This is a genomic window from Sulfurovum sp. AR, assembly GCF_000296775.1.
Classification (GTDB): Bacteria; Campylobacterota; Campylobacteria; order Campylobacterales; family Sulfurovaceae; genus Sulfurovum; species Sulfurovum xiamenensis.
Map to the genome: position 1 here is coordinate 57,672 of NZ_AJLE01000011.1, position 52,938 is coordinate 110,609.

Here is a 52,938-nt window from a genome sequence, read left to right on the forward strand (position 1 = left end):
CTTCCAGCACTTCATGTGCCTCAAAATATTCTTCTTTATCAAGCAATTCAAGGTACGTTTTGAGTGCACCTTCTAGATCATCATTCATTGTTAACATAATGTATTTTAACTCTTTTTCTATCTATATTTGTCGGTGCCATGACATTTCTATCGTCAAGTAAAACACCTATTGACCTTAGAGGCAAGATACTTGCCTCTCTCTTCGGATTTGCTTAAAACAAATGGATTCTTTTCATATTTTGTTCCATTTCGTGTATAATAGATCCAATATAGCATAAAGTAGCCAGATATGACGCAAGAAGAAAGAGATGAGATCAAAGTACGTATAGAGACAAGTATCCATACGCTTAAAGAACAGATCGCCATACTTGAAGAGAAGGTAAAACCCATTGCTCCGGACTGTTCATTGGGGAGACTCACACGTCTGGAAGCCATGGGAGAGCAGCATGTCAACAACAAGATCATGGATGAATCAAAACTGCGTCTTACAAGGCTCACCAATGCCCTTTTACGTATAGACAAACCTATGTTTGGTATCTGTATCGAGTGTGAAGAACCTATCCAGATAGAACGTATGCGTATACGCCCTGAGAGTGTATGATGTGTCGAGTGTGCAAATCTATTATAGACTTCATCATAAAGTACACTTTTAGAACAAAGTCCTAAAAGCTACGCTTGTCGCTGAGACTACTTACGATTCAGCATTTAGTGCCTCACTTGCACTGCAATTTAGTTGCTTGTCAGCAGTAGGCTCTCGAAACTGGTTGCTCTTGATTGCTTTGCAATATCGAAAACTATAGGCTTTCGATATTCCCTACGACTTTACCTACAATCATCACTTCATCAGGGGCGATCGCCTGAGGTGGATACATACTGTTATCAGAGATAAGCTCTATCATTCCATCTGCACGCTGCTGGATACGTTTGATGAACAGCCCTCCCGTAGTTGATGCGATGAAGATGCCGCTTTTATTGATATTGGTTTGTGTTCTATCGATGAAAACGATACTTCCATCCTGCAAAGTGGGCTCCATGGATTCACCGTCCACATGAATGGCCTCTAGTTCAGTATTTCCCAGCCCTACCATATTACGCATGATCTTCTCATCGATATTGATCACTTCATAGTTCTCATCAAAGACCTCTGCACCCCCTCCCGCACTGGCACGGATATCTGAAAAGTAGTGTACCTGAAAAAACTTCTCAGTCTCCTCTTTGAGCATATCCACCGCCTGGTCAAAAAAGAGCCAGTTCACAGAGATCTTCTTAAGCGCACAAAACTCCAGTATCTCTTCATAAGGAATGGAATTTCTTTTTTTCATGGTCGCAAATGTAGCCTGAGGGATATTCAGTGCCTGTGCCACATCTTTATCAAATACTTTTTTTCCTATTGTACTCTCAGAGAGCACATCTTTTAACTTTTCTATAATTTCACTGAGTACTAACATTTTCACTCCTTTTTTATTATATATGACAAATTATAAGATATTTTTCTTAAAAGTATGACAATTTGACATATTTTTTAAATATTTTACAGTTTATTTATACAATTTGACATATTTAAAAACAAAGGAGTGAAAATGATCTACTCAAAAAATAAAGAATTACTAAGCTATGCGATCAAAATGGGATGTACAACAGCAGCGGAATTTGCTATGTTTTTAAAAGCAAGAGAGTCTATCCTCTCTCTATAATATTTAGGTAGGAAGAGCCCTTACCCGAAAAGTAAAACGCTCACCTCGTCACCTACCTCTTTAGAAGTATCATCTTCAGAGGTCACAAGCAAGGCTACATTGCCAAGCATGTTAGTAAGAATGGCTGAGGATCCTACTTTTTTACCTTCAAAGTCAACATAGTATCTTCCCTTTTCTAAAGAGACGTTGCATGCAGTAAATTCTGCTTTTTTGGCACGTTTGATAAATGGTTCTTTGAGTGTTGCTTTGACCCTGTGCATCGCACTCTGACCTTGCTGCAACTTCTCAATGAGCGGAACAAGGTAAAGCAGTGCTGTCACAGTAGAAGAGTATGCAAATCCCGGGAGTCCGATGATAAATTTATCCTCTTTACGTGCAACCATAATATGCTGTCCAGGCTTGACACGTACACCTTTAAACACAACATCACACCCAAGCTCATAGATGACATCTTTCACAAAGTCAAAATCACCTACACTCACACCACCAGTGGTTACCACAATATCAGCTTTATTTAATGCATCAAAAATATTTTTTGTGATCGTCTCTTTATCATCCTTGATACACCCTAACTGCAAAGGTACACCATCATATTTCTTGACAATAGCTTCGAGGATATAATTGTTGGATGAGCGTATCTGTGCATCACTTGTCTGTTCTTCACCAAGTTCAAGTAACTCTGACCCTGTAGAGATAATCGCCACTGTTGGCTTCTCATAGACTGTGACTTGTGGTATATTCAAGCTTGCCATCACCCCTATCTGTGGAAAGTCGATTTTCGTCCCTTTGGGGATAAGCATCTGTCCTTTCGCATAGTTCTCTCCCGGTTCACGTACAGAGAACCCTTGTGGAACTTCTGTCTTGATGATGATCTCATCCCCATCCACTTCTACATTTTCTATCGGGATGAGCGTATCAGCACCATGTGGCATCAATGAACCGGTAAACGTCTTGATACACATACCGCTTACCACTTCTTCTTTCAAGTCAGATCCAGCAGGATTAATGCTTCCGATATGTAGTCTACCAAGACTGAGATCTTTATGGATAACCGCATATCCATCCATTGCAGAAGTGGGGAACTCAGGAGAGTTATGATCTGCTACAATATCCTGTGCAAGTATATATCCTTGTGATTCCATTAAAGGGAGTTGTTTTGTTTTATAATTTTCGATTGCAAGATCGTCTATCATCTGCATCGATTCATCAAAGTGCATAAATGCCATTTCTATCCTTATCCTAACAATCCAGCACCATCCATAGGGGTGCTTCTATCAGCAGCATAAATACGCTTGCCATTTTTCACATCATACTTCCATATAGGCGCGTTCGCTTTAAAATCTTCCACAAACTCATCGATAAGCTCTAATGCTACTCTACGTTTAGGAGAAAATACCGCAGAGATATAAGAAGAAGTATGCACAGGGACATCTCCAATGGAGTGTGCCATTTTAACCACTGCGCCTAGAGCAGCTGCTTTCTCCTGCCATGTATCAAACCATTTTTGCAGTACAGGTTCATAGATATCAAAACTGAGTGCTTCTATATCATCTTCTGCACGTATTGTTCCCACAAAAGGAATATAGGCACCATAGTTTGACTCTGCCTGCTCATCAAGCCAACGGCCAAAGATCTCTTTGACATCTAAGGGGCCATGATAAAGTTCCACGCTTATCCACCACACACTGGAGGCAGAATAGAAATTCTATCACCATCTTTAAGTTCAGTTGCCAGATCGTTCACCATCGTATCGTTCAGTGCTACTGCGCATTTATCCAGCCATTGGATCAAACTGCTATCTGTTTTGAGTTGTGCCGAAACCTCTGCCAATGTCGAAGCTTCCATCTCCATTGGTGCTTTACCGATAGGACCTAAAAATTCTACTTTTATCATAAAAAACTCTTTCAAAATAAGGATTATTTCATCCCCAATAATGACGCGATTATAAAAGTTGTTTGCTATAATTACGCTTAAACAGGATTTTGAGAGGAGCTTTGCACTGTGTTATTCGGGTCTATCAGCTATCTTAATCTCCTGCCTTTTCAAGTCTTCTTAAAACGCTATATCTCTAACAATGCCTCTAAAATGACCTTTCGCTACAAACGTGCTGTACCTTCACAGATCAATAAAGCACTCAAAAGAAGAGAGATCAATGCGGCATTTATCTCTTCTGTAGAATCCGCGAGATGCAAATGCACGGATCTTGGTATCATCGCAAATCAAAAAGTCTATAGTGTTCTACTTTTAGAAGGAGAAAGTGAAATGGATCCGGCATCCGCCACTTCCAATCAACTTGCACACCTGTTAGGTCTTAAAGGAAAAGTGCTTATAGGGGATGCTGCCCTCAAACACTATCTACATGAGGGAGAAGGTATTGACTTGGCTGAAGCCTGGTACAAAGAGACCGGACTTCCTTTTGTCTTTGCCAGGCTCTGCTACAATAAACATGAAGAAGCTATACAAAAAATGGCGCGTGCATTTTCACAAACCAAAGTAAAGATCCCACAATACATCCTCAAAAAAGAAGCAAAAAAAAGAGGTATCACACCCAAGCAGCTTACCTGGTATTTGGGTCATATCCATTATGAAATGGATAATAAAGCAAAGAGATCTTTGAAGTTGTTTTTAGGTAAAACCAAACGTTTGTAGGTTATACCTTACAAACTACTCTATAGTCTGAATCGCTCTTTCTATACGCGATACCGTTTCATCCACACCTAAAATAGCCATGATCTCATCAAGACCAGACCCTGTCATCGAACCAAGTAGACTCACACGAAGCGGCATACCGATCTTCCCAAAACCGATCTCTTTTGTCTCAACAATTTTTTCCATCACTTCATGGTAGTCACATGGAAGATGCAGTGTCTTATCCCAACTTTTCAGCATCGAAGCAAAATCACTCAATATCTCTTTGGCTTCACCCTTAAAGGCTTTTTTGGAAGCCTTCTCATCATACTGCGTAGGTGTTGTAAGTATGAGATTGATCTGCTCTGAAAGTTCTACCAGTGTTTTCCCTCTCTCTTTGGTTGCATCAAGAAGCAGTTCGAGCTTATCGTGTCCATGGATATCCACACCAAAATCTTTAAGCAGTATGGCAAGTTCCTCGTTTGGCGTATTTTTAATATAGTGAGAATTCAACCAAAGCAGTTTATCTAGATTATAGTTGGATGCACTCTTGTTAATATTTTTAGGATCAAATAGCGCTATCATCTCTTCAATACTAAAAATTTCCTGGTCTCCATGACTCCAGCCAAGACGGACCAAAAAATTCAAAAGTGCTTCAGGGAGATATCCCATTGTTTTATAATCCATGACATCCGTAGCCCCATCTCTTTTAGAGAGTTTTTTACCTTGTTCATTGTTGATCATCGCAACATGGTTAAACTTTGGAATCGGGAACCCCAAAGCATTGTAGACTACGATCTGTTTAGGCGTATTGTAAAGGTGATCATCCCCACGGATCACATCTGTCAGCCCCATCAATGCATCATCTATGGCAACGACAAAATTGTACGTTGGTGACCCGTCTGCTCTCGCAATGACAAAATCATCGACTTCAGATGCGGCAATGTTCATCTCACCTTTTACACCATCCACAAAAGAGATGGTCCCCTCTTGCGGAGCTTTGATACGGATCACCGGTTCAACACCTTCTGGTGGTGTACCGGTAAAATCACGGTAACGCCCATCATAACGTGTACGTTCTTTTTTCGCCATTTGCTCTTCACGCAGAGCATCAAGCTCCTCTTTACTCATATAACATTTATAGGCTTTGCCCTCTTCAAGAAGCTGATCAATGTATTTTTTATAAAGATCAAATCTTTTAGACTGATAGACCACTTCCCCATCATGGCTCAGACCGACCCATTCAAATGCCTTGAGTATCGCTTCTGTAGCCTCTTCAGAATTACGTGCCATATCGGTATCTTCTATACGGAGTAAAAACTGTCCCTTGTTGTGCTGTGCAGTAAGCCAGGAAAAAAGTGCTGTTCTAAGCCCACCGATGTGAAGATAACCTGTAGGAGAAGGTGCAAAACGTGTAACTGTCATGATCATGCCTTAAATAAAGTCTAAAATAAATTAGTGAATTGTAGCGAAAATGTGGTTAAAGCGGATTATATTTTTAACGAGGAGGAGAAGCCGAAGGGCTAAAGCACTTCTGACTAATCATTTGTATTTTTCAATGTTTGAGCTTTACTTAACATGCTCTTTTACATTAAATGCAGCCTTTTCACCAACTCCTTTGACGCGTTGAAAATCATCAAAAGAAGTAAATTTACCGTTTTGTCTCTCTGCGATAATAGCCTCTGCTTTAGCAGCACCGATGCCTTTCACTTCCATTAACTCTTCTTTGGATGCTTTGTTAAGTTCATCCAGACTCATTCCAAACAGTGCTGTTGTCGCAAAAATTAAAAATCCTGCTATGAATTTTCTAATCATGTAGTTCCCTTGATAAATTTATTTTTAGTTATATTACAGTATGAACTATACTTATATGGTTAAAAAAGAGGTATTTTATACAAAAAATATTTTTAATGTCGATTGTGATAGAATTAGCCCAAAAAGGTCAACCATGAATCAACTGGAATGGTCCATCCTAGGTGCATTTATCCTATCTTTTACTTTACAATTTTTGGTAATCCATTTTTCTCATAGACATGACTTCTTTATTGATTCCCATACAGAGGAAAAGCCTCAAAACTTTCATCATTTCTCTACGCCAAGGGCAGGAGGGATTGGTATTATCGTAGGTATGTGTTTTCTTCTTCTAACACCCTTAGGATGGAAACTTCTATTTTCCATAATCCTTGCCTTCCTAAGCGGTATCTTTGAAGACTTTCATAATTCATTAAGTCCAAGAAGACGACTTTTATTACAGTTCATTGCTGCCACAAGTGCTGTTTTATTAACCGGTTCTGTCATTACCTATCTGGGTCTTGATATTCATATACCGTATTGGGGCGGGGTATTATTCAGTATTTTTAGTATTGTAGGCTTAATGAATGCTGTCAATATTATTGATGGCTTCAATGGACTTGCCTCAGGTATTATATTATTGATCCTTCTTTCATTCAGTACTATAGCTGTACAAGTAGAAAGTCATGAAATCCTACAAATATCTATGATCGTTACTTCAGCAGTACTCGCCTTCTTTGTGGTCAATTTTCCTAAAGGGAAGATCTTTCTTGGGGATGGCGGTGCTTATTTACTTGGGTTCATTACAGCACTGATAGGGATTTTCCTTGCAAGTAATTATGCTACAGTCAGCCCATGGTACATTCTTGCAGTATTGATCTACCCTGTCTGGGAAGTACTTTTTTCTATCTACAGAAAAAGGAAAGCCAAACGTTCTCCTATGGAACCAGACGAGTATCATCTACATATGCTTATCTATAAACATATCACCCATAACAACCCGCTCACATCAGTGTTTATTGTTTTAGGTACGGCACCTTTTATTTTTTATGCCACCCTCTATGCCCATAATTCTCAAGCAAATCTTCTAATCGTCTTGTGTTTTATCGGTTGCTATACCCTTCTCTACCAATATCTTTACAAAAAAGAAATGTCATTATAAAAGTAGTCTTTGCCTTATATCTTAAGTTTATAAATTTTACTGTAAGGTGAGGAGACCACTAGTTCAAAGAGATCTCTATCATACTTCTCCAACATAAACATTTGCACATACATAGAATTGAATGTCTCATGGTCCATGACCACAAACTGTCCATAGCTTTTCATATAGACCACTACATATTCACCATCAGCATGATAGATCTGTGACTGTAGCTGTAATTTACCATCTTTTGTGTTTTGCGTGACAATAAATTGCTTCACATCTTTTTCTTGCTGACCTAACTTGATCACCCCTCTCTTTATATCAAACACAATGCCATTACTGAAAGTAAGTAACCCCTCTTTGTTACTTACCGCCTGTGTAGGATAAAAAGCGATCTTTCGTTCTTCTTTTCCTGTTGTCAAGTCCAAATTACCAAAAACAGCTACAGTAGGGAAAATCCTCATCATCCTGTATGGGAGATAGAGATAGATATCTCTTGTTTTTTTAGGAAGTGTATATGTGCCGCTTTCTAATTCAGATAAAAGAAGGTTAGGATCCAGCTGATCTTCTTGTTTGTTTTTAAATAGTGTGTCTGCAATATTTTTATAACCTGAATCAACATAAGTTTCTACAGCCAAACGGCTTAAGTTTGCTGCTAACTCAGGAGAAGCTGTCTGCATGATCTTCGATATGATGAAGTTGTCATTCTGATGTTTCCCTCCATCTATAATTGTATTTGTATTGGCATAAAACCAGATAGGATATCCGTAATCCCACCATGCCAAAGTATAGTCTTTATCGTTAACAATTTTATTTAATACATCAAGATCTTCAACTTCTGCTTTATTTAAAACCGTAGGCACTTTATATTCGATGATATGTGCAATATTCGGGTACAACATACTCGTAGTCAATATAGTCATTGCAGTTATGTAGATACTCTTTTTATCTGAAATTGTTGTAACAATGACATGAAACAGATAAATAGCAGACATTGCCGCTATGGGTACGGCATACACAGTAAATCTAAGTCCGCCCCATAAAGCAAAAGCACCTATGCCTATAAGTGGTAGTGCTAAGATAAATGCCCTGTGTCTTGCGACCAACACTATGTATCCCACAAAAGAAAGAATGACCCCAATTTGTGAACCTGAAATTCTATTTGCAAAAGTAGAAAATGGAATTTGGCCTGCTTCTCTAATGGTTTGCACTACCGAGTAAAAGTGCAAACCTTCACTCGACGTTCCCGTAGCAAGATAAGCCATTACTTTACGAAGTATTAATCCGAAGACATCTCCATAATACATAAACAAAATAAATAATATACTTGAGACAATCATCAATATTTTCTGTTCTATAGATAATTTTTTTAATATAAAGTATAGGGTAATAAGTACAACTACTTTTGAAATGTAACTAAATGGGTCCACTAAAGGAAAGGGAATGAGGGCTATAAACACTAATATTAAAGATAGATACGTAGTATTATCATTACGATGATAAAAGATCATATACAAAGTATAAATGATCCCCATAGCATAAACTATAGATTGTCCAGCATCATACAAGAATGGATAAAGTGCTATTGCAACAGCTGCATATAATGCACTCCGTAAATTAAAATCCATTGTACTTTTCATTAAAAAATAAAGAATGAACATTGGAGCCATAGCTGAGAACATATCGGTATCATAATAACCAATCATCGTACGATTATAGTAACTCCATGCGATTGAACCTAGCAGCGCAGCAAAAAATCCCCAAAGTGCTTGATTATACAGCCTTGCAATAAGTATAATAGGTATTACCACTAGACTAGATATTAATGCAGGCATATAAAGAATGACGGTTTCTAAGCTAAATGGTGTAATCTTTGCAAAAAGGACGGTAAAGAATATAATGCCATTAGCCCATATATCACGTATAAGTGGATTGGTTTTATGCATACCATAAAGGATATTCTGAACACTTGCCGCCCAAGTATATCCATCATTGGTGTTGATCATCAGTTGATTGTTCCAAAAAAAGTTTGGATTGTCTTGAAATTGATAGACCCAAATCATACGTATTGCAAAACTAAATGCATATGCGACAATTATCATCCACAAAATCTCTTTAGTTCCATATCCATTTTTACTATTCATTCTATTATCAACCTTCACAATTTTATCTTTGCATTATACATGATATCTATTTAATGTCGGTGAGAAAAAAGTTAGTACTATCTCTTTTTAAATAAACCCAATATTTTAATTGGATACTTAAGCAATATCTTAAATATATTGGTTCTTATATTATTTTCTCTACATACTCTCAGTTGCTCTAAACTATTGATCCATATGCTGCTTAACGATGTACTAACCCCACCCACTCTCATTTTAATAATAGGCTCTTTTAAATAGCTAAATGAAATCTTCCATGTATATAAAAATCTAGCCATAATATCAAAATCTGCTGCTATTTTATAATCTGTTTTAAATAACCCATATTTATCATACACCCATCTTTTAACAAAAAATGTTGGATGCGCTGGGTATAGAGCATATTGAAATTTATTTGGGAAACCATTACCACTATCATAATAACGTACAATATTCTCCAGATTATCAGCTTTAACATAGACCAAATCAGTAAATACACTATCTACTTCTTTCTCTTCAAATATTTTGACAATCTTCTCTATTACAAATTCATCTATATAAAAATCATCACTATTCAGTATACCTACAACATCCCCAGTTGCTAATTTTATACCTTTATTCATAGCATCATAAAGTCCATCATCTGCTTCTGAAATAAATTTAGTAATTTTATTTCCATAACTTTTTACAACCTCAACAGTTCCATCTGTACTAGCACCATCGACTATAATATATTCTATATTTTTATAAGTTTGATTCAAAACTGAATCTATAGCATCTTTAATAGTATCTTTATTATTCCATACAACTGTTATGATGGATATTTTCAAAATCTAATCTCCAAACTTTTTACTCCAAACTTCCTGATAAAAACTATATGTTTCATCAAAACATTTATCCCAACTAAATTGTTTTGATTGCTCTAAACCTTTGTTAATTAAGTTATTTCTAAAATTATCATTTTCTAATTTCTTAATCTCTTTTATAAAATTATTTACTTTTATATCATCTACCAAAAGTCCAGCTTCTCCAGCAACCTCTGGGATAGAAGACATATTAGTACTAATAACTGGACATCCAGCTTTCATTGCCTCCACTATAGGTATCCCAAACCCTTCATAACTAGAGGGGTAAAGCAAACACAAAGCATTATTGTATAGTATATTTAACTCATCTCCAGAAATACCTTGAAAATGGATTACTCGCTCACTTATATTTTTATTATACTCAGTTTGATGAAGTTCTTTTCCACCTACTACAACCAAATGATAACCTGGTAGTTCTTGTAATACATCTAAAACTATGTCAAAATTTTTGTATTTACTACGATCTCCAATATATAAAAAATATTTTTGATCTTTTAAAACTTCAAAGTGTTTATTAAGATATTGTCTTGAATCACTTAAGGGTTGAAATTCATTTCCAACGCCGTTATATATAACTTTGATTTTAGATTCTTCAATCTGAGGATAAAACTTGAGTAAATCTTGTTTTGTATTATTTGATACACAGATAATTCCATCACTATTTCTAATAGCAAATCCTTTTTGCCATTTATGAATAAACTTTGCTAAAGCACTTCGAAAATATTCGTACGTGAAGTCATGAACAGTAGTAATATTAACAACATCATTTTGTAAACAAATTCTATAATAGCTGCTATGAAAAATTGATTTTTCAGGTAGTTTGTTTACAAAAGGAAAATATCTCAAAATTTTTAAAGGTAAATTACTCTCTTTATTTGTTTCTAATGCAAGTTCTTTACGAAAAATATTTTGATTATCTGATTCATAAAAGACACTAGTATCATGCTTTGTTAATAATCTTTTCATAAGCTCATACCAATATATAGATATACCACCAGCTTTTTGAAGAGAAAAAATTATATTATCATATACGATATTTATTTTCTTGTCCATATAGTTTCTACTAAAACTTTTGCACTTTTTTCCCAATTAAAATGTTCCTTTACCTTAAAAACTAAATCTTTATCTATACGAACTTCATTATCTATAATCTCGTGTATTGTATTAACCCATGATAAAACATCATAATCTTCCATAACAATCGCACCAAACTCTTTAAAATTTTTTACTGCTGAATTATTTTGTACTAGGGCTGGTGTTCCTTGTGATAAAGATTCAATTATAGGGATACCAAATCCTTCCTCTTTTGAAGGGAATACCATTACTTGAGCTTGTTCATATAGCCAAGGTAAAGCCTCCAATTCAACGTTGCCTAAAATAATAATATCTTTTTTGTAACTAGACATATTTATCTTATGAAGTATATTGGTTGTGCACCAAGATTCTCCCCCTGTTAAGACTAGTTTTAAATCCTTATAATATTTATCTTTCAATAGGTCAAAAATATCTATTAAAAATTCAATATTTTTTCTAGGTTCTAATGACCCAACATTTAATATGTATTTTTTATTTTTCAAACCTGATATCACATGCTTATCATCATTCATTGTGTACCTTCTATCCAATCCATTTGGTAAGATCACAATATCAGATGCTTTAACATTCAAATATTTTATAATCTCCTCTTTACTAAACTGTGATACTGTTGCGACATACATAGCCTTTTGAACTATTAATGGTAATAACTTATTTTTAAAACGTGCAAATACAGTTGTCTTATTACTATTTTTCCAACTATATAGATCATGAATGGTCACTATATATTTTCTTTTACTTAAAAGTATTGAAAAAGGTACTTCTGGTGCAGGGAAAAAAAATATATCATTTTTTTTCCCATAGAAAACTATAAATTCCATTACAATAAGTCTTAAAAAAGAATTGATTTTTCTCCACAAACTTTCTTTTCCTATTGAAGAAAAAACATTTTTAAAAGTAATCATTTTATTACCTATACTTTTTTCTAGTTCTTCATGTATATGGAATGCAAATACATAGACACCTGCACGAGTTGCTCCCTGAATACTCATATCATATATAAGTTTCGTATGAGTAGAATTTAATTTTTGAAATTTCATCAAAGAGATACGATTAGATACTGATGGCCCTACTATTTTTCTAATATAATTTTTCAATTGAAATTTAAGTGCAGCTTTTTTATAAAGACTTTTTGCTTCATTATCTGTAATAAATTGATTTTTTACTAAAGCTTGGTATTGCTCTTTTAATGCTTTAGGATAGTTATTTCGATCAGATGAAATTCCACCGTGTAAAAAACAAGCAATATCAAATGGTATATGATAGAAAATAAAATTATTTTTTTTGCTCTTAACCAAAAGTCATAATCACCTTGTACTTGATACTCACATGAAAATTTTCCAATTTGTTCAAAAACTTTTTTATGTGTAAATGCAGCCTGATGAGCGACACAATTATCTTTCAAAAAATCACACTCTTCTAAGTGTTTGTAAGGATGTCGGTAACCTAAATAGTTATGTTCTTCATCAATCATTTTTACATATCCAAAAACTATATCATATTTTTGTTGGAACAAATAAGTACTTACTGTTTCTTGTAAAATAGACTTATCACAGAAACTATCCCCAGCATTCATAAAGTTGATCCATTCACCACTTACTAGCTCAAGACCCTTATTCATAGCATCATAAATTCCGCTATCTTTTTCACTCACCCAATAGTCAATTTTATCTTCATATTTTTTGATTAAATCAACGGTTCTATCAGTTGACCCACCATCGATGATAATGTACTCAACATTATCATAGTTTTGATTTATTACACTCTGAATTGTTTGTTCTAAATATTTTTCTCCATTATATACAACTGTAATAATGCTAATTAGTGGTTTATTATCAAAAGTTTTTTTTAAATAGCCTTTTGTACGAAGACCACCTTCACCATTTCGACTTTCACCTTCGGGCAAAAAGAGGAGTGTTTCGAATTTATCTTCAGGTTTTGCTACTAATAAAGAATTTTCATTTGTCAATAGTTGTGTTGTACTATACTTCTTATCTAGACAAATTGTTTTAGTCATTTAATATCTCTTGATACAATTTAATATATTTTTTCGCAACCAGACTACTGTCAAATTCCTTTAAAACTTTTTCTCTTGCATTTTGACAAAGCTCACTATAATTTGAAGCATTTAAAACCCATTCTATTCCACATGCTAAATCATCTGTTTCAAAAGGTTTGACTAAATATCCAGTTTGTTGATGTACTACCATATCACTATTACCGCCAATATCAAAGCTAACTACAGGTGTAGCACATGCCAAACTTTCCAAGATTGCATTTGACAGATTCTCTTGCAAACTGGGCACCACCATTAGATCCACAGCACTATAAAGTGTCACTAAGCTTACATCATCGTGTAAATTACCTAAATAGTGTGTTTTAAATCCAAAGTCGGATGCCTTTTGCGGTTGGCTGCTGCCAAAGACAACAAATTCTATGTCTTTGAATGTAAGCTGATTCAGTGCTTGGCTTAACTCTTTAAATCCTTTTCGTGGGTCGCTTGTAGCGCCCATAGCCCCGAAAAGAACAAGTTTTTTATCCTTTGGTAAATTCCATAGTTCTCTTGCTTTTACTTTATTAAAAGGGTTAAATATATTTGTATCTATAGGATTCGGCAGATTAACATGCCGTTTGTCTTTTAATAAACTACTTCTTTGTGCATAAGTGTGTAGCCACTTACTTAACCCAACTATTGTCATGTTATCTATTTGAGAAAAGGTTTTTTGTTTTCGATTAAATATTTTTCTACTTAAATCATTGTTTTTATTACTTCCAAGAACTTTACAATTACCACACTCTTTTTCATAGCCCCCGCATCCCTCATCATAGTGACAACCACCTGTAAAAGGCCACATATCATGTAAAGACCAAACTATAGGTACTTTTATACATTTCAAGTCCTCTATCTTAACCATCCCCTCATTTATCCAATTTAAATGAACTATATCAGGATCTATCTCATTAATAAGATCTACAATATCACTAAAACCAAGCCAAGCTGAGCTAAAAAGGGTTTTCGTGCGTTCTTTATAAAGCTTAACAGGGATATTGTCAATAAATGGTCGAAGTTTATTTAAATTTTTTTGTACTTTTGTGCTACTAGTTGTCAATACGGTAAAATCATCACTGCTTTTATTTTGCACCAACATCTGACTATCTATATTTTGAGCCAAAAGAGCCTTATGTAGCCTATAAGCTGCTCTTGCTGCTCCACCTTTTATGTCATATGTATTCACTATTAGGATTTTCATCTTTTCATTTCTTCTAGTTTTTCTAAATATATTTTTAAATGTTTATCTATCTCGTCTACATTTAATTCAAATTGTTCACTTTCATTTTGGAGAATTTCAGTACTTATTTCACCTTCTTGTAAAGAGATATATCTACTTTCATAGAATCTATCTTTGTCTATATCTTTTAAAAACCCATAAATTTTTCCTTTTTTAGGTTCTGTATAATCAAGTATATAGTTTTTAGCACTTGCTATAGTCTGTAATACTATGGAATGAAACCTCATGCCGATATTAAAATAGGCATTTTGATATACCTCTATAGTCTCTTTAAGTGTTAAATTTGGATTTTGTACTTTTATGTTTTCACATTTTAGATCCATAGCGATACTATTTAAAAAAACTCTATCATCATTGCCAATATGAAAATAATGCATAGGTATGAGGCGTATATCTTTATCTGTATACTTAAGTGCTACATTTTTAATAAATCTTTTCAACTCTTCATTGATGTTTTTAGAATCATTTTGCTTATTATATTCAATTGGAAACTCTCTTAGATTAATAGCTATATAGTCTTGTTGTGTAGGAGTATTTTCCTTATTAAACTGCAAAACACATTCAACGGCTGGATCATAACTTATATTTACGGCACTTTCATCAAAATACCTATTAAACTCTTTGTAAATCTCTTGCAGATTTTCTTTTGACTTACTATCTCTTAAAATAACAATATCGCTATGCTGTACTATTTCTAAAACTGACTTACGGTATTTTTTATGAAAAAGCGGTCCGACCCCACATCCTAGAAGTGCAGTTTTTTTACCTAATTTTCGTGCTTTTTTAAAAGCATACTCAACCATAAAAAGCTCACTTATGTCCATCAAAGGACCACCCCCCATAGCTACTACATCTGACTGTTTTATAACATGTATTAACTCTTTTGAATCTTTAGAATTAAAAATCTCTATCTTAAAATCTTTTTTTGTGAGCTCTTTATAAAAACTAAAATCTTCATTGGTAGTTCTCTCGCTGAAAAATGGGTACAAGCTTCCAAGATTTATTTCAAAGTCATCATATACTTTTGCAAAAAAAGAAAAAAGCCCAGCAAGTATAGCTCTATCTCCTATGGTTTCGGTTCCATACCATCCTATAATTGTTATTTTCATTACATGAACCTCAACTTCCATTGATACAATTTCATAGCATATCTATCTTTAAATGTATTACTCAAAAACTTCCATGCATGTTTGAACTCTGGTTGTCCACTATAGTCATGAATACATCCATCACAGCTATTTTTGATAATACTTTTCCGATACTCGATATTTTTATCATCAAAAAAGATCTTTTTACCTTTTTCTTTTCGCAAACTCCCAAGACTGTCACTTGCTACGGCACAATAGTAAATTTCACCTCTACTATCAAGGGTGATTCCCTCATCTTTCCAAATACATCCAAGTATTCTTTTTGGATTTTTAGAGTTAAGCCAACTAAAAATAGAATAGTATTTAAATCGATCCTCCAGCACTTTTGTTTGCGATATCTTGTAGTGAAAAAACTCTTTTGCGCTTTGTCGAAGTGGGCTATAGATAACAGAATATTGATCTCTTAACTTATCACTCTCTATTCTTTTATTGTCAATTCCTAGACGATATTTGATATTGTAATTTTTGTTTTTTGCATAAGTGTCTAATTCAATAAGATAATCAATATTTTGATTAACGATAGTACATCCAATGTCATAACTGTCACAGTATTTTGACTGATTAGCGATGATTTCATCTATCGTTGAAATAGTTTTTTCAAATACATTTGGCTTGCCTCTGACTACGTTATGAATCTCACCCACCCCATCAAGAGATATAGATACATGAAAAAAAACACCCTTTTCACAACACATTTTATAGATCACTGCAAGTGATTTTAAAAGTGGTTTTTGACTAAACCCGTGTGAGATAATATTGAGCGATTTGATCTTAGGAAGTGATAAAATCTCTTTCGCATACTCAGGAAGATTAGCTACCAAAGATGGCTCTCCACCATTGATTCCCACTGATTCTACCTCTTTGAAAACATCATCTTTCATAAACTCTGCAAATTCTTCGACAGTCGCTTCACCACTGTGATCCATCTGCCAGATATTACACATCACACATCTGGCATTACAGTTATAGGTAATAGGCAATTGTATAACTTTAGGATATTTTTTCTTACTTCCATCAATTTTAGTCAAAGATGAAGTATATAGAAATCTTGATGCTTTTACTATGAAAAAAAGTTTTTTGTTTTTCTTTAGCAATTCTTTTAGTTTATTTTTCATTGTTTTCTCTTATTAGTAGTAAAGATTTACTTTTTAGTATAAAAATTTTTCTTGTTTCCATTAAAAACACATCAAAAACATAAAATGCTATTATAAATGCTATTAATGATGCGTATGCAGCACCGACAATACCATATTTCTTAATAAAAAATATATTTAATACAATATTTATTATCAACCCTAGTAAATTTCTATAAAAATTCAACATTGATCTATTTTCATTTATAAGCCACCGTCCACTTGAAACACCCAAATAAACAAATATAACTGAAAATATATGTATTGATAAAACAGATGATGCAGCTATAAATTCTTTGCCATATAATGTTAAAATTATTAGATCCGCCAAAAAATATACACTTATTGCAAGTATATAAGAAATGGCCGTTAAAAATAAAAATAATTTTTGAATTCTTGTATAATAAAATTTTTCTGAAACTTTTTTTGCATTAATTATTGCCGGGAAAAGGGAATTACATATAATAACACCTATACCAAACCACACGGTACTCAATTGTGCAGCAACTGCATAATAACCAACTTCTGTAACATTTAGAATCTCTTTTATCATTGTTTGATCAATTTTCATTTGAATTGAATTAATTACTCCTGCAATAATTAAGGGAGATGAATCCTTTAAAAGCAAAATCGTCATATTTTTTTCAAACTTCCATGATCTTAAAGAAAGATGATTGTGTAAATAAAAATACAAAAATCCCATAGCCAAAACAAAACTATCAAATACTACCACCCAAGCAAAAGCAATCACCGAAGCTTCATTAAGCAGTAGGATGATTTTGATTATAGTAGAGATAAAAAGACTTATGACATTTGCATAAACTACATACTTAGAAAGTACTTTGCTCTGAAAATAAAAATCAATTACATTCAAACTTTGAAATATAGTAGCACTTGCTATAATAAATATCAACATATTTGTATAATGATCATTTGAAGTAAAATTCACAGCGATAGCCAAGAAAAGCAAAACACAAAAAGCACCCATCAACTTAAGTATAAAAGCTGTTCCTAACAGGACATCCCGTTTACTGTCATCTTTCACAAGTTCCCGTATGACAATTCCATCTAGTCCCAAAGTAGAGATGGCCGTAAAAAGTCCTACAAAAGATATAGAATAAGACAAAAGTCCAAATTGTTCGGGACCTAAATACCTTGCAACCCATATACCAACAAAAAGCCCCACGATCATTCGTAGTATCTTTTCTGCAAAAAGCCATGAAGTGTTTTTAAAGTACTTCATAAAACCTTGATGATCTTTGAGAGATTTTAATTTAGTGATCAAAATATCAATTTTTCCCAATTTGGTAATGTTTGTTATTATTTAAAATGATGCCGGTTACATCACTCAATAGAATATACATCATATCTGAATCTCTATAAAAATAATCATATGTGTTCCCTTTTTTGTATAAAGAAGTATTATATCCTAAATGCACTAATTCATATAATATTTACATGTTTATGTTATAATTTTCCAACTTATTAGGGAAACGAAAAACTATATGAAAAAACTTATTCTATTTGGATTGATTACTTTACTGACACTCTCACAGGCTAAAATGGTAGATGCCATTGCAATCATTGTTGAAGGGGAGCCTATCACCACGGCAGAGATACGTGCAGTACAACAACAAATGCAGGTTTCTAAGGAGCAAGCCACTGATCTTCTTATCCAGGATCGCTTACAAAAATCAGCGATGAAAGATGTACAGATCGCCGAAGCAGATGTCGATGCAAAAATATCAGCGATCGCCGAGCAAAACAATCTTACTGTCCCTAAAATGCAAAAGATCTTGAAAGAACAGGGTACAACATGGAACAGCTACCGATCAAGCGTCAAAGAGGCAATGAAAAAAGAGAAGTTCTTTCAGGAGAATGTGGTCAGTTCTATCCCTGCTCCAAGTGAAGATGAACTCAAGCTTTTTTACAGAAACCACCAAGATGAATTTACCATCCCTGCCTCTGTCAGTCTGATCGAATACTCTGCTCCCTCTGACGAGCACATAAAGAAATTTCTTCAGACAAAAAATCCAAAAGGTGTCAAAAGCCGTTCTGTGACCAAATTGACAAAAGACCTCAACCCTGCTTTGCTTGGTAGTATTTTACAAACACAAAATGGTTCATTTACACGCCCTTTTAATGCAGGAGACCGCTATATCAGCTACAAGGTGCTTTCCAAGAAAGGCAAGGTAAATATGTCTTTTGAAGCAGCCCAAGGTGCCGTTGCCGCCAAATGGAGACAACAACAGCAAAGCAAAGCGCTGAAAGACTATTTTGAAAAGATTAAAACAAACGCTGATATACAAGTAATCAGATAACATTTTATTTATAAACGAAGGAAGAACATGGGACTAAAATCCGATAAATGGATACGTGAGAAATCACTGAACGAAGAGATGATCACCCCTTTTTGTGAAGGGCTGGTAGGAGAAGGAGTGGTCAGTTACGGGCTGAGTTCATACGGGTATGATATTCGAGTTACAGATGAATTTAAGATCTTTACGAACATCAATGCAGAAGTGGTGGATCCAAAAGATTTTAACGAGAACAATGTCGTGGACTTCAAAGGAGACGTATGTATCGTACCTCCGAACTCTTTTGCCCTTGCAAGAACCGTAGAGTACTTTAAAATGCCGAGTGATACTTTGGCGATCTGTCTAGGGAAAAGCACCTATGCACGTTGTGGTATCATCGTCAATGTAACACCATTCGAGCCTGGATTTGAAGGGCATATCACGATAGAGATCTCCAACACGACACCTCTACCTGCGAAGATCTATGCCAATGAAGGTATCGCACAGGTACTCTTCTTGCAAGGAGATGAACAGTGCGAAACAACGTATAGTGACAGAGCCGGGAAATACCAAAGCCAAACCGGTATCACCCTCCCAAGAATCCTTAAAAATAAATAATTAAAGCCCTAGGTAATGGTATACTTATTACCTAGGATCTACGATTTACCTTTTCCAACCACTTACATAACATATAGAGTGAAAAAAGATGTTGCTTGAACATTCCCTGTTTCCCTTTCTCCAAATACATTTCAAGTTCACTTTCATTAAAAAGGTTCATTTTTTCTTGTATGCGATGTATGACTTCTAACTCTCCACTCTCCTGCAGCCATTCCATGTAAGGATAGTTAAACCCTTTTTTCTTACGATCAACGATCTCGTTAGGAAGATATTTTCTAGCAACATTTTTCACTAGGGCCTTGGAAGGTTTCATCATACGAAGATCAGGCGTACAGGAGAATGCTGTAGCCACCACTTCTTTGTCTAAAAATGGACTTCTTGCCTCGATGCTGTGTGCCATGCTCATGCGGTCAAGCTTACGCAAAAAGACATTTCCCAGCATCACCTTAAGATCTACAAAACTATACCACTCCATAGGTGAGACACGGCCATACTGTTCGAACTCTTCTTTGTAAGGCTCAAGTGCTGCTAAAGAACGATTATCTTTCACATTCATACGCAAAAGCCTGTTTTGCTGAAGGTCGGTGAATATTTCAGCGGTGGAGCGGAACAGTGTACTCTCTTCAAAAATACGTTTGTACCACTCCCACTCTTTATGCATGGAAAAATGCGATTTAAAATAGTTTTGTAACCACCCTTTGAACTCCAGTCCACTAGCCTGTTCAAGAGCATAAAACTCTTTATAGGTTCTGTACCCCATAAAGAGTTCATCACTTCCGTCCCCGGTCAGTACCACTTTAAAACCCTCTTTATGGACTTTTTTCATTAAATAGTAAAGGGGTAACATCGCAGGGTCAGCTAAAGGCTCGTCCAAAGAGGAGACCACCTCCTCTATGGTTTGCAGGAAATCTGCTTTGCTGAATATGACTTCATGATGGTTGGATTTTATATGTTCTGCTACCACTTTGGCAAAAGGGCGTTCATCATACTTCTCATACCCCTCATACCCTATACTGAAGGTATCTACCCTTTGTTCCAAAGAAGCTATTGCAGAGATAAGCGAAGAGTCCACGCCTCCGGAAAGAAGACAGGCGAACTTAACCTCTTTAGGCAAGCGCAGTGCCACAGACTCCAGAAGTGATTTTTCCAATACTTCTACTGCATGCTCTTCGTTCTCTATAACTTGGGTTTTTCTAAGTGGTGTGTAATACTTTTTTCTTGCTATCCTTTTCCCTTCTAAAGCAAAGGTTAACATCTCCCCCTCATCTACTTGATAAATCTTCTTATCAAAGGTCTTTGGAGAAAGCGGTGTTTGAAACGAGAGGTATTGTGTCACTATCTCTCTGTTAAGTGTAAGAGGAATGAGAGAATGGATCGCTTTCATTTCACTGGCAAAGATAAATCGTTGCTCATCCAAAGTGTAATAGATCGGTTTCTTTCCAAAAGGATCACGAAATAACTTGACCTGAGCCTCTTCGATGATAGCAATAGCGAACATCCCACGAAGATGTGTGACAAAATCATCTCCCCATACCCTATATGCAGTATAGAGGACATCTATCTCACTGGGTTTGTGAAGCTGAAGTTCCTCCGCCAAGACTTCATAATTATAAATCTCACCGTTAAAAAGTATCTGTAGTCCATCCTGATCGTATATCTGTGTGAGTGTTTTCGTTACATTTGTAATGGCAAGACGATGGACGCCAAGAAAACAATGATCTTTAGCAATGATATACTTTGCATCTATCCCCCGATGAGCCAATGTATCAAAAGCCTCTATGGCTTTTTCCTCCTCATAGGTTCCGATGATCCCAAATATTGCACACACCTATCGAAGTCCTTCTTGATCGCTTGTTTTCTCAATTATACTTGCTTAAAATAATACTCTTCTCTTGCTTTTACTCTCTTTTGTGTTACAATGCCAAAAATTGTTCACTATAAAGTAAGGAAATATGAAAAACCTAATTATCGTAGAATCACCAGCCAAAGCACGTACCATTACCAGTTTCTTGAATAAAGACTATAAAGTCATCGCCTCTAAAGGGCATATTCGTGACCTTCCAAAAAGTACTTTTGGTATAACTGTGGATGATGAAAACGGTGATCTTGTTCCTAAATACTCCATCCCAAGAGATGCGAACCCCACTGTCAAAGAGTTAAAAAAACTTGCCAAAGAAGCAGAGACAGTATTTATCGCAACGGATGAGGACCGTGAAGGTGAGGCGATCGGGTATCATATTGCCAAGGCGATCGGAAGAGAACCTACCGAACTTCCCCGTATCGTCTTTCATGAGATCACCAAAAATGCTATTCAGCATGCACTTGAAACACCGCGTAAAGTCGATATGGACTCGGTGGATGCACAACAGACAAGAAGACTGCTTGACCGTATCGTAGGGTACAAACTTTCACCTCTGCTTGCCAGTAAGATCCAAAAAGGACTGAGTGCCGGTAGAGTACAAAGTTCGACACTGAAACTGGTAGTAGATAGAGAGCGTGAAATTAAAGCGTTCGTCCCTGAAGAGTATTGGACCATCGATGCACTGTTTGAAAAAGACATTGAAGCTTCTATCTATGATTATAACGGTTTGAAAATAGAGAAACTGACAGTTAAAACGGAAGCAGATGCCACAGAGATCGTTTCATCAGCTAAGAGTGAATCCTTTGTCGTTGCTTCACTTGAGAAGACGAAAAGAAAGACAAAAACACCACCTCCATTCATGACATCGACCTTGCAGCAGACAGCCTCTACCCAACTGGGATTTTCACCTAAAAAAACGATGATGGTCGCACAGAAACTCTATGAAGGGGTGAAAACAGACAAAGGTACGATGGGGGTCATTACCTATATGAGAACCGACTCGCTCAATCTTGCCAAAGAGGCGGTAACTGCTGCGAGAGAACATATCAAAAACACTTACGGAGACAAATATCTCCCAGCCAAAGCCAAGAACTACGCCACTAAGTCCAAAGGTGCACAAGAAGCCCATGAAGCGATCCGTCCGACCATGATCGAGTTTGACGGCAAGACTGCGGCTGACTACCTCTCTGTAGATGAACTGAAACTCTATAGACTGATCTACAACCGCTTCTTAGCCTGTCAGATGACAGAAGCAGAGATGGAATCGCAGACACTCCTCTTCAAGGGAGATAAATGTACCTTCAAAGCAAGTGGCAGAAAACTCCTTTTTGACGGGTTCTATAAAGTCACAGGATACACCGACAAAGACAAACTTTTGCCGGAACTGGAAAAAGGTCAAGCGGTAAGTCTGGACAACATCAAGCAGGAGCAACATTTTACAGAACCTCCTGCACGATACAATGAAGCAAGTCTCATCAAGAAGCTCGAGTCACTGGGTATCGGTCGTCCAAGTACCTATGCACCTACGGTGACCACACTTCAAACACGTAAGTACATTGAAGTAGAGAAAAAACGTATCCACCCTACAGAGGTGGCCTTTACGGTCACAGAGATGCTTGAAAAGCACTTCCCCGAGATAGTAGACAGCGGATTTACTTCAAATATGGAAGAGACACTCGATGAGATCGCAGAAGGAAACACAGACTGGCAAACGGTTCTAAAAGCATTCTATACACCTTTTTTACACAAGGTAGAAGAGGGGAAGAAAAAGATCAAAAGTCTCAAGGTAGCTGTGCCTACAGGTGAAAAGTGTCCTAAATGCGACTCTGAACTTCTCCTGCGTAAAGGGCGGTATGGCGAATTCATTGCATGCAGCAACTTCCCTAAATGCAAATACACCAAAAATCCGGACGGTACAGAAGTAGAAGGGCCGGAAGAGACGGATGAAAAGTGTGAAAAATGCGGTTCGATGATGGTCATCAAAAACTCTAAAAGAGGAAAATTCCTTGCCTGCTCCGCTTACCCGAAATGTAAAAATGCAAAGTCTCTTGAACCGGCAAGGGAACTCACAGTTCCCTGCCCGGAATGTGGAGGAAAACTCCAGGAAAGAGAAGGGAAAAGAGGTAAATTCTTTGGCTGTGTGAACTATCCGAAATGTAAATTCATCGCCAATTTTGAGCCTGTAGACAAAAAATGTTCGGAGTGTGGATATACTATGGGGATCAAACATCTCAAAAGCGGTGATGTCTATGAATGCTTTAAATGTAAACATAAAGAGGAGGCAAAGTAATGTCTAGCCCTAAACAACAAATATTTTTATGTGCGATCAACAACATCCTTAGCGGTACCTGTAAAGAAGACTGTAAATTCTGTACCCAAAGTGTCAGATATCATGCAGATATTGAACGCTACAGCTACAAAGATATAGGACAAATTGTCTCTGAAGCAAAAGCGGCAAAAGCCAATGGTGCTTTGGGCTACTGTCTGGTTACTGCCGGTAAAGGACTGGATGATAAAAAAGTAGATTTTGTTGCACGTGCTGCACAGGCGGTCAAAGCCGCAGTCAAAGACCTCAACCTTATCGCATGCAATGGTACAGCCAGCAAAGAGCAGCTTCGCTACCTGAAGCAGCATGGTATCGATAGCTACAACCATAACCTTGAAACCTCTGAACGTTATTATGCGGATATCTGTACCACCCATGCCTGGAGTGAACGTTATGAGACCTGCGAAAATGTAAAATCTGTAGGTTTGGCACTCTGTTCTGGAGGGATCTTCGGTATGGGAGAAACCAAGGAAGACAGAGATGCCCTTCTCAATGCAATCGCATCTCTCAGCCCGGAATCAACACCGCTCAACTTCTATCATCCTAATCCTGCACTTCCTATCAAAACAAGAAACATAGAACTGGATGAAGCTGTAGCAATTATCAAAAAAGCACGTGCACTTCTAGGAGAAGATAAACTTCTTATGGTAGCAGGTGGCCGTGAACTTCTCTTTAACGGAAAAGAAAATCTCATGTTCGAATCGGGTGCAAATGCGATGGTGATAGGGAATTATTTAACCACTAAAGGTATTGAAGCAAGCAGTGATCAAGAGATGCTCGATAGACTTGGCTACAAGGTAGCAACAAGCTGTGATACACACTAACATCGTCCATATACTCACACTATCACTGCTCATATGGGGAAGCCCTTTTGTTGCCAAGTTTTTACGTTTACCTATGCCTCCTGTGGAGATCATATTAGGCTCTATTGTTGCCTATTTTGGATTGGTGGGTCATAACCCATATTTCACCCTCATTGCAGAGGTCGGATTTCTCTATCTTATGTTCTTGGCTGGGATGGAAGTCGATCTGAAACAGATCACAAAAAGCCCTAAAAGTGTGATACAGAGGTCCATGCTATTCCTCTTCTTCATGGTCGTTTTTTCTATGATCTTTGGTTTTATCTTTGATCTAAATACGATTGTCATTATCTCTATGCCACTGATATCCATAGGTTTGTTAGCTTCTTTATCCAAAGTCTACGGGAAAGAGGAATCATGGATACGTTTAGCTTTTATCGCTGGTGTTCTGGGAGAGATCTTAAGTATTGCCGCACTGACCATCTTCGATGCATACATTACTACGGGGTCACCTATAGAACTTATTCTTAAAGTCGGTTACCTTCTTTTGTTCATCTTTGTTGTCTATATACTCTATAGAATGTTCAACCTGCTCTTTTGGTGGTACCCGGAACTCAAAAGCATTTTGGTTCCAAAGTTGGACACTTCCGCACAAGACATACGTCTCTCCATGGCCCTGTTCTTTATCATGATCGCTGTCATGCTGTCGCTCGAACTGGAAGTTGCCTTGGGTGCATTTATCGCTGGAATAGCGATCTCTGCCTTCTTCCATCATGAGAAAGAACTTGAAGAAAAAATGTCCAGTCTAGGCTTCGGTTTCCTGGTACCTCTCTTCTTTATCCATGTCGGTGCATCCTTTGATCTGAAGGCACTTCTTCTGGAGGGCGTTGTTCCCGGCGCTCTGCTAATTACGGTCTTGATGATTGTTGCTAGATTATTTGCTGCGATTGTATTGAGAGGGATTCATGGTAGTTCGAAGGATGCTATACTTATAGGACTTTCTCTCTCTATGCCATTGACCCTTCTTGTTGCTGTTGCAACCATTGGGTATGACACAAAGTTATTAGACCAGTTGACCTATTATCAGCTGATCTTAGCCAGTATCTTTGAAATATTGATCTCTATGACGATCATTAAAGCTATACAGGTGAGGAATCGTTCTAATGAAAAAGAGAGCAATAAGGATTAAAAGAGCAGAAAAGCTTACTCAGCATCTGCCTTTCTCATCTCTTGTACTGCTTCCCAATACTGCTTATCTGCAGCCTCTTTTGCTGCTCTCTTTTCTGCATCCACATCAATATCTACACCCTTCGATGCACTTGCAACCTTTTTTGCCGCTGCTTCTTTTTCAGCTAATGCTTTTTCTGCTGCTCTAGCTTCCGCAGCTATCTTTTCTAATTCCGCTTTTTGTTGTGCTTCTTTGGCAAGCTTCTCAGCTCTTTTTCTTTCGTACGCTTCTACTTCTCGTTGCTCTTGTTCCGCTTGTGCTTTTGCTTTTTTTAACTCTTCTTCTTTAGCAGCGATCTCAGCTAATAGTACTTCTTCTTTTTGAGCCTCTGCCTCTTCTGCTTTTTTCGCTTCAAGTGCTTCTGCTTTTTCTGCTTCTTCTTTCTTCTTCGCTTCATCCATAGCTTTTTGGCGGATTACCTCTGCTTTATCCTCTTCAGACTCGCTGACCTCTTCTACTGAGATTTCTTCTTCCCCTGCTGCGTCTTCTTCTACAGTTGCATCTTCTTCTCCAGCTTCAGGAGTATCAATCGTATCTTCTTCCTCATCAGCGAACTCATCATCTGAACCTGCTGCATCTCTCAGATCTGAAAGAAATGAATGTGTTGCTATATCAATATCTCTAAAACCTGATGCGTTTGCACTCATAAATAATACCGCCATTACTGCCCATAGATACTTTTTCATACTTTACTCCTTAGGTTCTAACTGTTTTAATTCAAAATACTCTTTTTGAAGTCTTTGATTTTCCACTTTTAATATTTTCTCTTCAAGAGACAAGCCTTGTTTTTTCTCTTTTAACTGATTCAAAACAGTTAGTGAGTTCTCCCCGTAGACCAAGACACCAACATAGATGCCAAAGAGAAGGATACCCAGGACTGTCACTAAGAAAGCTTTTAGTGACAGTCCGGCTATACTATCTTCCTCTCTCGGACCTGCCATATATTATACCTTCATTTACTTTGTAAAAATTGACGCACCCAAATACTCAAACTGACCAAGTTCCGCTTCGATCTCAAGCAGTCTGTTATATTTAGCGATTCTATCGCTTCTTGCCGTTGATCCCGTCTTTATTTCACCGGTATTCAAAGCGACAGCAAAGTCTGCAATAAATGTATCTTCACTCTCCCCTGAACGGTGAGACATGACACACGTATACCCGCTTCTTTGTGCAAGACGTACTGTTTGCATCGTCTCAGAAACCGTTCCTATCTGATTTGGTTTGATCAAGATAGAGTTTGCGATATCTTTTTCGATCCCCTCTGCCAAGATGGAAACATTGGTCACAAAGAGGTCATCACCTACAAGCTGTACTTTATCCCCTAATACTTCTGTAAGATGCTTCCAGCCATCCCAGTCATCTTCACTTAATCCATCTTCGATCGATACAATAGGGTACTTCGCACACATATCAGCATAATATGCAGTAAGTTCCTCAGATGTCAATTCTCTATTTTCTGACTTAAGTACATACTTGCCTGCATCATTGATGAGCTCAGAGGCAGCAACATCAAGGGCAATAGCGATCTGCTCACCTGGTTTGTATCCGGCTTTTTCGATTGCTTGCATAATCACCTGAATTGGCTCTTCGTTTGACTTAAGGTTTGGAGCAAAACCACCTTCATCTCCAACCGCTGTACTCTCACCCATACCATCAATGATCTTTTTAAGGTTATGATACACTTCTGCACAGGCTCTTAGTCCTTCTGAAAATCTATCAAATCCTACCGGCATGACCATATATTCTTGAAAGTCTACAGAGTTGTTCGCATGTTCCCCACCGTTAATGATATTAAGCATTGGTACAGGCATCACCACAGCATTCGCCCCACCAAGGTAACGGTAAAGCGGCATACCCATGCTTTTTGCAGCTGCACGAGCTACCGCCATAGAGACACCAAGTACCGCATTGGCACCCATGTTTCCATAATTGTTCGTACCATCAACCTCTTTCATCACAAGGTCTACTTCTGCCTGGTTAAAAGGACTAAGACCGACAAGCGCATCACTGATAGGACCATTTACATTTTCACAGGCTTGAAGGACACCTTTCCCCATGTATCTGTCACCACCGTCACGAAGTTCAAGTGCTTCACGTTTACCTGTACTTGCACCACTTGGGACAATAGCGCTCTCCACTGTTCCGTCACTCAAACTTACCGTTGCTTTTACTGTAGGGTTTCCTCTACTGTCCATCACCTCTGTTGCTACGATCTCATCGATAAAAATCATCTCTATCCTTTACATATTTGCTATTTTACATTTATCTATTATTTTATCGAATTTTACCCAATACTTAAGTAAATATTTATCTCAAAGAATCATTAGGAAGCCAGAGTGTAGCATAATGTGAAGTTTTGTTCTTCTTCATCTAAAAAAACCTCATTTTAAAAGATATGAGGGAACCCTTAGAAGAGTAAAAGTAGTAAGGTGTAGTTATTTTAATTTATTGGGTTATTATAGAAGAGTATCAAATCATGCCAGAACCTCCAAGGGTATTTGAGGTTCTAGGTTAGATGTTCAGATTTAATCTTCGATCATTTCGCTCTCATCTACTGCCAAGGCTTCACCAAAGCCGAGTGCTTCTTTGATTTTGCCTTCTAGTTCTGCCATCAGTTCAGGATTTTCTTTGATGGTGATCTTTGCATTCTCCTTCCCTTGTCCCAGTTTCTCACTACCATAAGAGAACCATGCACCTGATTTGTCAATGATATCCATCTTCACACCATAATCAATAAGTTCTCCTACAAAAGATATCCCCTCACCGAACATAATGTCAAACTCAGCCTGTCTAAATGGAGGTGCTACTTTATTTTTCACTACTTTTGCTTTGACACGGTTACCTATAGAAGATTCACCTTGTTTGAGTGTCGCGATACGACGCACATCAATTCTCACAGAACAGTAAAATTTGAGTGCATTCCCCCCTGTCGTTGTTTCTGGTGATCCGTATCCCATGGTACCGATCTTCATACGAATTTGGTTAATGAAGATCACTGTTGTGTTCGTTTTATGCAAAATTGCAGTGAGTTTACGTAGTGCTTGTGACATCAATCTTGCCTGAAGTCCCACATGCTGATCACCCATATCTCCCTCTATCTCACTTTTTGGCGTAAGTGCGGCAACAGAGTCAACAATGATCAGATCAACTGCTGCTGATCTTGCCAAGGTTTCAAGTACATCCAGTGCCTGCTCACCAAAATCCGGTTGAGAAACCAAAAGATTATCCGTATCCACACCCAGATTTCTGGCATACACCACATCCAGTGCATGTTCTGCATCGATGAATGCACACACCATATTTTTTTTCTGTGCTGAAGCAATGGTCTGTAAGGCAAGTGTGGTTTTACCAGATGACTCAGGACCATAGATCTCTATGATACGCCCTTGAGGTATACCGCCGATCCCTAATGCCATGTCTAAACCGAGTGAGCCTGTTGAGATAGATTCGATAGGTTCGAACTCTTTATCTCCAAGTCTCATCAGCGTACCTTTACCAAACGTCTTATCGATCTGCTTGATCGCCATATCCAGTGCTTTTTGTTTATTTGCATCCATTGCCATTGTCATATCCTTAACCTTAATGTTGAATTCTAGCACCATTCTATTACGTTTCCCATGCGAGTTTCAAAAATATGTCAAATTGACATGTTTTTTATAAAATTTTCTCAAAAGTTGCCACAAATACAAACAATGATAAAATACATCTATCCTAACAAAGAGAGTACCCTATCCATGAATCCTATACAATTAGCCCATTCTCCAGATGCAGATGATATTTTTATGTATTTTGCCATTAAATTCGGATGGGTTGATACCAAAGGCTATACGTTTGAGAACATTGGTCTTGACATTGAAACGCTCAATGTAGAAGCACTAAAAGGAACCTATGATGTCTCTGCCATCAGTTTTGGGATGTATCCGCTCATTAAAGATGAGTATGCGTTGCTTCGTACCGCAGTAAGTTTCGGTGAGGGGTATGGTCCCAAGCTCATACGCCGCAAAGATAAAAAGCTCAAACGCAATTTTAAAGTGGCGCTTTCTGGAAAATACACGACCAATGCCATGCTGTTCAGGATCTATTATCCTGATGCAAGACCTGTCTATATGGATTTCCTTGAGATAGAAGAGGCTGTCGTTTCAGGAAAGGTCGATGCAGGTGTACTGATCCATGAGTCCATCTTGGATTTTGATACAAGTCTGGAAGTTGAAAAAGAGGTATGGGATATTTGGGTAGAGTTGGCAGGAGAAGGTCTCCCCCTACCCCTTGGCGGTATGGCGATACGAAGAAGTCTACCATTGAACCGTGCTATCGATATAGAAAATATTCTCATTGAGGGTGTGAAAGTGGCTAATGAGCGAAAAGAGGAACTCTGTGCCAAACTGGAAGCAGAACACCTTGTACGCATCTCAGATAAAATGCTTAAAAAATATCTTGATATGTATGCCTCTGATACATCGGTCGAACTCTCTACGCTTCAAATAAAAGCACTTGACAGACTCTATGAATTGGGCTTTCAGCATGGGTTATGGGAAACACCTATCAAAACGGAAGAGTATTTGATCCCCAAAGAGTATGAAACCCTCCGGAACAGCTAAATGTTTTTTAAGACCATAGACTTTTCCAAATACTCCAGTATCAAAGTGGGGCAGCCCACACAAGTCCTAATGATAGAAGAGGGTGATACCATACCTGAGAACAGGTACCTCATCGGAGGTGCGAACAACCTGCTTGTCTCGCCTACACCTCCTCCGCTTATGATGCTCTCTAAAGATTTTGCTACTATCACCCAAGAAGATAATATGCTGGTGATTGGTGCAGCGATGCCCACAGGACGCATCGTCTCTTATGCGAAGAAACATGATATTGGCGGTTTTGAGTTTTGCTCCAAACTTCCAGGAACACTAGGTGGCATGCTTGCTATGAATGCAGGTGTCAAAGCATATGAGATATTTAATATTTTACACTCCGTAAAGATCAATGGAAAATGGGTTTTAGCAGATGAGATAGAACACGGCTATCGTTTCGCTAAACTGGGAGGTATCGTAACCCATGCAAAGTTTGAGATACAGCATGGTTTTGACCAAAAACTCCTAGATGAACTGCTCAACCTACGATCCAATCAACCGCTTGAACCAAGTGCAGGTTCTGCATTTAAAAACCCTGAAGGTGATTATGCCGGACGTCTAATAGAAGCTGTGGGATTAAAAGGCGTACGCAAAGGTCAAATGCAATGGAGTACGGTGCATGCCAATTTCTTGGTCAATTTAGGAGGAGGAACGTATGAGGAAGCCAAGTCACTTATAGACCTGGCAAAAAGTAAAGTGTTAAATCGATTTAATATAGTATTAATCGAAGAGATAAAGCTTCTCTAAAAAACCTATTTTACATCTTTTGATCTAGAAAATACATACCCTTCACCTAAACAACGGACACATCTAATATAATTAGACTCACTAGGTTTTCTTGCATACTGCATTGCATCTGCTGTGAATACCACATAATATCTGTTCTCTGTACTAGGTGTAGTCGACCAAAAGTCTGAACCACGATAGTATGCAAAGGGATTACCTGGTGCCTCATGTACATGTGATAATTCATCTGCTGTAGGCAATCTCCAGTCATTATATCCTGCATAGTTCAATGTACGACAGTAATTCATCGCATGTCTATGCTTCCCAGCTTTACCTACTGAATGTCCACGTTTGTACGCACCATCTTCTCCATCTGTATAGGCTGCATCCTGCCACATAAGGCCTGCATCCGATTCAATGTAGACCTTATTGGTCTTGCAAGGTGTTTGTGATACTTCAGCTACAGGTGCAAGCGTTTCGGTTGCATCTCCCCCTGCCATCAGTAAAGTTGTGAACATAGATAAACATGCCGATATCAGTACTTTTTTCATATTTTTCTCCTTTGGTTACCCAATATTATTCAATATGATAATATAAGATACATCAAACCAAGCTAAATTTTACATATAATCTGAAATAATCTAATATTATATAACGAATCATGCATGTATTTCTATTTCTACACCTTTTTCAACAGCCGCCCAAAGTCTATCCATAGCAAGGTTTGGGACTGCCATACATCCCTCTGTCCAATCACGTGAAAGGGTATACTCATCCCCTCGTCCATCTGCATTCCACTTAGGTTGTCCATGGATCGTGATATACCCACCCGGATTTACACCTCTTTTCCTTGCTCTTGCCTTATCAGCCTCACTCGGGTAAGAGATCATAAGCGACCTATAGAGTCTTGCATCACATTTCTTTCTCACAATGCTATAGGTACCCTCCGGCGTTCTATAATCTCCCGCCTTTACTTTGTTCCCAGCGTCAGCGCCACCATTTGCACCTAGAGAGATACGGAACGTTTCAACCACTTTACCATCTTTATAGGCATACAACACTCTTTTTTTCTTATAGACAACGATCTTATCTATTTTATTCTTGTGGTCTATCTCTGCCCCACTTGCTAATTCCTTTATACACTCTTTTGTTGCATAAGGTGTATTATCCACCTTTCCATAGTAAGGTGTTTCTCCACACCCAACGATGAAGAGTACAACAAGCAGGCCTAGCATACCCCATTTTATCTTCATAGCTTTCCTTTCATAAGAACAATCAACCCCAATCCTCATTTTGGCGTTTGGATTTATGTTTATCTTTTTTGTAAGAGGTACCGTTCTTTAACTTCTGCAACCGATTTAAATTACTCATCTCTGCCTCACGTATATCGGAAAGATTTTTATCCGAAAACTCCTCAACCAGGCATGTACTTTGATAGATACGCGTGATATACTCTTTAAGTTGTTGATGATACTCAGATTCTAACTGCACCTCTTCTTTTTCATCAAACTTACTTTTTAGCTGCCCAAATTTTTTAACAAAATTCTCAGCAGTCACATGCTCATCTCTGAACATACGAAAAAGGTTTTTACTGATCTTTTCGAGTTCTACTATATATTTCTGACGATTAAATTTGTCGATCTGTTTTTGCGTATATCTCACAAGCCACCTTTATCGTATAATAATAGGGACACCTTCACGCACAGCATACCACAACTCTTTCATGGCAGAGTTTGTCACAGCCACACACCCTTGCGTCCAATTTTTAGATAACGTATAGCTATCTCCCTTACCATCCGCATTCCAGGTAGGCTGTCCATGAAGCGTCACCGCTCCACCTGGATTAACGCCCCTTCTAGCAGCACTTACTTTGTCTTCAGGACGTGGGTATGAGATACAAAGAGAACGAAAGTATTGAGGAGAACATAGTTTTCTGGAGATCCAAAATTCACCTTCAGGTGTTCTATTGTCGCCTTGCTGCTGCTTGTGCCCTATCGGATTTTTCCCTAAAGAGACAGGAAGTGTATTTTGTACTTTACCCTCTTTATACAAATACATTTTACGCTCTTTCTTGACCACAACGATCTTATCGATACTTTCACCCTGAGAATAATCTTCAGCCTCTAGTAACTCTTCTTTGCACTCTTCTAAAGTATAGTGGTTATTCACTACCCTAGGTTCAAGAGGTTGCTTACATCCTGTCAACCATAAAAGCATTATAAATCCATAAAGATATCGCATATTGTTTACTGTCCTTGAAGCGTATAATGAGGAAATTTTAGCACAAGTTAGATAACTAACGGTAAATAAAAAAGAGTCAACGGCAAGAGAAAAAGAGTAGGTAGAGATAAACACTCTTCAAAAGAAGAGGTTTATCGAAAAGGAGTAAGCAAATTAACAAGCTGCCTTAGCTGCTGCCAATGCTTCTTCATAGTTAGGCTCTTCTGTAATTTCTGGAACCACTTGCTTATAAGCAACTTTACCATCTTTACCGATCACAAAGATAACTCTAGCCATGATACCTGCTAAAGGACCATCTGCCAAAAGAACACCATAATTGTTAGCAAAATCTTTGTTTCTAAAGTCTGAACATACTTTAATGTTATCGATCCCTGCAGCACCACACCATCTAGCTGCAGCAAATGGAAGGTCCATAGAGACTGTAATGACTTCTACACCGTCAAGACCAGCAGCTTCAGTATTAAATCTTCTAGTCTCTGCATCACATACACCTGTGTCAAGTGATGGTACAGCAATGACCAATTGAACTTTACCTTCACCACCAATTGTTTCGTCTTGAAGCATTGGATCACAGTTTACTACTGTTGTTACTGGCGCTGTGTCACCTACATTGATTTCTGTACCTGCTAGGTTACATACGATGTCGTTTTTAAATGTTACTGTTGCCATTTAATTTCCTTAAAATAATTTTTGTACATGCATTATCTCTTAAAAGATATAAATACAATCTTAAGTAGGACAAAAATACTCTTATTTATAAGAAAAAGTCAAAAAATCGATTTAAAAAACTAAGCTGTACCACAATTACATCCCAGGCAGCCTAGGGATTCTTCCTAGTTTGGAATAACGGCAGTACAATCCCCACATCTTTTTCATCCAGTGACCCACGATAGGCATAGGGATCATTTTCCCACCCTTGTCACTACGATAGACAAAGGCTGCACCATTACCCGTGTCCATCACGCACAAAATATTCAAATGTCCCATATAACTTCGTTTGGAATCAATGTTTTGTATACGATTCATAATATTATAGGCTACATTTTTAGCCATGACCTCAGCAACATGTCCTTGTTTGGCTCTCCACTCAGGCCCCATAAGAGAGGCAGAATCACCAATGGCATACACGCCATCAAAGCCTTCTATTTCATTATACTCATTGGTAACAATGTACCCCGCATCGCTGAGTGGCAGTCCAGACGCTTTGAGTATATGATGTCCCATCCCTGCCGAGATAAACATCGTCAGGTCCGATTCCAGTTTCGTTCCATCTGCAAAACAGATACCATCTTCTTCAAAATGTGTGATCCTTGTCCCTGTTTTTCGATGAATATTCGTCATCTCGAACATCTTATCCATCATCACTAATGCTTTTTCACCCATCTTTTGTCCAGGTTTTTCCATAGGGGCAAAAAAGGTAAGTTCAAAATTCTCACGTACCCCTTTTTTCTTCAGATAGGTATCCACATTAAAAAGTACTTCAAATGCAGGCCCTCCGCGAACAGCAGAGGTATCTTTGGGATTACCGCCAAAGCCCATGGCAATTCTTCCCTGTTTTTTCTGAATTAATGTCTCCAAACGTTCATAAAGTGCCGTAGCCTCTTCTGGCTTACCGCAGATTGAAAGTGTATGCTCCAACCCCTTCAACTGCATCTTGTCCTGTCCGAGTGCAACAACGATATAAGGGTAACCCTCCAAGATACGCCCACTCTCTAAAGTGACTTTTTTGGCTTCCGCGTCAAATTGAAGTACGGGGTCTATGATAAGCTGGAATCCATGTTTCATCGCAAGCTTGTCGAGAGGGACAGAGACATCTTCCCGCGTTGCTTCACCCGTGGGTATCCAGATGGAAGTAGGATAGATATAAAAATAATCCCTGTCACTCACCAGTGTGACATCCAAGTCTTGCTTTTTCAGATAGATCGCTGCTTCAACACCTGCAAAGCCGCCACCCAATACCAATACTTTATCCATCTGCCCTCCTGTTACTTGAATATACTAATGGCTTCTTGTGTTTCCAAACGGTCTGATACACTTGAATTTGCAATCAAAATACCATAGATTGCGCCTACCAAGAGGCCTGATAGGATCACGATCCATACCGTTAATCTTTTTTCCGTACTGCCTTTAGCGTTGTAATCTTCAATGTTTTCAAGTGTTGGTTCTGTACTATGCATCGTTTCTCCTATTTATTCACTAAGTCTGCACGAGGGTAGAAAAAGACCTGTTCTCTTTCCACCATGATCTTCTCTTTGTCATCTGTAGCATAGGCTCTTATCACTATAGGGACAGGTACATCTTTTCTTGTATTGTTTGCCAGTTGCTCTTTTGTTTCCAGGACCACCACTTTTTTCTTTTTCTGACCTGCACCAAGTTCAAATGGCTCAGAAGGTCTCCTTATGGTGATCTTGTCATTCCCTACGATCTCAAAGTAGTAAGTATGATCTTGGCTGTCTGTATTGGCAAACATGAAAATATAGTCATTCTGAACTATACCGTTGTCCAACACTTTATAGAGTCTTTGGCTCTTGTTGATATTTAGAAGCATATGCTCTTTTTTGCTTCCCATCACGAACAGTGTTACCAGTACGATCAAAAGCACAGCAAAGTATGCAATGACCTTGCCTCTAAAGTAGTTCGTTTTACCTTCATGACGAAGGGTCTCTTTTTCACTTGACCACTGCACCAGACTTGGTTTACCTAATGCGCCCATCACTGAAGTACAAGCATCTACACACTCCAGACAGTTGATACACTCAAGCTGAAGTCCTTTACGGATATCGATATGTGTCGGACACACGGTCACACAACTTTCACATGTGGTACACTCGGCATTCGGTTCGATACTTAAAAGATCTTTTTGTTTCGTAAATTTCTTTTCTCTCTCATACCCATGTCCTTCGTAAATGTCACCACCTCTTATAGGATCATAAACAGCCATAATCGTGTCATCATCATACAGTACAGACTGCACACGGCTATAAGGACAGACATAGACACAAAAGTTCTCTTTGATGAATACCACATCAAGTATGATAAAGAGTGCCGTACTCACCAACACACCTACCAACACCATATGTTCAGCAGGATCGCTCAAATACCTGAAGAAGTCTTCAGGAGGTACAAAGTACCATAAAAAGTTGGCAGAAGCTACAAATGCCAACACAGACCAGAGCAAGATAGCGATCACACTTTTTACTTTGTTCTCCATTTTACTCATATCCGGTTCTTTTTGCTTGTTTTTGATCTTTTTTCTCAGCCCTAAAAGTTTTGTCTCTATACCATCTCTATAGATCACCCTGAAAATGGTCTGAGGACAGGCCCAACCACACCATGCTCTACCTCCCACCGCTGTGACGGCAAAGATACCCAGGAAAAGAAGCATCAGCAGAAACGGCATTAAGTAGAGCTCTTGCATATCAAAAGCGATCCCTGCCAAATGCAGTTTTTTCTGATCAAAACTCAATAAAAAGAGATGGTTACCATTGATCGTGATCCATGGCATAACCATGGCGATGACCGTTGCGGCTGCATAGAACCAATATCTTTTGATACGATAAGGTACCCAACCTTTTAAATACTCTTTTGCCTGATTTTTCTTTGGTTTTTCTGTTGTTATTGTAGATTCCATTTATGATACCTTTCGTTCTTTTGCTTCTTTCTCTTTTTCAAACGGACATATCAGCACGATATTGTCCATATCTCTGGCACCTTCTGATGGGTTCAGCTCCATCCATGCCCCTTCTACTAACTCTCTGATCCCCCGTGACTCGATATAGTCTTTCAGTGAACTACGGCTTACGTCCAACTCTCTGGCTATCGCACTAACATTCATTCCCTCTCTCAAAAAAGAGATGATCTCTCTCTGATAGATATCAAATTTAGAGCTTGATTTGCTCCCTTTTGGACGTCCTATCTGATTTGTCTTCTCTTTTTCTTCCTCTCTTAATGCATTTAATAAAGGGAAGATCTCTACCATGCTGGTTTCTTTGTTCATGAGCATATTTGAGTCTACGATCCAAAGATTCACATTATGACTAAGCATACAATTTATCACCTTTATCAATTCTTCAACTTTGTCGCTCAATACAAACAAAGAAGAGACGATAACGGTATACCCATCTTGCATGGTTTGCAAAAATGCTTCAAAATCCTTTCTCTCATCCAAAAGAAGATTTTTCGTCGCGTATTCCACCACTTCTTGATCAATATTCAGTTCATTTCTCAGAGAAAATGCAAGAATATCGCTCTGCTGTGTGGTCAAATGCGGAAAACCTGGCACCTGCCTCATATATGCATAAACCATATTATTCCTTTTGATAATTTTTATTATATTATCTTATGTGATGATAAAAGTCAAGTAATTTCAGACTATTTTCGTCATTTTTAACACTATCCTCGTCATTTTTTCTTCCTTGCACCTATTTTATGTTAAAATACGTCTAGAGAAACAAGCATGAGGATAAAAAGTGAACCTTACACACCTAGATGAACAAAACAAACCCAAAATGGTCGATGTCTCAGACAAAGACAATACTACCCGTATCGCCACGGCAAGCGGTATCATAGAAGTAGGACAGGCTGCTTTTGATGCCGTACTGGAAAATACAGCCAAAAAAGGGCCCGTTCTGCAAACCGCGGTCATTGCTGCCATCCAAGGGACGAAGCAGACCTCAACGCTTATCCCTATGTGCCATCCGCTCATGCTCACATCGGTAAAAACGGACATTGAAGAGCTTCCTGAGCTCCCGGGATTCAAACTCACGGTCACCGCAAAACTCAATGGACAGACAGGCGTAGAGATGGAAGCGCTTACCGGAGTCAGTGTAGGACTGCTCACGATCTACGATATGCTCAAAGCCATAGACAAAGGGATGGTTATTAGAAATGTACAACTGGAACATAAATCCGGTGGCAAGAGCGGCGATTTTAATCGTGCATAAGTCTAAAAAGGAGAATCCATGATCTTAGATGATAAAACACCTCAAAGACCACAAATCGAGTATCCGACACAATGGGGCTTTAAACTTATAGGCAGAGATAAGGAAGCCCTTTTACGGTGTATCAAGGAAGCAATGGGAGATAAAGAACATCTTTGTTCTCTAGGGAATTCCTCAAGAACAGGGAAATTCCATACTTACAACGCCAGCTGTGTTGTAGATACAGAAGAAGAGAGAAACCGTATCTTTAAATACTGTCAGGATCATGACGACGTGGACATGGTGATTTAAATCACCCTGCGCTTCTGAAGCGCTATAGATCCCTTCTCCTGTGCAACATTTTATCAGCACCCAAACTCACCAGCATAGAGACGATCACATAGGCTAAAAAGAAATATAGCCCTACTTGTATCTCAGCATGACTAACATCAGAACCACTGCTTGTAAGATACACCAACAATGTAGCCACCACAAAAACATCCAGCATTGACCATTTCCCAACCCATTTGAAAAACTGTACGATACTATGGGCGAACCTACTCTCTATGACTATCGCAACAAACATTAAAGAGAGCGTCTTGAAGAGCGGTATGAATACCGAAAAGAGAAGGATGACCAAAGCTACCGTTATTTCACCACCCTCCCACAACTTCACAACTGACCCCAAGAGACTTTTGGACTCAAAAGAGAGTATCACATCACCTATATACTCAAACTCTTTATGGATCGTCACTGTCAGTAAGGGAGCAAAAAGACCAAATATTAACACAACCAATGCCGTCAAACCGCCAAAAAATGTGAAGAGCCTCAAGTCTATCAAAAAAGCACTGATCAAAATCACAAGAAGCATCCCCATCACATAGAAGGTATAACGCTTTGCTTCTAATTGATGCTCTTTTTGTGCATGGATAATTGCTTCTCGTAAAAGCCGTTTATCATTCTCATAGTATCCCAAACTGAATTGCTCCGCCCAACTTTTTGCCTGATATTCAGCCTGTGCTGAAATCTCTTTATCCATGACAAGTGTTTGAGTACTCTGCTCATACTTTTTTGCCTGCGAGTAAGCCTGCAGTCCAAAATACCCCATGATGATCACTAATGAGGATAATAACAGTATCATTATCTTTTTCTTCATAGAGAGATTATACTATAATCATTCCTATGAATATAGATACATTAAAACAGATAGCACTAGAAGCAGGGAAGATTGTTAAAGAGGGATATGCCTCTCATCACAAAGGCGTCTCCCATAAAGGCGTGGTAGATCTTGTCACCGAATTTGATGTCAAAACTGAAGCCTTTATCATCGATCAACTCAAAAAAACGTTTCCTGAGTATACCCTGATAGGAGAAGAGAGTCACCATGGAAGTTACCACTATGAGAAGGCCATCTACATTGACCCCATCGATGGTACGACTAACTTCGTTCATGGTATCCCCCACCTTGCGATCTCACTTGGTGTTTGGGAACAAGGAAGGCCGACACTTGCTGTTGTCTATAACCCTATTTTGGAAGAACTGTTCTGGGCAGTACAGGGCGAAGGTGCCTATTGTAATGGGAAAAGACTTGAGGTTAGCCCACAAAACAAGCTTCAAAACGCACTGATCGCCACAGGCTTCCCCTATGCCAAGGTCAATGCCGGTATTGAGTACCAGTGGGTGATCAACTGTATGACCAACCTGCTGCCGCATATCCAGGATATCCGAAGGCTGGGTGCAGCAGCGATCGATCTGTGCTATCTTGCACAAGGAAAAGTAGAAGCTTTCTATGAGATCGATCTTAAACCGTGGGATGTGGCTGCAGGGATTTTGATCGTACAAGAGGCAGGTGGCAAGATCAGCAATGTAGATAACCAACCATTTGATTTTAATGATAAAAGTATTGTCGCAAGCAATGGCAAAGTACATCAACAGCTGATACACTATTTAGAAAAGATCTAAATAGTGTATCAGCCCCGTTTTATTTACTTTCTGATTTTTGAGGAAAGAAGTAGATCATCACCAAGATCCACACAACAGCAAGATCTATAGCCACATCTGCAAAGTTAAATACGGCAAAGTTAAAGCCACAATGCCAGGCAACATAATCCACGACACCCCCATGCACGAAACGATCATAGACATTCCCTAGTGCACCGCCTATCAGCAGCCCTACAGGAAAGGCATAACGCTTGATATACCCTTCTTTAAATACAAAGAACAGGATCGCAACTACAAGGAGCGCCTGTATCCATTTAAGGTAAGGTCCAAGAAATGACAGCATAGAGAAAGCCACACCTTTATTATAGTGCAGCTCAAGGTCTATACATTGTCCCGGTCGATAGTACCCCTCAATAAAAAGCGATTTGATATTCTGGTCTATAATGAAAGTCCCTAAAAGGACCAGGAAAAAGACAGCAAAAGCTCTCATTAAGCTAACGCCCTTTTAAAGAATGCTACACACTCTTCCATAATCGCTTCAAGCTTTTTCTCATCTTTTCCCTCGAGCAAAAGGCGTATTTTATTTTCTGTCCCGGAGTAACGGAAAAGATGACGTATGCCTAACCCTTCAATTTTTTCTTTGAGGGCATCTAACCCTTCGATCGTATCAAAATCTCTTTTTTCATGGACCAAAAGGTTCACTAAAAGTTGCGGGTACGACTCATAGGGATTAAATGCTTTACTCGCCTTTTGCCCAGTTTCTACCAGGTATGCCAAAGCCTGTAGTGCGCTGGAGATACCATCTCCCGTCTTGGCATAATCTGAGAAAATGATATGCCCACTCTGTTCTCCACCAAAGTTCATACCATGCGCTTGCATCATTTCTACAACATTTTTATCCCCGACTGCAGAACGATAGAGCTTAAGCCCCTGTGAAGCAAGATACTCATCAAGTCCCTGATTGCTCATCACCGTAGCAACCATCCCATCACCTTTGAGAGTCCCTTGATTTTTAAGATGTACAGCAAGCACACCCATCAACTTATCTCCATCGACGACGTCACCTTTCTCGTCGACTATCACAAGTCGATCTGCATCGCCATCCAAAGCGATACCAATATCTGCACGATATTCAAGTACTGCTTTTGCCAAATACTCCGGATGCATTGCCCCGCATCCTTCATTGATATTAAATCCGTTAGGTTTATCCCCTAATACCACAACTTCTGCACCAAGCTCTTGCAGTATCGTAGGTCCTACAATGTACCCCGCTCCGTTCGCACAGTCAATCACCACACGTTTACCCGATAATGTTGCAGTTCCGGGGAAAGAGTTTTTGATATGCACAATATAGCGGCCGATCACATCATCTATTCTTTTTGACTTTCCTATCTCTTTGCCAGTTACCTGTGCTTCTTCTATCCGTGCATCATCCTCATAAATTGCTTCAATTTCCTTCTCTCTTTCACGGTTCAGTTTGTTTCCATGCCAGTCAAAGAACTTAATACCGTTATCATAATAGGGATTATGGCTTGCAGAGATCATGATCCCTGCATCACAACGCATATTGGATGTTAAAAATGCGATGGCCGGTGTAGGCATAGGTCCGATCTGTATCACATCAAACCCTACAGCAGTAAGGCCTGAGACCATAGCATTTTCGATCATATACCCACTGCGTCTGGTATCTTTTCCCACTAATATTTTATTGGTTCTGGCAAATTGCTTAAAATAGATACCCGTGGCCATAGCTAAACGCATTGCATTGACTGCACTAACTTTTTTCCCTGCTTTCCCACGTACACCATCTGTTCCGAAAAGTTCCAAAATTATTTCCTTGTTTATAGGGGTTTACACTAGCCCTTCATTCTATTGGCAACATTTTAACGCAAATATGATTAACCTTTCTCTATAACAAACACCCTCTACATCTTCATACAATTCATCAACTATAAGATTACATTAATAAATCTTTAATCTTTTTTTAGCTATTATTCGCGAACTATTTTCACTCTATGAATTGAGTAATAACAACATACCTAATAAAGGAAACAACATGGCACACCATAAATCAGCAAAAAAACGTATTTTGCAAACTGCTGTAAAAACTGAAAGAAACAGATATTACAGAACAAGAATTAAAAACATCACAAAAGCTGTACATGAAGCAGTAGCAGCAGCTGATAAAGCAGCGGCAACGGCAGCATTCGCAACAGCGAACAAACAAATCCACTCACTAGTAAGCAAAGGTTTCATCAAGAAAACAACTGCTGCTAGAAAAGTAAGCCGTCTTCATAAAATGGTAAATGCTATCGAAGCTGCATAAGCAGTCTCGATACACCCTCATTAAAATCACAATCTAACACAAAGAACGCCTATGTTCAAAGAAAAACTTCAACCTTTCATCGACAGATACAACGAAATCAGTCAACTTTTAAGCTCTCCGGATATCGCTAGTGATATTAAGCGTATGACAGAACTCAGTAAAGAGCAATCTGACCTTAGTGCATTAGTAGAAAAAGCAAATCTTTACGTTGAGACTTCCGAAGCTATAGACGAAAATAAAGAGCTTTTAGGGGATGCAGAGCTTGGTGATCTTGCAAAAGAAGAGCTAAGTGAGTTAGAGCCGATGCTGCCTGTCTTGGAAGAAGAGATCAAAGTGCTTATGATACCCAAAGACAAAAATGATGACAAAAATATCTTCCTTGAGCTACGTGCAGGTGCAGGAGGAGATGAAAGTGCACTTTTTGTGGCTGATGTTTTTAAAATGTACTCACGCTATGCAGAACAGATGGGATGGAAAATAGAGATCGTCAGCACCAATGAAGGTACCTCAGGAGGATATAAAGAGCTTATCGCACAGATCAAAGGTGATAGTGTCTACTCCAAGCTTAAATACGAAGCAGGTACACACCGTGTACAACGTGTCCCAGATACCGAAACACAGGGACGTGTACATACGTCTGCAATTACGGTAGCGGTCATACCTGAAGTAGATGACGTTGAGATAGACATCAAACCCAATGAAATTAAAATGGATGTCTACCGTTCAAGCGGTTGTGGGGGTCAATCGGTCAATACCACTGACTCTGCCGTACGTTTGACACATATTCCTACAGGCATTGTCGTCGCCATACAAGATGAAAAGTCTCAGCACAAGAACAGAGACAAAGCCATGAAGGTACTAAAAGCAAGAGTTTACGAAGCGGAACTACAGAAACAACTTGATGAAACATCAAGTCAAAGAAAACTTCAAGTGGGCTCAGGGGATCGCTCAGAGAAGATCAGAACATATAACTACCCTCAAAACAGGTTGATCGATCACCGTATCGGATTGACCCTCTATGCTTTGGATGATGTCATGAACAACGGTAACTTAAAATTGGTCATCGATCCGCTTATCGCCCATGCGCAAACAGAAGCTATCCAAGAGGCAGGACTCTGATCCATGTTAGAATTTGAACAACTCAAAAGCGATAATGATCTAAAAGAGGTTATCAAAGCAGCTTTTGATGCAGATCTTTCCGTCTCCGGTGCCTGGGGCTATACACAAGAGCTTTCTACGATCATTGAATCCTCTGAAGTACCAGTCAAACAACTCGAGCATATGCTTGCCTCTATGCGTACCTATATAGAGATGAATATGACCCTTCCCAAAGAGGAGCGTTATGGAAGCATCAATCTTAATGAAATAGAGAGAGAACAAAAACAGGTTGATGGACTACTCTATGACAAAGTGACCTATGAGATCACTGCCATGAAAGAAGAGACCTATACTGCATTTATCAATGCATATAAAGAAGGATTGGGCAAAGAAGACTTTGATATCACAGAACACTTTGATCAACGAAAAAAAGCTACGATCACAAGAAGTGAAGTCTATTGGTTTGAAGTGCATCAAGTACTTTAACCCTCATCTTTACTTTTAAACTCTTTTACTCCACCACTCTAAATTCACCATAGTAAATAGAATAAAAACAGGGGTTTCTCTATATCTGATGACACTCTACACGATAACGTCCGTACTTAGATAAAAAACCACACCCATAAACCAATATATCTTTTCACTTTTTCTCAGAATAAAAATCGGATCAATGTCGTTATTTGAATATCATGTAATATAATAATAGTTAGATAAAAGAGATAGAAGAAGTATTGTCATAAAATGTGAAGTATACACTTTAAGTTGTAATAGAATTAATCCATAAACTCTATCTAAAGTCTATGGATTAACTCTTTATGCTATCTGACCGAAGACGGTCAGAAGAGGTATTATTTAATACCTTTGATCTTTTTGTCTTCAGTAACAGTTTTACCGCTAAGGTCTGTCCAAGTGATCTCGATCTTGTCACCTTTTTTCAATCCTGCATCTCTGAAGGAAAATTTGAACTGTGGATTTTTAGACCAGAACTGGCTTGTAGATACATCAAATACTACTTTACCGTTTACATTTGCACTAATGTGAGTGATGAAGTTTGCTTCAACACCTTTTTTCTTTGCTTGATCATAAGTAAGCATGTCATGTTTTGCCATTACTTTTACTTCTACAACATCGCCTTTAAGCTTTGCTTTAATTTTCATATTAGCCATAATATTCCTTTTTCTTTCTATTTCTGTTTATACTTAATTAGATTTTACTCTCTAAACCAACGGCTTGAAGGATGATTAACCTTCACATCCACCAAGAGCAACTTCAAGTGATACTTTACCTGAATAGAATTTACCATCAGTACCTTCTACGATTGCAGTGATTGTACCAGATTCTTTCATCTTGATCTTAGTCATGAAATCAACGATCCCACCCTCTTGTACATCCCATACACATACTGCTGCTTCAGGGTTTACATCTTGGAAAAGAGCTACAGTTTTAGCAGCGATGTCAGATTCTACAGTTACAGGGATCGCTCCACCGTTACTTGCTACTTTTGGTGCTTTTACTTTTACACCTTTTTCTTCTGGTTTGATATCACCATAAAGTGCTTTAACTGCGTCTGCTACAGTGTGTGCAGTCCATGTATCAGGCTTTGTAGCTCTGAAATCAATTGCAGATAAGCTTGCTGGCAATACAGCTGCTGCAGCCATACTTAAACTCATAAATTTTCTTCTATCCATTTTATTTCCTTTGTATAAAAAATTTAGATAAAAGGCTGGATGAACCAACCTGATATTTTATTTTACTATTCTATTGTGAAATAATTGTGATAAGTCACAATTATTTACTTGCTCCGATCATATAATCGACTACTTCTTTTATTTTTTCATCTGAAAGGTCCATAGCACCACCTTTTGGAGGCATACCACCTTTTCCAACGATCGCGTTATGATATACTTGGTCTAACCCTTTTTCAAGTGCTGCTGCCCAAGCTGCTTTATCACCTACTGCAGGTGCACCCATTGCATCTGTAGCATGACATACTGCACAGCTTGCTTCATAAGTATCTTTACCAGGTGCTGCTGGCGCTGCTTCTTCTACTTCAGGCAATGATTTTTCTGAGCTTAACGGTGGGTTAAAGTCAGTAAGTTCAAATCCGATTCTCTGCACTTCAGGCTCACCTTCAAAACAGTCTTTCATACATCTTACACCGTTACCGTAGTTCAATGGGTTATTGAAGTATTTACGTGCATAGTCTTGACCTTCTGGTCCAGTGATCTTTGGCTCAAAACCATCAACGTTTGGCATAACGATCTTTAAGAACTTCTCTCTGTCAAGTTCATACTCATCATCCACAAGCTCACCATCGATCTTCATCTCGTTAATGTAAAGGATATATGCAGATAATGCATAGACTTCATCCGTAGTTAAAGACATTGGTGCTTGGTGAGGCATACCTGTTTTGATGTACCACCATAATGTACTTGCATATGGCCAGTATGGACCGAATGCACGCTGAGGACCTTCAGAATCCGGATTAACTCTTTGATTCTTCATTGTTTTCTGTAATGCATATGCATTACCCAAAGTAAGTTTCGGGTAAAGTCCAGAACCTGCACCGAAGTCACCGTGACAAGATGCACATTTTTCTTCATACAGTTCATCACCTTCTTCTACAGTACCTGAACCTTCAGGAAGACCTGTACCGTCTGGCATTACATCGATATCCCAAGCTTTTTGCTCATTCGCAGTCGCTACTTTACCTTTGTTGAATGGCGTTGCGTGTGCTGCATCATTGACATAATACGCACCTCTTTTACCATTTACACTTGGATAAGTTACCCCACCGTCCACAACAAGTTTATTATTATGCTCATATGTTTTCTTAACACTGTCAGAGACTAAAGCGTTTGCTGGACCTACAGCATCTATTTCTCTTTGAGTGAAACCTTCTGTATTCATTGTAGTATTTGCTGCTGCACTTTTTGTTTCAGTTGCAGGATTTGCTCCAGCTGTATCTTTTGTACCGTTAGATGCATTACAAGCTGTTCCTAAAAATACTACTGATGCAAGCAGTGTACTTGCAACAATTTTTTTATGATAAGATTTGTACATTTGTAACCTCTCCTTTTGCATCTATTTCCCATGTATGGATACCATTTCTATGGTAAACACCTTCGATTCCTACCGCAGCTCTTTCATTTTTCACTGTTGGCTGAATGTGTCCTGCGTCATCTGAAGCACGTGAACTAAGGAGCATAGGCTCACCTGTATATTCATGCATAATAGAGAATCTAGTCCAAGCTCTATCAAGTACTAGACCTTTCAATGATGCTTCTACCCAGTTTTTACCGCCATCGAATGATACATCAACTGTTGAGATTGTTCCCATACCAGACCATGCAAGTCCTTCGATCTCTACCATATCACCTTTTTTAAGGTCTGTCCATGGCTTCTCAGGACATGGTGAAGTAATAACAGAGTTCACTTCGTTTGCGTAGAAGTGTTGTATCGCTTTACCAGTATGTTTCAATGCTGTATATTTAGATGTCTCTTCTTTCGCAAAGAATGGCTCTGCTGCGAACTCAAGTCTAGCCAACCATTTTACACATAAGTTTGCTTCCCAACCTGGAACAACGATTCTGATCGGGTACCCTTGCTCTGGACGTAATGCTTCACCATTTTGTCCCCAAACGATCATTGCATCATCAAGTACTTTATCTACAGGGATAGTTCTACCCATATGAGAGTTATCTATACCCTCTGCAAGCATCCATTGTGCCTCTGGCTTAAGACCAAGGTCTTTAAGAATATCTTTGATGTAAACACCAGTCCACTCAGCACAAGACATAAATCCTTTTGCAAATTGGATAGAGTTAAACTGAGGTCCTCTCCACTCTGGTCCACCGTTCGCTGGACACTCAAGGAAGTGAACTCTACTTACATTTGGATATCTCTTCAACTGATCCATTGTTAAAACGATCGGCTTCTCAACAAGACCGTGAATCATTAGTCTATGCTGGTTTGGATCGATTGTTGGTGTACCACCGTGATTTCTGTTAAAGAAAAGACCATTTGGTGTGATAATTCCATTCAGATCCTGAATAGGTGTTACCGCAATTGATGCTCTATAGTTACCAGAAGACAAAATTGGTGTTGTTCTTCTTGTTACCTGATGCTCATATGGTGATGGCTGACCGTATAGGTTCTCTGTTACAGGTGCACCAAACTTAAGACTCCATGGTTTCTCTTCCATGATGTTTAGATCATCCTCAGGGTTTGCTTTAATATGCTCACTCGCATCTATTGTGACGGGTGCGACAACACTAGCTGCAGCTAATGCGCCCATAGAATAAGTTGCTGTTTTCTTGAAAAAGTTTCTTCTTGATGTTTGCTCTGATACTTCAGAAACAACGTCAAACTCTTCTTTAGTTATCTTATTCATTTGTCCTCCTTGATTAATTTTAAAATGACTAAGGATGTATCCCTTAATTTCGTCATATGCCATAGATTATATTCAAATAAAATAAAAGTTAGGGATTAAAATGATTAATCTCTACTTAGAAACTATGTAATTATCTTCTCTCTGTAACAAAAATGCACCACAAACATAAAAAAACTATATAATTATCATAAATATTATATATAGGGTTTGCAAAACAGATCTAAAGTACTGAATAAGTGATTATTGTAAGCACATCAAGCAACCTTTTTACTCTCCGGAACCCATACAGCTTAAGTGGAGTACTTCAATATATTCACGTGTGTAATAGAGTTTCCCATCCAACCCTTCAAGTACCGCAAAAACAGTTCCCTTAAACTCCATTCTTATAGGAAGCTCATACTCGATCACACTCTCTTCATTGATATCAAAGACGGCGACCAGACTCTTAGGATTAGCATCCTGGAAAATAGCAAGGTTTTTTGCTTTGAGTGATGAACGTATGGTGATCGGGATGTTTTCTGGATCCCTAACGATACCTCGAGGGACAATAAGTTCTATCGCTGTACTTTTTTGAATCGTTGCAAATTTTTCTCTTCCATACAGTTCCATAGCTGCATCATTGATCGAAGAGGCTTTCCATGCGAGGGGATTACGCTTTCTGTAATCTACCGCGAACACCTCTGCTGCATAAGGGAAAATACAAAAACCAAAAACTAAAAAATGACGTCGATTCATACTTTTTCCAAAACTCTCTGTATAGCCTTGGCACGTGATTCCACATCACCTTCACATTTCTCATTTGCCTCTAATGCCTTGTTCAATCCATCTTCTTCTTTCCCGTACTTCATGATAAAATAGATCGACTCGGCCAGAGTGTTTTCCAAAGGTGTCGAAGTATCCGGCTCTATAGGATTAAAATAGGTATTATCCCAAAGTACTCCCATGCTTAAGAGTGCCAAGGCATCTTTATCTTCCTCTTGGGACAGATGAGACTGCGGGTGAATCGCCTCTTGATACTTGGCCATCGCCTGGGAGACTTTAGCCGTTATAAGACCGCCTACCGTCACTGCTGCCAACTCTATGGCATCCCTGTAGTGCATACCATTCTCTATATTCTCTTCCACCATGCGATAAAACTGTTCTATTCTCTCTTCACTGCTTATACTCACTGAAACCCCTAAAAATCAAATATTGATTAAAGATAATATAAAAGAGCTTTAAGTTTTCTGACACAAACCATCAGTTCAGCCTCTATAAAATCTTTATGGTACAATTCTAAAAAACTAAAGAGGAGCACGTTTATGAAAAATGTAGGAAAAGTAACAACTCTTTTTATATCTGTACAAGGCTCTTCTACTCGCATTGAAAAAGAGTTAGTTAACCTGGATCCAAAGGGTATCATAGAAGATAAGTATTATGATACAAATATCAACAGATCCGTACTGCTTACATCAGAAGCGAGTTATGCCTTAGCCAGCAAACATAACATCACTTTTCCTTTTGGTTCATTGGGAGAGAACATCTTGATGGACTACAATCCTTACCAGCTTATGCCAGGAGATCAACTCCGTATCGGTGAAGTTCTCTTGGAAATAAGCCAAAACTGCACGATGTGTGACCATCTTTCAAAAATTGATGAGAATCTGCCTACACTGCTTAAAAATGACAGAGGTATTTTTGCTAAAGTGATTGAGGGTGGTATGATTAAAAAAGGTGATGAAATAACTCTTTTAAGTTAAGAGGTATGTTTTATCATGTAGTTAGAGGGCAGTTGCCCTCTAGAAATATCTTGATTACTTAGCTGTAAGCTTTTTAAGTATATCTTCCATTTTCTTCTGTGCCATGAGTAGAATGTCATGAGACGCTTTATCTTCGATCGCTAATGATGCTATCCAGTTATATACTGAAGGGAATCCGATCTCCATTGTATGTGTTCCTCTTTTTTGATACATATACATTGAACAAGGTGCGAATGCTCCTGCTTCAGGATGTGTTTTAGCCACAGTATAGATCACTTCTAGGTAACAGATAGAGTAAACGTCATAAAAAGTATACCCTTCAAAACCACTCTCTTCCATATCATAGTTAAGGTCATTAAATCCTGCATTGATGAACATAGCCGGGATCAATTCTTGCTCAAAAGCAGCTTGGAACTCTTCTTTGATCTCTTCCCAGTCTCCATCAGGATCCATAGCGAATTGTGCTGTTGAAACAAGTGGACCTTCCGGCTGTTTCATCTCATATGTTACTGTTTCCACTTTTGCATTTGGAAGTGCTGCTCTAAGCGTCTCTTCTACAAGCTTACCGTAAGCAATCAACTCTGCATCATCCGCAGGAACTCCCATGATCTCTGCCATTGCCGCAGCACTCAAAGAAGAGACAGAAATTGTTTTTGACCCTTTTTTTGTCCAGATAGACATACTCATTGGAGAGAAAAGACCGATGTTAGGATATTTCTGACCCAATTTTACCACTACATCTTTTTTAAAGATTGTAAAGAGGTTATAGACATCAAAGTCAAGTGTATCAAAGTTTTTTGTACCGTCTTTGATCTGCTTTTTCCATGGTGCTGTCATATCTCTGTTGTCATTGATGAAAAATCCTGCTTTTTCAAATGCCGCTGCGATCGTTTTAGGTGTGATCTTACCATCGCTGTTATCTGCCGTCAAGATCGTTACATTGTGTGTAGCTGTATTCGTGTCATTTGCAACAGTTCCCGTTACCATTCCCATAGCAACAACCATTGCAAGTAGCAATTTTGTGAAGTGTTTCATTGTAGTCCTTTTCGTGTGTGTTTTATACATGGCCATTATTATAACTGAACTTCATTTAATTTCAATTAATAATGTTATGTGTCATAAGATAAAGAAAAAAAGTGGGATTATTGTGTAAGGAGGTTTAAAAAAATGAGGGGTTAACAAAGGGGGAAAACCCTTTGTTAAATGATTTTAGAATCTATATCTGACGTAGAATCTGAAATCTTCTGCAGTTTCAACAATATTTGGTAACCACATTTGTGAAGGAACATGGCCACCAGCAGCAGCCGCTTTAACGTCATCAATCTTCATAGATGTACCTGTGGTACCACCAAAGAACCCGTTACTATTTGTATAGTCATAGTCCATTCTTACATATCTAGCTTGCATACTAAGTGCTTCATTGATCTGGTAAGTATAATTAACTTCAAATGCATCACCTCTAGTAGCCATCTTCGAACCAGCCATTGTGTCTTCAGCATATGTAAATGGTCTCCAGTACTGTGAACCATGGTTAAATTCAAGTCCAAGTCTTCCGTAGTTGTTCTCACCATCTGTTACAGGAAGATACGCACCAAACCAGTATGATGTACCAGTTTCACTCTCTCCTGGAGCCATAGGGTTTAACATTGCTTGACCTGCATCTGGGTGTGTTTTACTATATGCGATTGAACCGAATACTTTTGCATCTGCGAAATAGCCTTCCTCAGTTAGACCATCAATTAAAACTGAGAATGCCCCACCTTCTATATCCCCAACTTGCGTCATTTGAGCAAAATCAAAATCCCCTGGTTGTGCATTAGGATTAACTAGATCAGGAAGATCAAATGCTTTAAACCAAAGTGCTTTTGTGATGATCTGACCATCATTGTATGGTTCAACGATGAACCCAGCAAGTTGGATATCCTCCAAATTTTCTCCTAGGGTAGTGAACTCTTGAGATGCATTTGGCGTTGCAGAACCGATCAATGGCACTGCATTTGTAGAACCGTTCCCCATACATAGTTTGATCGACATTCCAGGCACACCTGTTACTTTAGAAAGATCAAGCTTAGAGCTTAAACCGTCATATTCAACGTTAATGATGTGTCCTAGTGGAGACGCAGCTGCATCATCTTGACTTAAATTAGAAAGGAAACCATTTGTTGATGGTCTTCTACCGATAGAGAATGTCCAAGGCATATCAAGACCGAATGCTTTTTCACCTAGATACAACCAGTATGCTTGTCTTACTCTAAGAGCACTGTCTCTTAATGCTTCATTTGTAGTCCAGTCAAATGCATCATACGGACGGTTCATAGGGCTGTCAAAACTCGCACCAAAAGCTTTGTTCATAGAAAGTTGACCTTTAAATACATTGTTTGCATCTGGAGCATACGCCATATTTAACCAAAGTCTCATGCTATAAAGGTTAGATTTCCCTGCAGTAGTACCATCTGCCAAATCATAATTAATGTTGTCATAAGATGTTCTCATGTCAACACCCCATTTGATGTTATCACCCGCATCGTGTGCTTTTACTTCATTGATCTTTTTGTTTAGCTTTTTAAGCTTTTTCTCTAATGAATCTATTCTATCTGACGTAGATTCCGCTTGAACGCTAGTTACTGCTAATGCTGCAACAAGTGATGCTGTTATAATTTTCTTCATGTTTTACTCCTTTAATTTATGTTTGTCCAAAACATGTAACGGTTAGTTTAGACCATCTAGACTGATTTTAGACTTAAAAAAGTAAATTTTTAAAATATTTTGTAGTTAGTTAATATTACGTTATAAATGTTATAAAAAGTATATTAAAAAAGGCAAGAAATAGATGAAGAGCCTAAGGGAATTTAAAAAGGGAGGAAGTG

At 38.3% G+C, this 52,938-nt stretch carries 58 protein-coding genes (1 of these 58 cut by a window edge); 17 read left to right on the forward strand and 41 right to left on the reverse strand.

All coding sequences use genetic code 11. The annotated features are described in order from the left end of the window. A protein-coding gene (locus SULAR_RS10495; RefSeq protein WP_155993899.1) for a DUF309 domain-containing protein crosses the window boundary here: on the reverse strand, nucleotides 1–97 show its start. Its footprint begins 266 nt before the window's first position; the window shows 97 of its 363 coding nt (coding positions 1–97); its start codon is at nucleotides 95–97; the stop codon falls past the left edge of the window. 192 nt (nucleotides 98–289) lie between these two features. Here SULAR_RS10495 and SULAR_RS10500 point away from each other — a divergent pair, with 192 nt between their 5' ends. Next, complete coding sequence (locus tag SULAR_RS10500) at nucleotides 290–601, forward strand: transcriptional regulator (RefSeq protein WP_008245844.1); 312 nt, start codon at nucleotides 290–292, stop codon at nucleotides 599–601. Between the two features lie 193 nt (nucleotides 602–794). Here the strand turns inward: SULAR_RS10500 and SULAR_RS10505 are convergent, their stop codons facing one another. From SULAR_RS10505 to SULAR_RS10520, 4 genes are all read right to left on the reverse strand, one after another. Continuing rightward, a complete protein-coding gene (locus tag SULAR_RS10505) occupies nucleotides 795–1,448 on the reverse strand; it encodes a LexA family transcriptional regulator (protein ID WP_008245845.1) in 654 nt (217 codons plus the stop codon). A 266-nt stretch (nucleotides 1,449–1,714) separates the two neighbouring features. After that, nucleotides 1,715–2,920: a molybdopterin molybdotransferase MoeA gene (locus SULAR_RS10510; protein WP_008245852.1), complete on the reverse strand. Its 1,206-nt coding sequence runs from the start codon at nucleotides 2,918–2,920 to the stop codon at nucleotides 1,715–1,717. Nucleotides 2,921–2,928: 8 nt separating this feature from the next. Further along, nucleotides 2,929–3,363 carry a molybdenum cofactor biosynthesis protein MoaE gene (locus tag SULAR_RS10515; RefSeq protein WP_008245857.1) on the reverse strand — a complete coding sequence of 145 codons (435 nt, stop codon included), beginning with the start codon at nucleotides 3,361–3,363 and terminating at the stop codon, nucleotides 2,929–2,931. A 2-nt stretch (nucleotides 3,364–3,365) separates the two neighbouring features. After that, nucleotides 3,366–3,587 carry a MoaD/ThiS family protein gene (locus SULAR_RS10520; RefSeq protein WP_008245859.1) on the reverse strand — a complete coding sequence of 74 codons (222 nt, stop codon included), beginning with the start codon at nucleotides 3,585–3,587 and terminating at the stop codon, nucleotides 3,366–3,368. Between the two features lie 108 nt (nucleotides 3,588–3,695). On the opposite strand from SULAR_RS10520, the gene SULAR_RS10525 reads away from it, so the two are divergent. Continuing rightward, entirely contained in the window at nucleotides 3,696–4,343 is a 648-nt protein-coding gene (locus tag SULAR_RS10525) for an MqnA/MqnD/SBP family protein (protein ID WP_008245860.1), read from the forward strand. A gap of 15 nt (nucleotides 4,344–4,358) precedes the next feature. On the opposite strand, the gene gltX is transcribed toward SULAR_RS10525, so the two are convergent. Together gltX and SULAR_RS10535 are read right to left on the reverse strand one after the other, a co-directional pair. Next, complete coding sequence (gene gltX / locus SULAR_RS10530) at nucleotides 4,359–5,747, reverse strand: glutamate--tRNA ligase (RefSeq protein WP_008245861.1); 1,389 nt, start codon at nucleotides 5,745–5,747, stop codon at nucleotides 4,359–4,361. Between the two features lie 144 nt (nucleotides 5,748–5,891). Then, nucleotides 5,892–6,137 (reverse strand): helix-hairpin-helix domain-containing protein, encoded by a 246-nt coding sequence (locus SULAR_RS10535; RefSeq protein ID WP_008245862.1) that lies wholly within the window; start codon nucleotides 6,135–6,137, stop codon nucleotides 5,892–5,894. 133 nt (nucleotides 6,138–6,270) lie between these two features. Here SULAR_RS10535 and SULAR_RS10540 point away from each other — a divergent pair, with 133 nt between their 5' ends. Continuing rightward, nucleotides 6,271–7,275, forward strand: coding sequence for a glycosyltransferase family 4 protein (locus SULAR_RS10540; protein ID WP_008245863.1), 1,005 nt, complete (start codon nucleotides 6,271–6,273; stop codon nucleotides 7,273–7,275). Nucleotides 7,276–7,289: 14 nt separating this feature from the next. Here SULAR_RS10540 and SULAR_RS10545 read toward each other — a convergent pair whose 3' ends face one another. The 9 genes from SULAR_RS10545 to SULAR_RS10585 all read right to left on the reverse strand — a co-directional run bounded on the left by SULAR_RS10545 (nucleotide 7,290) and on the right by SULAR_RS10585 (nucleotide 18,173). Further along, a complete protein-coding gene (locus SULAR_RS10545) occupies nucleotides 7,290–9,401 on the reverse strand; it encodes an STT3 domain-containing protein (protein WP_008245864.1) in 2,112 nt (703 codons plus the stop codon). Between the two features lie 77 nt (nucleotides 9,402–9,478). Further along, on the reverse strand, nucleotides 9,479–10,231 hold the full coding sequence (locus SULAR_RS10550; RefSeq protein ID WP_038000609.1) for a glycosyltransferase family 2 protein: 753 nt from the start codon (nucleotides 10,229–10,231) through the stop codon (nucleotides 9,479–9,481). Continuing rightward, the gene (locus tag SULAR_RS10555; protein WP_202947449.1) at nucleotides 10,232–11,317 is read right to left on the reverse strand and encodes a glycosyltransferase family 1 protein; all 1,086 of its coding nucleotides are present in this window, start codon (nucleotides 11,315–11,317) and stop codon (nucleotides 10,232–10,234) included. It lies immediately after the preceding gene. Then, nucleotides 11,302–12,657 (reverse strand): glycosyltransferase family 1 protein, encoded by a 1,356-nt coding sequence (locus tag SULAR_RS10560; RefSeq protein WP_008245877.1) that lies wholly within the window; start codon nucleotides 12,655–12,657, stop codon nucleotides 11,302–11,304. Before SULAR_RS10560 ends, SULAR_RS10555 begins: the two co-directional genes overlap by 16 nt. Next, nucleotides 12,546–13,376 (reverse strand): glycosyltransferase family 2 protein, encoded by an 831-nt coding sequence (locus SULAR_RS10565; RefSeq protein WP_008245879.1) that lies wholly within the window; start codon nucleotides 13,374–13,376, stop codon nucleotides 12,546–12,548. The genes SULAR_RS10560 and SULAR_RS10565 overlap by 112 nt, the downstream gene beginning before the upstream one ends. After that, a complete protein-coding gene (locus SULAR_RS10570) occupies nucleotides 13,369–14,610 on the reverse strand; it encodes a glycosyltransferase family 4 protein (RefSeq protein WP_008245881.1) in 1,242 nt (413 codons plus the stop codon). The genes SULAR_RS10565 and SULAR_RS10570 overlap by 8 nt, the downstream gene beginning before the upstream one ends. Beyond that, complete coding sequence (locus tag SULAR_RS10575) at nucleotides 14,607–15,758, reverse strand: polysaccharide pyruvyl transferase family protein (protein ID WP_008245892.1); 1,152 nt, start codon at nucleotides 15,756–15,758, stop codon at nucleotides 14,607–14,609. Before SULAR_RS10575 ends, SULAR_RS10570 begins: the two co-directional genes overlap by 4 nt. Beyond that, nucleotides 15,758–16,912 carry a radical SAM protein gene (locus SULAR_RS10580; RefSeq protein WP_008245895.1) on the reverse strand — a complete coding sequence of 385 codons (1,155 nt, stop codon included), beginning with the start codon at nucleotides 16,910–16,912 and terminating at the stop codon, nucleotides 15,758–15,760. The genes SULAR_RS10575 and SULAR_RS10580 overlap by 1 nt, the downstream gene beginning before the upstream one ends. Next, complete coding sequence (locus SULAR_RS10585) at nucleotides 16,902–18,173, reverse strand: flippase (RefSeq protein WP_008245896.1); 1,272 nt, start codon at nucleotides 18,171–18,173, stop codon at nucleotides 16,902–16,904. Before SULAR_RS10585 ends, SULAR_RS10580 begins: the two co-directional genes overlap by 11 nt. A gap of 262 nt (nucleotides 18,174–18,435) precedes the next feature. Here SULAR_RS10585 and SULAR_RS10590 point away from each other — a divergent pair, with 262 nt between their 5' ends. Both SULAR_RS10590 and dcd read left to right on the forward strand, forming a co-directional pair. Further along, nucleotides 18,436–19,251, forward strand: coding sequence for a hypothetical protein (locus SULAR_RS10590; protein ID WP_008245897.1), 816 nt, complete (start codon nucleotides 18,436–18,438; stop codon nucleotides 19,249–19,251). A gap of 27 nt (nucleotides 19,252–19,278) precedes the next feature. Next, nucleotides 19,279–19,845: a dCTP deaminase gene (gene dcd, locus SULAR_RS10595; RefSeq protein WP_008245898.1), complete on the forward strand. Its 567-nt coding sequence runs from the start codon at nucleotides 19,279–19,281 to the stop codon at nucleotides 19,843–19,845. A 31-nt stretch (nucleotides 19,846–19,876) separates the two neighbouring features. Here dcd and asnB read toward each other — a convergent pair whose 3' ends face one another. Continuing rightward, nucleotides 19,877–21,673, reverse strand: coding sequence for an asparagine synthase (glutamine-hydrolyzing) (gene asnB / locus SULAR_RS10600; RefSeq protein ID WP_008245899.1), 1,797 nt, complete (start codon nucleotides 21,671–21,673; stop codon nucleotides 19,877–19,879). A 124-nt stretch (nucleotides 21,674–21,797) separates the two neighbouring features. On the opposite strand from asnB, the gene topA reads away from it, so the two are divergent. The 3 genes from topA to SULAR_RS10615 are packed head-to-tail and all read left to right on the forward strand — an operon-like array spanning nucleotide 21,798 to nucleotide 26,021. After that, nucleotides 21,798–23,996: a type I DNA topoisomerase gene (gene topA / locus SULAR_RS10605; RefSeq protein WP_008245900.1), complete on the forward strand. Its 2,199-nt coding sequence runs from the start codon at nucleotides 21,798–21,800 to the stop codon at nucleotides 23,994–23,996. Further along, nucleotides 23,996–24,856, forward strand: a complete 861-nt coding sequence (locus SULAR_RS10610) for a biotin synthase (protein ID WP_008245901.1) — start codon at nucleotides 23,996–23,998, stop codon at nucleotides 24,854–24,856. The genes topA and SULAR_RS10610 overlap by 1 nt, the downstream gene beginning before the upstream one ends. After that, on the forward strand, nucleotides 24,843–26,021 hold the full coding sequence (locus SULAR_RS10615; protein ID WP_008245902.1) for a cation:proton antiporter: 1,179 nt from the start codon (nucleotides 24,843–24,845) through the stop codon (nucleotides 26,019–26,021). Before SULAR_RS10610 ends, SULAR_RS10615 begins: the two co-directional genes overlap by 14 nt. Before the next feature lie 14 nt (nucleotides 26,022–26,035). Here SULAR_RS10615 and SULAR_RS10980 read toward each other — a convergent pair whose 3' ends face one another. The 4 genes from SULAR_RS10980 to recA form a co-directional block, all read right to left on the reverse strand. After that, a complete protein-coding gene (locus SULAR_RS10980) occupies nucleotides 26,036–26,746 on the reverse strand; it encodes a hypothetical protein (RefSeq protein ID WP_008245903.1) in 711 nt (236 codons plus the stop codon). Between the two features lie 3 nt (nucleotides 26,747–26,749). After that, nucleotides 26,750–27,001, reverse strand: a complete 252-nt coding sequence (locus SULAR_RS10625) for a hypothetical protein (RefSeq protein ID WP_008245904.1) — start codon at nucleotides 26,999–27,001, stop codon at nucleotides 26,750–26,752. 15 nt (nucleotides 27,002–27,016) lie between these two features. After that, on the reverse strand, nucleotides 27,017–28,291 hold the full coding sequence (gene eno / locus SULAR_RS10630) for a phosphopyruvate hydratase (RefSeq protein WP_008245905.1): 1,275 nt from the start codon (nucleotides 28,289–28,291) through the stop codon (nucleotides 27,017–27,019). A gap of 294 nt (nucleotides 28,292–28,585) precedes the next feature. Further along, nucleotides 28,586–29,623, reverse strand: coding sequence for a recombinase RecA (recA, locus tag SULAR_RS10635; RefSeq protein ID WP_008245906.1), 1,038 nt, complete (start codon nucleotides 29,621–29,623; stop codon nucleotides 28,586–28,588). 171 nt (nucleotides 29,624–29,794) lie between these two features. On the opposite strand from recA, the gene SULAR_RS10640 reads away from it, so the two are divergent. Continuing rightward, nucleotides 29,795–30,658 (forward strand): menaquinone biosynthesis family protein, encoded by an 864-nt coding sequence (locus tag SULAR_RS10640; RefSeq protein WP_008245907.1) that lies wholly within the window; start codon nucleotides 29,795–29,797, stop codon nucleotides 30,656–30,658. Then, the gene (locus tag SULAR_RS10645) at nucleotides 30,659–31,435 is read left to right on the forward strand and encodes a UDP-N-acetylmuramate dehydrogenase (RefSeq protein ID WP_008245908.1); all 777 of its coding nucleotides are present in this window, start codon (nucleotides 30,659–30,661) and stop codon (nucleotides 31,433–31,435) included. A gap of 5 nt (nucleotides 31,436–31,440) precedes the next feature. On the opposite strand, the gene SULAR_RS10650 is transcribed toward SULAR_RS10645, so the two are convergent. From SULAR_RS10650 to SULAR_RS10690, 9 genes are all read right to left on the reverse strand, one after another. After that, on the reverse strand, nucleotides 31,441–31,965 hold the full coding sequence (locus SULAR_RS10650; RefSeq protein ID WP_008245909.1) for a DUF1566 domain-containing protein: 525 nt from the start codon (nucleotides 31,963–31,965) through the stop codon (nucleotides 31,441–31,443). 108 nt (nucleotides 31,966–32,073) lie between these two features. Beyond that, nucleotides 32,074–32,667 carry a murein L,D-transpeptidase family protein gene (locus SULAR_RS10655; protein WP_008245910.1) on the reverse strand — a complete coding sequence of 198 codons (594 nt, stop codon included), beginning with the start codon at nucleotides 32,665–32,667 and terminating at the stop codon, nucleotides 32,074–32,076. Between the two features lie 22 nt (nucleotides 32,668–32,689). Beyond that, nucleotides 32,690–33,076, reverse strand: coding sequence for a hypothetical protein (locus SULAR_RS10660; RefSeq protein WP_008245913.1), 387 nt, complete (start codon nucleotides 33,074–33,076; stop codon nucleotides 32,690–32,692). A 9-nt stretch (nucleotides 33,077–33,085) separates the two neighbouring features. Beyond that, the gene (locus tag SULAR_RS10665) at nucleotides 33,086–33,655 is read right to left on the reverse strand and encodes a murein L,D-transpeptidase family protein (protein WP_038000612.1); all 570 of its coding nucleotides are present in this window, start codon (nucleotides 33,653–33,655) and stop codon (nucleotides 33,086–33,088) included. 153 nt (nucleotides 33,656–33,808) lie between these two features. Continuing rightward, nucleotides 33,809–34,324, reverse strand: coding sequence for a thiol peroxidase (gene tpx, locus SULAR_RS10670; protein ID WP_008245916.1), 516 nt, complete (start codon nucleotides 34,322–34,324; stop codon nucleotides 33,809–33,811). Between the two features lie 135 nt (nucleotides 34,325–34,459). Continuing rightward, on the reverse strand, nucleotides 34,460–35,629 hold the full coding sequence (locus SULAR_RS10675; RefSeq protein WP_008245919.1) for an NAD(P)/FAD-dependent oxidoreductase: 1,170 nt from the start codon (nucleotides 35,627–35,629) through the stop codon (nucleotides 34,460–34,462). An 11-nt stretch (nucleotides 35,630–35,640) separates the two neighbouring features. Then, complete coding sequence (locus SULAR_RS10680) at nucleotides 35,641–35,832, reverse strand: hypothetical protein (protein ID WP_008245921.1); 192 nt, start codon at nucleotides 35,830–35,832, stop codon at nucleotides 35,641–35,643. Between the two features lie 8 nt (nucleotides 35,833–35,840). Next, nucleotides 35,841–37,286: a cytochrome c oxidase accessory protein CcoG gene (ccoG, locus tag SULAR_RS10685; RefSeq protein WP_008245924.1), complete on the reverse strand. Its 1,446-nt coding sequence runs from the start codon at nucleotides 37,284–37,286 to the stop codon at nucleotides 35,841–35,843. After that, nucleotides 37,287–37,961 (reverse strand): recombinase family protein, encoded by a 675-nt coding sequence (locus tag SULAR_RS10690; RefSeq protein WP_008245926.1) that lies wholly within the window; start codon nucleotides 37,959–37,961, stop codon nucleotides 37,287–37,289. Nucleotides 37,962–38,124: 163 nt separating this feature from the next. Between SULAR_RS10690 and moaC the strand changes: the two genes are divergently transcribed. Then, nucleotides 38,125–38,598 carry a cyclic pyranopterin monophosphate synthase MoaC gene (moaC, locus tag SULAR_RS10695; protein WP_008245927.1) on the forward strand — a complete coding sequence of 158 codons (474 nt, stop codon included), beginning with the start codon at nucleotides 38,125–38,127 and terminating at the stop codon, nucleotides 38,596–38,598. An 18-nt stretch (nucleotides 38,599–38,616) separates the two neighbouring features. After that, nucleotides 38,617–38,886, forward strand: a complete 270-nt coding sequence (locus tag SULAR_RS10700) for a YbeD family protein (protein WP_008245934.1) — start codon at nucleotides 38,617–38,619, stop codon at nucleotides 38,884–38,886. A gap of 22 nt (nucleotides 38,887–38,908) precedes the next feature. Here the strand turns inward: SULAR_RS10700 and SULAR_RS10705 are convergent, their stop codons facing one another. Continuing rightward, entirely contained in the window at nucleotides 38,909–39,715 is an 807-nt protein-coding gene (locus SULAR_RS10705; protein WP_008245940.1) for a paraquat-inducible protein A, read from the reverse strand. A gap of 41 nt (nucleotides 39,716–39,756) precedes the next feature. On the opposite strand from SULAR_RS10705, the gene SULAR_RS10710 reads away from it, so the two are divergent. Beyond that, nucleotides 39,757–40,536 carry an inositol monophosphatase family protein gene (locus SULAR_RS10710; protein WP_008245943.1) on the forward strand — a complete coding sequence of 260 codons (780 nt, stop codon included), beginning with the start codon at nucleotides 39,757–39,759 and terminating at the stop codon, nucleotides 40,534–40,536. A gap of 19 nt (nucleotides 40,537–40,555) precedes the next feature. Here SULAR_RS10710 and lspA read toward each other — a convergent pair whose 3' ends face one another. Together lspA and glmM are read right to left on the reverse strand one after the other, a co-directional pair. Continuing rightward, entirely contained in the window at nucleotides 40,556–41,005 is a 450-nt protein-coding gene (gene lspA, locus SULAR_RS10715) for a signal peptidase II (RefSeq protein WP_008245945.1), read from the reverse strand. Further along, nucleotides 41,005–42,342: a phosphoglucosamine mutase gene (gene glmM, locus SULAR_RS10720; RefSeq protein ID WP_008245946.1), complete on the reverse strand. Its 1,338-nt coding sequence runs from the start codon at nucleotides 42,340–42,342 to the stop codon at nucleotides 41,005–41,007. Before glmM ends, lspA begins: the two co-directional genes overlap by 1 nt. A gap of 229 nt (nucleotides 42,343–42,571) precedes the next feature. Here glmM and rpsT point away from each other — a divergent pair, with 229 nt between their 5' ends. From rpsT to SULAR_RS10735, 3 genes are read left to right on the forward strand one after another with little or no spacing between them, the layout of a single operon-like run. After that, nucleotides 42,572–42,841: a 30S ribosomal protein S20 gene (rpsT, locus tag SULAR_RS10725; RefSeq protein WP_008245947.1), complete on the forward strand. Its 270-nt coding sequence runs from the start codon at nucleotides 42,572–42,574 to the stop codon at nucleotides 42,839–42,841. Between the two features lie 51 nt (nucleotides 42,842–42,892). Next, entirely contained in the window at nucleotides 42,893–43,960 is a 1,068-nt protein-coding gene (prfA, locus tag SULAR_RS10730) for a peptide chain release factor 1 (RefSeq protein ID WP_008245948.1), read from the forward strand. A 3-nt stretch (nucleotides 43,961–43,963) separates the two neighbouring features. Then, nucleotides 43,964–44,425: a hypothetical protein gene (locus SULAR_RS10735; RefSeq protein WP_008245949.1), complete on the forward strand. Its 462-nt coding sequence runs from the start codon at nucleotides 43,964–43,966 to the stop codon at nucleotides 44,423–44,425. A gap of 362 nt (nucleotides 44,426–44,787) precedes the next feature. Here the strand turns inward: SULAR_RS10735 and soxZ are convergent, their stop codons facing one another. The 6 genes from soxZ to SULAR_RS10765 form a co-directional block, all read right to left on the reverse strand. After that, nucleotides 44,788–45,105, reverse strand: a complete 318-nt coding sequence (gene soxZ / locus SULAR_RS10740; protein WP_008245951.1) for a thiosulfate oxidation carrier complex protein SoxZ — start codon at nucleotides 45,103–45,105, stop codon at nucleotides 44,788–44,790. Between the two features lie 75 nt (nucleotides 45,106–45,180). After that, the gene (locus SULAR_RS10745; protein ID WP_008245952.1) at nucleotides 45,181–45,627 is read right to left on the reverse strand and encodes a thiosulfate oxidation carrier protein SoxY; all 447 of its coding nucleotides are present in this window, start codon (nucleotides 45,625–45,627) and stop codon (nucleotides 45,181–45,183) included. Between the two features lie 100 nt (nucleotides 45,628–45,727). Further along, nucleotides 45,728–47,002 (reverse strand): c-type cytochrome, encoded by a 1,275-nt coding sequence (locus tag SULAR_RS10750; protein WP_008245954.1) that lies wholly within the window; start codon nucleotides 47,000–47,002, stop codon nucleotides 45,728–45,730. After that, the gene (gene soxC, locus SULAR_RS10755; protein WP_008245957.1) at nucleotides 46,983–48,332 is read right to left on the reverse strand and encodes a sulfite dehydrogenase; all 1,350 of its coding nucleotides are present in this window, start codon (nucleotides 48,330–48,332) and stop codon (nucleotides 46,983–46,985) included. The genes SULAR_RS10750 and soxC overlap by 20 nt, the downstream gene beginning before the upstream one ends. Nucleotides 48,333–48,599: 267 nt before the next feature. After that, nucleotides 48,600–49,067 (reverse strand): thiosulfate oxidation carrier protein SoxY, encoded by a 468-nt coding sequence (locus tag SULAR_RS10760; RefSeq protein WP_008245958.1) that lies wholly within the window; start codon nucleotides 49,065–49,067, stop codon nucleotides 48,600–48,602. After that, nucleotides 49,064–49,501: a hypothetical protein gene (locus SULAR_RS10765; RefSeq protein WP_008245960.1), complete on the reverse strand. Its 438-nt coding sequence runs from the start codon at nucleotides 49,499–49,501 to the stop codon at nucleotides 49,064–49,066. The genes SULAR_RS10760 and SULAR_RS10765 overlap by 4 nt, the downstream gene beginning before the upstream one ends. A gap of 132 nt (nucleotides 49,502–49,633) precedes the next feature. Between SULAR_RS10765 and SULAR_RS10770 the strand changes: the two genes are divergently transcribed. Next, nucleotides 49,634–50,071, forward strand: coding sequence for an MOSC domain-containing protein (locus tag SULAR_RS10770; protein WP_008245961.1), 438 nt, complete (start codon nucleotides 49,634–49,636; stop codon nucleotides 50,069–50,071). 54 nt (nucleotides 50,072–50,125) lie between these two features. Here SULAR_RS10770 and SULAR_RS10775 read toward each other — a convergent pair whose 3' ends face one another. Continuing rightward, a complete protein-coding gene (locus SULAR_RS10775) occupies nucleotides 50,126–51,106 on the reverse strand; it encodes a hypothetical protein (protein WP_008245962.1) in 981 nt (326 codons plus the stop codon). Between the two features lie 174 nt (nucleotides 51,107–51,280). Then, nucleotides 51,281–52,738 carry a DUF3373 family protein gene (locus SULAR_RS10780; protein ID WP_008245963.1) on the reverse strand — a complete coding sequence of 486 codons (1,458 nt, stop codon included), beginning with the start codon at nucleotides 52,736–52,738 and terminating at the stop codon, nucleotides 51,281–51,283. Nucleotides 52,739–52,938 lie beyond the last annotated feature (200 nt).

Excerpts from the sequence above, each read along its gene's own strand:
- SULAR_RS10705 (WP_008245940.1), bottom strand. The coding sequence starts at position 39,715 with ATGATACTGTTATTATCCTCATTAGTGATCATCATGGGGTATTTTGGA.
- SULAR_RS10570 (WP_008245881.1), bottom strand. The coding sequence starts at position 14,610 with ATGAAAATCCTAATAGTGAATACATATGACATAAAAGGTGGAGCAGCA.
- eno (WP_008245905.1), bottom strand. The coding sequence starts at position 28,291 with ATGATTTTTATCGATGAGATCGTAGCAACAGAGGTGATGGACAGTAGA.
- SULAR_RS10565 (WP_008245879.1), bottom strand. The coding sequence starts at position 13,376 with ATGACTAAAACAATTTGTCTAGATAAGAAGTATAGTACAACACAACTA.
- ccoG (WP_008245924.1), bottom strand. The coding sequence starts at position 37,286 with ATGGAATCTACAATAACAACAGAAAAACCAAAGAAAAATCAGGCAAAA.
- soxC (WP_008245957.1), bottom strand. The coding sequence starts at position 48,332 with ATGAATAAGATAACTAAAGAAGAGTTTGACGTTGTTTCTGAAGTATCA.
- rpsT (WP_008245947.1), top strand. The coding sequence starts at position 42,572 with ATGGCACACCATAAATCAGCAAAAAAACGTATTTTGCAAACTGCTGTA.
- SULAR_RS10575 (WP_008245892.1), bottom strand. The coding sequence starts at position 15,758 with ATGAAAATAACAATTATAGGATGGTATGGAACCGAAACCATAGGAGAT.
- SULAR_RS10675 (WP_008245919.1), bottom strand. The coding sequence starts at position 35,629 with ATGGATAAAGTATTGGTATTGGGTGGCGGCTTTGCAGGTGTTGAAGCA.
- lspA (WP_008245945.1), bottom strand. The coding sequence starts at position 41,005 with ATGAGAGCTTTTGCTGTCTTTTTCCTGGTCCTTTTAGGGACTTTCATT.
- SULAR_RS10540 (WP_008245863.1), top strand. The coding sequence starts at position 6,271 with ATGAATCAACTGGAATGGTCCATCCTAGGTGCATTTATCCTATCTTTT.
- SULAR_RS10665 (WP_038000612.1), bottom strand. The coding sequence starts at position 33,655 with ATGCGATATCTTTATGGATTTATAATGCTTTTATGGTTGACAGGATGT.
- SULAR_RS10760 (WP_008245958.1), bottom strand. The coding sequence starts at position 49,067 with ATGAATCGACGTCATTTTTTAGTTTTTGGTTTTTGTATTTTCCCTTAT.
- SULAR_RS10750 (WP_008245954.1), bottom strand. The coding sequence starts at position 47,002 with ATGTACAAATCTTATCATAAAAAAATTGTTGCAAGTACACTGCTTGCA.
- SULAR_RS10555 (WP_202947449.1), bottom strand. The coding sequence starts at position 11,317 with ATGGACAAGAAAATAAATATCGTATATGATAATATAATTTTTTCTCTT.
- prfA (WP_008245948.1), top strand. The coding sequence starts at position 42,893 with ATGTTCAAAGAAAAACTTCAACCTTTCATCGACAGATACAACGAAATC.
- topA (WP_008245900.1), top strand. The coding sequence starts at position 21,798 with ATGAAAAACCTAATTATCGTAGAATCACCAGCCAAAGCACGTACCATT.
- SULAR_RS10585 (WP_008245896.1), bottom strand. The coding sequence starts at position 18,173 with ATGAAGTACTTTAAAAACACTTCATGGCTTTTTGCAGAAAAGATACTA.
- SULAR_RS10590 (WP_008245897.1), top strand. The coding sequence starts at position 18,436 with ATGAAAAAACTTATTCTATTTGGATTGATTACTTTACTGACACTCTCA.
- soxZ (WP_008245951.1), bottom strand. The coding sequence starts at position 45,105 with ATGGCTAATATGAAAATTAAAGCAAAGCTTAAAGGCGATGTTGTAGAA.
- SULAR_RS10625 (WP_008245904.1), bottom strand. The coding sequence starts at position 27,001 with ATGGCAGGTCCGAGAGAGGAAGATAGTATAGCCGGACTGTCACTAAAA.
- SULAR_RS10700 (WP_008245934.1), top strand. The coding sequence starts at position 38,617 with ATGATCTTAGATGATAAAACACCTCAAAGACCACAAATCGAGTATCCG.
- SULAR_RS10580 (WP_008245895.1), bottom strand. The coding sequence starts at position 16,912 with ATGAAAAATAAACTAAAAGAATTGCTAAAGAAAAACAAAAAACTTTTT.
- SULAR_RS10650 (WP_008245909.1), bottom strand. The coding sequence starts at position 31,965 with ATGAAAAAAGTACTGATATCGGCATGTTTATCTATGTTCACAACTTTA.
- SULAR_RS10500 (WP_008245844.1), top strand. The coding sequence starts at position 290 with ATGACGCAAGAAGAAAGAGATGAGATCAAAGTACGTATAGAGACAAGT.
- SULAR_RS10610 (WP_008245901.1), top strand. The coding sequence starts at position 23,996 with ATGTCTAGCCCTAAACAACAAATATTTTTATGTGCGATCAACAACATC.
- SULAR_RS10505 (WP_008245845.1), bottom strand. The coding sequence starts at position 1,448 with ATGTTAGTACTCAGTGAAATTATAGAAAAGTTAAAAGATGTGCTCTCT.
- tpx (WP_008245916.1), bottom strand. The coding sequence starts at position 34,324 with ATGGCAACAGTAACATTTAAAAACGACATCGTATGTAACCTAGCAGGT.
- SULAR_RS10710 (WP_008245943.1), top strand. The coding sequence starts at position 39,757 with ATGAATATAGATACATTAAAACAGATAGCACTAGAAGCAGGGAAGATT.
- SULAR_RS10520 (WP_008245859.1), bottom strand. The coding sequence starts at position 3,587 with ATGATAAAAGTAGAATTTTTAGGTCCTATCGGTAAAGCACCAATGGAG.
- SULAR_RS10690 (WP_008245926.1), bottom strand. The coding sequence starts at position 37,961 with ATGGTTTATGCATATATGAGGCAGGTGCCAGGTTTTCCGCATTTGACC.
- SULAR_RS10770 (WP_008245961.1), top strand. The coding sequence starts at position 49,634 with ATGAAAAATGTAGGAAAAGTAACAACTCTTTTTATATCTGTACAAGGC.
- SULAR_RS10535 (WP_008245862.1), bottom strand. The coding sequence starts at position 6,137 with ATGATTAGAAAATTCATAGCAGGATTTTTAATTTTTGCGACAACAGCA.
- SULAR_RS10775 (WP_008245962.1), bottom strand. The coding sequence starts at position 51,106 with ATGAAACACTTCACAAAATTGCTACTTGCAATGGTTGTTGCTATGGGA.
- gltX (WP_008245861.1), bottom strand. The coding sequence starts at position 5,747 with ATGACAGTTACACGTTTTGCACCTTCTCCTACAGGTTATCTTCACATC.
- SULAR_RS10645 (WP_008245908.1), top strand. The coding sequence starts at position 30,659 with ATGTTTTTTAAGACCATAGACTTTTCCAAATACTCCAGTATCAAAGTG.
- SULAR_RS10780 (WP_008245963.1), bottom strand. The coding sequence starts at position 52,738 with ATGAAGAAAATTATAACAGCATCACTTGTTGCAGCATTAGCAGTAACT.
- SULAR_RS10745 (WP_008245952.1), bottom strand. The coding sequence starts at position 45,627 with ATGGATAGAAGAAAATTTATGAGTTTAAGTATGGCTGCAGCAGCTGTA.
- recA (WP_008245906.1), bottom strand. The coding sequence starts at position 29,623 with ATGGCAATGGATGCAAATAAACAAAAAGCACTGGATATGGCGATCAAG.
- dcd (WP_008245898.1), top strand. The coding sequence starts at position 19,279 with ATGGGACTAAAATCCGATAAATGGATACGTGAGAAATCACTGAACGAA.
- SULAR_RS10735 (WP_008245949.1), top strand. The coding sequence starts at position 43,964 with ATGTTAGAATTTGAACAACTCAAAAGCGATAATGATCTAAAAGAGGTT.
- SULAR_RS10655 (WP_008245910.1), bottom strand. The coding sequence starts at position 32,667 with ATGAAGATAAAATGGGGTATGCTAGGCCTGCTTGTTGTACTCTTCATC.
- SULAR_RS10680 (WP_008245921.1), bottom strand. The coding sequence starts at position 35,832 with ATGCATAGTACAGAACCAACACTTGAAAACATTGAAGATTACAACGCT.
- SULAR_RS10510 (WP_008245852.1), bottom strand. The coding sequence starts at position 2,920 with ATGGCATTTATGCACTTTGATGAATCGATGCAGATGATAGACGATCTT.
- SULAR_RS10980 (WP_008245903.1), bottom strand. The coding sequence starts at position 26,746 with ATGAAAAAGTATCTATGGGCAGTAATGGCGGTATTATTTATGAGTGCA.
- SULAR_RS10640 (WP_008245907.1), top strand. The coding sequence starts at position 29,795 with ATGAATCCTATACAATTAGCCCATTCTCCAGATGCAGATGATATTTTT.
- SULAR_RS10545 (WP_008245864.1), bottom strand. The coding sequence starts at position 9,401 with ATGAATAGTAAAAATGGATATGGAACTAAAGAGATTTTGTGGATGATA.